This window comes from Paenibacillus sp. J22P165 (assembly GCF_059692015.1).
The window spans coordinates 230,021-287,691 of record NZ_JCAUAP010000011.1; the positions used below are offsets into that span (position 1 = coordinate 230,021).

Here is a 57,671-nt window from a genome sequence, read left to right on the forward strand (position 1 = left end):
GGCAGTGCTTGGCTGGTATCCTGGCTTACCACAATTTCAAAGTCAAAAAGCTCCTCATAACACAACTGCTGAATCGTCAAATATTGCCGCACATGAAGAAGTTCTTTCTCGACCGTCGTCCATTCTTCGCCATGATTAAGGCCTAATTGAAAGAGCTGTGATAAGGCGATAACCATCGACTTCGAGTTGTCTAATTCGCCGGTTTCCATTTTCCAGATAATCGTATTGAGCGTGTTATATAAAAAATGAGGTGAAATTTGCGCCTGCAACGCCTTGGCTTCGGACTTCCTCTTCTCTCGTTCAGCGTCCTTCACTTCGTCGATAAGTTCATTGATTTCCAGCAGCATGCTGTTGAATTTGTGCCCAACCTGGCTGACCTCATCTTGATAATGACTCTGGAACCGTACAGACAGATCATTGCGTCCCACCTTACTCATCAGCATTTGCAGATGATACAGAGGTTTGAGTAGAATGGCTGAAAGCACATTCGACACCAATACCGCCATAATGATGCAGACAAGCATAATGATGCCGGTCGCCCATTGAATCCAGCTCAAATCCTTGAGCAGATCTGCTCTCGATTGTACGCTAAGTAGCAACCAGTCCGGATTGAACTGTAGGGTTGCGTAGTTAATTAGGTTGTATTGCGCTGCCATGCCTACCTCGAAATGCCCCCTCGAGCTTGTCCCGATATGTTTCTCGAGAAAAGCTTTATCATAACTTTTGGGCAGATTCGGCTGATTCATGAGCACGCTTGCACCGTTTCGATTCACAAGAAATAAATTCTGATCTTCCTGCGCTGTGTGTCTATCGGACAACATGCCTTGAATCGCCTTCTCGTTCAAATTCACTACGAAATACATATTCGGACTCTCACTAATGGATTTCATAACCAGCGAAATAACGCGATCTTTCCCCTGAAAAAGCAGATCTTCATGCCCTTCTACCCAGAAGGGCTCTTTGGACAATTGCGCCTTCTCGTACATCGGGGAATCATAGAACGAGTACCCTTGATTCCGATAGTAACTGGCGGAATAGAACTCCCCAATTGGCGTCGCGATAAAAATCGACTCAATCGACGGCTCTGCCAGCTTCGCTTGCGTGAACGCCGAGTTCATCGCCGTCATGTGCCCGTAGTAGCCATCCTTCTTGCCAGTGGCGGAATCCTTCGACATTTGGACAAAGGGTTGGGAGATCATAATATTCAGCACGGAGACGAGAATTTGCTTGGCTTTCTCATCCAGTACACGAGCCGAAGTGTTCAGGTTATCCTGGCTGAGCTGAAACGTATTGCGCTCGATGACGCGCGCACTTATATAGTAAGACAGCCCTCCCGTCGCTGCGATCGAGAAGGCGATTAGCAGAACAAACGAAACCCACATGCGCTTCTTCAGCGTGAGTTTGTACAGCATAGTTTTCATGAGCGAGCACCTCCGTGCTCATATTGTATCGCAAACGCTTACATACAGGATACAGAATTTTCCTGTGGGGTGCTTCCTATCAGTAACCTCGGCTTATAAGTAAAATCCAAATAACGATAACCGTTCGCGAAGTCACGAACTTCCCACTCCGGATTTAGATCATTGAAGTTACCGACCTTCGGATACCAAATTGTACGAAGAAATTCCATCTCCGCGTGTCCTAAACCACGTTCTAATCGTTCTCGTCTAGGGTTTGTTCAAATTTCATAGCCCTCCTCTCCTCCTATGGACACAAAACAAAACGCCGCTCTCACCACAATCACTGAATGGACTAAATCCTCAGTAACCATGATAAAAACGGCGTGTGCTTCACAACCAATATCATATTATTTGTTTACTATTCTGCTTCCGTTCGAACTTGATAGTCCTCAAGGAAAACTGTTAGCTCATCCGTAACATGAACACCCTCCAACTCTAACAAAAACCTTTGCAACTGCGCACCTTCATCATCTTGAATGGCAATTTCACCACGAACATTAAGAACTCTATGCCAAGGGAGTCGGTGCTTCTTACTCATCGTATGCAAAATGCGCACAACTTGCCGTGCCGCTCTAGCACTCCCTGCTTGCCGCGCAACCTGACCATATGTCATTACTTTTCCTTCGGGTATGGATCCAATGACGAAGATTACCCGCTCTGTAAAAGGAGTCATTATACCTCGAGAAACTTAATGCATACTGGCTGTGACATCTCGAGAACACTCCCTGTCGGAACAAGCTTCCCGGTTACTTCATCACGTGAAAAACTTACGATATTGTCAGAGTCTTTATTCGCGACTAATACAAATTTACCATCTGGTGAAATCCCGAAGTTACGGGGATGCTTCCCTAGCGTAGGCGCATGTTCAACTAGCGAGAGGTGGCCTGTAAGTTCATCAATGGCATAGACAACAATGCTATCGTGTCCACGATTGGAACCATACAGAAAACGTCCGTCAGGTGAGATATGGATGTCTGCGCAAGCATTTTCACCATCGTAGGAGACTGGCAATGTCGTTATGTTTTGAAATTCAGAAAGTTGTCCTCGTTCTTCATCATAGCCAAACGCCGTCACTGTAGACCCAAGCTCATTAATGACATAACCAAACTCGAAGGATGGATGAAATACAAAATGTCGTGGTCCGGACCCTGGTTTAATCGAGACTTCATCATGTGGAATGAGACGCTTCGCTACGAGATCTAATTTATATAGAAAAATTTTATCAAGTCCTAAATCACAAGCACCGATAAATCGATTCGCACGATCTACGAAAACAGAATGCGCACGCGGGCGATCCTGTACCGGAAGTAAACTTGCACCCTCATGCTGCCGAATATCAGCAGGAATCCCAATTTGACCATCCTCTAGAATCGGCGATAGCCCCACCATACCACCATGATAACTAGTCACCATCACCACTTGGTTCGTGTTGTCTAACTGAATGTGACAAGTTGTAGCTGGCAAGGTATTTTCTTGATTGAGTAGGGATAATTCTCCTGTCTCGAGATTAATCGAGTAGGCACTAGCCGCTCCGCATTTTTGCCCCTCTGTACCGACACCTTCACCGAGTGCGTATAGTCTTGAATTGTCTGCGTCCACAGCAAGAAAAGTTGGGTTTTGTAACCCCGATACGTTGTGTGTTAATGTAAGACTCCCTGTTTCTGCATTAAATTGTGCCGTATATACCCCTGGATTCTTCGCATCGGCGTAAGAACCAATAAAAGCTAGAGTTTGTTGTGTCGGTTGCTGCTTGTCCACGGATGTCACTCCCATTCATCTATTTTTCACTACGAGCATTATCTCAAATCCGTACCGCGTGAGCAACTAGTTGATTAATGAGGGTTCGAGAAGTGAGTAATCCAAGTGATTTAGTTAGTAGTGGCAAAAATGAGCTAAAATAGCACATTGAGGTTTCATATTAAGATTGGCGGGAAGGTAATTGGAGGAGAGAACACTTACTGAGATTACCTAGTTAAAACGACTGATCCTAGAAATATGTAAACCAAAAGAATCACCATGGTCAACAACGCAAAGTTTTTAACCATAGGTATAAAACCAGAACTGGACCGCCTAAGACGGTCCTTCCCTTAGCTAAATAGCAGATGAAATATACACAGAATAAACGGCATTTTGTGTAACGTTCATATTTAGGAATACTGAAATTGCATCATTTCTTATGACAGGGTTACCAGCTATATTACTTGTCCATGTTACAGTGGCATTTGGTGTGACAGCATATGCAGCACCATTGGAAAGTCGCACGGGCTGCGATCCTACATCTGTAGGTCTAATTGAGAAAATTATGGTTCCGGTAAGGGTAACCGTGGTTGTAAGACTAATTGTAGATATGATGTTTGCTGCTAACGGTACTGCTGCAGTATTAATAACATCAAAACATACTTGGAAAAGATACGTTCCAGCAGGTAAGTTATTTACATCTATTGCTCCAGAAAAAGCAACTACACTTCCATTCGCTGCATCGACATAAGGTACCCTATTGGAAAGCGCTCCTGGTGACCCTGCTAAACGTTGGAATCCTGCGTTATTTCCACCAAAATTAAGAACCTTTGTAAAATTGACTGGTGTCGCTCCTGTTGCTCCAGTTGCTCCGGTTGCACCAGTTGCTCCGGTTGCACCAGTCGATCCAGTTGCTCCAGTTGCTCCAGTTGCTCCAGTTGCTCCAGTCGATCCAGTTGCTCCGGCTGCTCCCGTCGATCCAGTTGCTCCAGTTGCTCCGGTTGCACCAGTCGATCCAGTTGCTCCAGTTGCTCCAGTTGCTCCAGTTGCTCCAGTTGCTCCAGTCGATCCAGTTGCTCCGGCTGCTCCCGTCGATCCTGTTGCTCCGGCTGCTCCCGTCGATCCAGTTGCTCCGGCTGCTCCCGTCGATCCAGTTGCTCCGGCTGCACCAGTCGATCCAGTTGCTCCGGCTGCTCCCGTCGATCCTGTTGCTCCGTCTGCTCCCGTCGATCCTGTTGCTCCGGCTGCTCCCGTCGATCCAGTTGCTCCGGCTGCTCCCGTCGATCCAGTTGCTCCGGCTGCACCAGTCGCTCCAGTTGCTCCGGCTGCTCCCGTCGATCCTGTTGCTCCGGCTGCTCCCGTCGATCCAGTTGCTCCGGTTGCACCAGTCGATCCAGTTGCTCCGGCTGCTCCCGTCGATCCAGTTGCTCCGGCTGCACCAGTCGATCCAGTTGCTCCAGCTGCTCCCGTCGATCCAGTTGCTCCAGTATTTCCTTTCTTCCCTTTATGCCCTCTCTTCCCTCTAGGCCCTCTCTTACAACACTTTGATGATGAGGACGATGTCGTGGACGTTGTCGTGCAACAATCTGATTGCGATCTTTCCGGATTTTTACTCATATAAATTTGCAGTTCCGGCTCAATCGCATCCACGATACGTTTAAGTTCCTCTTTATTTAACCTCTCCAATTATCCCCCCCCTTTCCATTGTATTAATAGTTTATGAGCTAGAATATATATTGCGAGGGCTAGTAGAGAAAACAAACATTCCCCTAGTTGAGTGACATCTCACATGAAATCTTAATACTATAATTATATAAAAATACAACTTACAAGAGGTGGCAGAATGATCAATGATAATCTTTCTATCCCACATTTTCATATTACTGTAATTCCCGAGCAGCTTGAAAAATTAAACAAGAACATGAACTTAGAGCTTTGGATTCCAGCAGTTCTTCGCCTTGATCAAGATGAATATCAGATAAAGCTGGCATATCGGGGCTCACATACACGTAAATTCCCCAAAAGATCGTTTCAGGTCAAGTTCATTTCACCAATGGTTTACAAAGGAGAACGAGAATTTCATCTTAATGCTGAATACGCAGACCCCTCACTGATACGAAACAAGCTCTCCTTTGACTTTTTTACCCGCATCGGTACCCTATCACCACAAACCTACCATGTGCTACTGTATATCAATGAACAATTTACCGGTATATATTTGAAGCTTGAATCTGTAGATAGTCGTTTTTTACAAATAAGAAAATTGCCCGACGGGCCGATTTATTACGCTATAAATTCGAATGCCAATTTCTCACTTCTTAGTCCTAAAACCTCTGAAGTTAAGGATTCCCTTGAAGAAGGGTATATGAGAAAGTGCGGAACTGTTGCAGACGATGCCGCTTTGCGCACGTTTATTTATAAAATCAACACAACCCCAGTCGCTCAATTTGAAACTGAAATTGAAAAGCTGTTAGATATCGATAGTTACCTTCGGTGGTTAGCAGGAGCCGTATGTACTCAAAACTTCGACGGTTTTATTCACAATTACGCCTTATATCGAAATAGAGAAACAGAACGTTTTACTATTATTCCGTGGGATTATGATGCAACCTGGGGGAGAAATGTGAATGGACGCATACTGAAGCATACGTATCTTCCGATAGAGGGGTTTAATACACTCACTGCACGTATCTTGGATGTGCCCTCGTTTCGCTCATCCTATTGCAGTCTTTTGCATGTCATTTTTCGTGAGCATTTTACGGAAATGGCACTAGAACCAGAAATTATTTCACTGCAGCAATTGCTACATCCTTTTATCCATCTTGATCCAAATAAAAAAGACCACGAGGAAATATTTTTAGAAGAACGAGGATTCATTCTTTCTTTTATCGAAAAGCGGAGGACTTTTTTAATGGAGAGTATTGAGTCGTTTCAAACACAAAAAATAAGGTAAGTAAAACAGTAATTCGAGTTTACCGAATACAACTTTCAGTACGCGTCGAGCTAAAATATAAAACCCCACTTCATCGAAGTGGGGCCTTCTCTATCTATTGTCATCTGCTCTTCAGCCGACAATCATCTCTTACACCTTACGCGAAGTCAACTTCGCTTGCGTCAACAGCATCAAGTAGTCGTAGCCGCCAGCTTTGGAGTCCGTACCGGACATGTTGAATCCGCCGAATGGGTGCACGCCGACAAGTGCTCCCGTACATTTGCGGTTAATGTACAAGTTACCACAATGCACGGTTTCCAAAGCTTCTGCGATGCGATCTTCATCTGTAGAGAAGTACGAACCCGTCAATCCGAACTCCGTATCATTATACATCGCAATAGCTTCTTGCCAATTCGCTGCTTTTGCAATCGCGAGTACAGGTCCGAAAATCTCCTCCTGCATTAAACGGGCTTTGCCGCTAACATCACCGAACACGGTTGGCTGAATGTAATAGCCATTACCTTCCGCTTTGTCTCCGCCAACTAACAATGTGCCTTCGCTTTTACCTACTTCGATGTAGTCCAAAATCCGTTCATACGACGTTTTATCAATAACCGGACCTGCCGCGAAGTTCAATTCTGGCAGTCCGCTTTGTAGTCTGTTCGTGTAAGCGACTACCTTCTCAACCACTTCATCGTAGACAGATTCGACGATGATGGCGCGGGAACCCGCGGAACATTTTTGACCTTGGAAGCCAAAAGCCGAAGCTACAATTGCAGCCGCTGCTGCATCCAGATCTGCCGTTTCGTCAACGACGATACCGTCTTTACCACCCATTTCAGCGATCACACGTTTGATCCAAATTTGACCTGGAGCAACGTCTGCAGCAAGTCTGTTAATACGTAAGCCAATCTCTTTGGAACCTGTGAAGGAAATGAAACGTGTTTTCGGATGTGTTGTCAAATAGTCGCCAACTTCAGCACCACTACCCGGAATGAAGTTAATGACACCAGCTGGCAGACCCACTTCCTCCATCAAAGCTACAAATTTGTGCGCGATCACAGGCGTCGTAGACGCTGGCTTCAGTAACACCGTATTACCTGAAACAACAGCAGATACTGTCATCCCTACACAAATCGCCAACGGAAAATTCCATGGTGGAATCACAACACCAACACCTAGCGGGATATACGAAATCTGATTGTTCTCACCAGGAATTCGCACCAAGGGTTGAACTTCATTGATTTGGCTCAAACGAATCATCTCACGCGCATAAAACTCAATGAAATCAATCGCTTCCGCGGTATCCACATCAGCTTCTACGTAGTTTTTTCCGGATTCAAGAATCATTAGCGCCGAGAACTCATGCTTACGCTCACGCATAAGTGCAGCCGCTTTGAACAAATATTCCGCGCGTTCTCTAACGGGAACCTTTTTCCAGGATTCGAAAGTTTCGAGTGCGACGTTCATTGCTTTTTCAGCCAAAGCCTGGTCCGCCTTACTCACATAACCAATAACTTCATCCACATTCCCTGGGTTAATCGAAGTAATCTTCGCTTCAGTCATAACCTTCTCTGCACCAATGTATAGAGGGTACTCAAGTCCGAGTTCACCTTTCACCTTTGCAATCGCTGCTTGCATTGCCTTCACATTGTCCTCTAGTGCAAAATTCGTAAACGGTTCATTCGCGTATGGCGTTACCTTCGTTGTTAATGTAGTCATGTATAATGGCTCCTCTCCGAATAGAAAGCTTATTTATTTGAACATATTTTTAAGAACAAACCAGACATTAGCTGGACGTTCCGCTAACCTTCTCATGAAATAACCGAACCAATCCACACCATATGGCACATAAATGCGAACGCGGTAGCCCTCTTTCACTAGCTGCTTTTGCAAATCTTCACAGATACCATAAAGCATTTGGAACTCAAATTGGTCTTTTCCAATGTTATTCTCACGTACAAATTGTTTCGTAAAATGAATAATAGCCTCATCATGGCTGGCGACCGCTGTATAATGTCCATTCAACAGATGCTTCTGAATAATGACTTTGTAATTCTCATCGACAGCACTTTTCTCTGGAAAAGCAACCTCTGGAGACTCTTTGTAAGCGCCTTTAACCAAACGTAAATTAGCGCCTAGCTGATTCAGATCGTCCATATCCTGCAGGGTTCGGAACAGGTACGCTTGAATCACAATCCCAACATTGTCATATTCCTGGCGAAGCTCACGGTAAATATCAAGCGAAACTTGACAATGCGCGTAATCCTCCATATCAATACGGACAAAATTCCCATGGAGGCGAGCACGATCTAGAATACGTTTCATGCTGCTTACGCATAGTTCTCTGCTAATATCCAATCCTAAGGAAGTCATCTTCAACGATAAATTGGAGCGAACACCTGACTCAGCAATTGCATCCAACGTTTGGATACACATGGCAGCTGACTCTAATGCTTCTTCCACGCTAAAAACAAACTCACCCAAATGATCCAGTGTTGCTACGCGGCCATCTTGATTCAAGCCACGCACCGCGTTAATCGATTGTTGGATCGTTTCTCCAGCCACAAAACGAGCAGCGCCAAAACGGAGTCCATATTTCTTCGCTAAGCGATTGGCTGCGCGACTTTTACCTAGGGATTGAAACATATTACGCATCATGAGTTCCATCTGTGGTTGCCTCCAAGAAGAAATTGTACACTTATGTTTAATTTATAATTGGATTATACACTTTATTTTTGTTTTTGAACACTATTTGTACAAAATATTTTTAAATTTGTACAAAAACAATTAAAAACCTTTTCTTCTCTGTACAATATTCATACGAGGGCCAAGATGTGTTGAATCACCTACCTTTTCATGGTAAATTAATAGCAAATAAGGCGGATAAAAGAGGGTCAACATGTTCATTCCTGAACACTTTCCATTGAACACACAGTTTCAAACACTTCCTATTGAGACGAAGCTTTCGGAGGTTAGGGCTTTGCTTCTTAATGGCACGGCCGCACTTGTTCATTCCGATCAAACCGTGGCGTTATTCACTCCTGAGGATATGGCGCTTTTGCATGCTTTTTCGGCTGTGTATGTGGCTGATTTAGTGCAGATGACATCTTTTTTCACTACTCCGCTGTATGCTCTGGCGCATTTAACCACACAAGCAAATAAGCACGAACTTCAAAATCGAATGAAACGCAACATGCTATGCCTAGATGAAGAAGGTACGATTGTTGGTTATCTCACTTCAGTTGGGTATGCGGACTATGCGATGAAAGAAGCACAGAAGTGGTACGCCTACTTTGCTGCGCTAGCAGATACCGTGACCGATGCCGTAACCGTTGTTGATCGGGAAGGTGCCGTAATTTGCTGGAACCCTGTCGCAGAAGATCTTTACGGACTGCCGCGAGCAGATATTGTGGGCAAGCGGATTGGAGAGCATTTTGACATCGAGACTTTGATGGTTCTGAAAATGTTAGATGAAGGCCGGCTCATCCGCAATACGTATCACCGCCCACGACCTGAAACGCATGTCCTTATCAATGCCTCACCGATCAAAGATGCCGCGGGCACAATTATTGGTGGAATTGCAACCGAACAAGATATTACACAATTGGTGCGATTGAATGAACAATTAACAACCGTTGAGTCTGTCGGACTCCCTTTAGGAACTTCACATGATGACCCTTTTGCTCTAATTAAAGGAAAAGGGCCTGCCATCGGCAAGGTCATCCAATGGGCCAAAAAAGTCGCAGCCACCGTAACACCTGTCCTTCTTATAGGTGAATCCGGGGTAGGAAAAGAGCAATTGGCGCAGATCATTCACCAATCTAGTTCGCGCTCAGCGCAGCCTTTCTTGACCGTACATTGCGGTGTCGTACCAGCGGGGATATTGGAAACCGAACTTTTCGGTTATCAAGGCGGCGCCTTCAGTGGAAGCGAAAGTGGACAACCCGGTAAATTAGAACAAGCCAAAGAGGGTACACTATTTATTAACGATATTGAGAAAATGTCACTGGATCTCCAGGCCAAGCTATATCGCTATATCACACAGCAGACACTTGTCCGATCTGGTGGGAACCAACCGATCAATGTGAGGACACGCATTATTATCGCTACGACACAAGATCTCGCCAGCAAGCTTGCTGCGCATGAATTCCGGACAGATCTCTACTACGCACTGAATGTTGTGTCCATCCGGATTCCACCTCTACGTGAGCGTATCGAGGATATACCAGCGATGGTTCATATGTATCTCAAACAATTTTCGATGCACTATCAGAAACCTGCTCCCACCTTAGCACCAGAAGTCATTTTAGCATTGACGCAATACGAGTGGCCCGGCAATATACAGGAATTGAAAAATGTCATCGAGCGCAGCATTATTTTAAATGAAGATGAAATGTTGACCTTAGACCAACTACCTTCTGCTCTCCAAGAACAGCAGTCGCTTTTCGTTCAGGATGATGAGACAGTAACGATGATTTTAAAGGAAAAAGGTAGTATAAATGATGAAATCACATTAATCGAAGAGGCACTAGCAAAAACTGCAGGAAATAAGAGCGCAGCAGCTAAGCTCCTCGGTATTTCGCGTGGAACGCTTTATAACAAAATGAAAGAATTCGATATCGAGTAATGATTATTAAAAAAAAGAAAGAGCTAACCCGCATGGGCTAGCTCTTTCTGGCATTCAATTAAACGATTACAAGCCCCGCACTTGCATATCCTACGACTGTGTTTACCAAATTAAGACCAGTAGCCGAAGCCGAGAAAACTAACAGTAAACGTGTTTCTGGTACAACTGGAACGTTCATCGCTGCTATTGCGTTTGAAGTATCTCCAATTGCGATAACACCAGTTAAAGCAGGCAATGTAACTAATGCGCCCGGTATTGCTGTGAACATATTGTCAGGCGTTGTTGAGCTATACAGTTGTGCAGTAATTGTAACCGTTGTACCTAGAAGAGAAAGTGCTAGAACATTACTGAAATAAGCAGCGATTGAAGTGATTGTTCCTGCACGTGGAACTGAGAAAGCAAAGTTTAGCAAGCCTCCAACAGTACCTGTAAGATCAATCGTACCACCAACAATACTTACTCCTGGAGCACTACTACCAAAGCCTACAAGCGTCGATGTTCCAACTAGACCTCCAAGAATAGTAGTTAAAGTAGCTGGAAGCCCAGATGCGAAAGGAATAATCGCACCTGCACCATCTAAGCCCGTTGCGCCTGTAGCTCCCGTTGCTCCAGCTGTTCCTGCTGAACCTGTAGCTCCTGTTGCACCCGTCGAGCCTGTAGCTCCGGTCGCTCCTGTTGCTCCTGTTGTTCCGGTTGCTCCCGTTACACCTTCATCACCTGTTGCTCCGGTTGCTCCCGTTGTTCCTGTTGCACCGGTTGCTCCCGTTGAACCCGTTGCTCCGGTTGCTCCCGTTACACCTTCATCACCTGTTGCTCCGGTTGCTCCCGTTGTTCCTGTTGCTCCTGTATCACCCGTTGCACCCGTTGCTCCGGTTGCTCCTGTTTCACCAACGTCTCCTGTTGCTCCTGTCGCGCCAGTTGTACCTGTTGCTCCTGTATCTCCTGTTGTTCCCGTCGCACCTGTTGCTCCTGTTTCACCCACATCGCCCGTTGCTCCGGTTGCTCCTGTACTTCCTGTTGCTCCGGTTGATCCAGTTGATCCAGTTGAACCTGTTGCTCCCGTATCCCCAATATCCCCAGTTGCTCCTGTAGCGCCCGTTGATCCTGTTGCTCCTGTCGCTCCTGTTGCTCCCGTTGCACCGGTAGCTCCAGTATCACCTACTCCTGGTCCTGTTGGTCCCATTGGACCCATTGGACCCATCGGTCCCATTTCTCCTGCGCCTGTGGATCCTGTTGGTCCCATCGGACCCATTGGTCCCATCGGGCCCATTTCACCTGCACCGGTAGCTCCTGTGGATCCTGTTCCTCCGGTTGCTCCAGTTGCTCCCGCTAATCCCTGTATTCCTGTAGCTCCAGTTAGCCCTGTAGGACCCATTGGACCCATTGGACCCATTGGACCCATTGTACCTATCGGTCCCATCGGACCCATCGGACCTATCGGACCTACTGGACCTATTGGACCTATCGGACCTTCCCCATAGGGTCCTGTAGCACCAGTTGCACCAGTTGCACCAGTTGCACCAGTTTCACCTTTTGGCCCACGTTCTCCCTCTTTACCGTGTTTACCGTCTTTACCGTCTTTACCATCTTCCCCGTGCTTTCCTTTTGGTCCTGTTGGCCCTGTTGGCCCTGTTGCTCCGGTTGCTCCTGTCACACCAGTTGCTCCAGTTACTCCTGCTAATCCGTTTGCTCCAGTCGCACCCGTTGCTCCTGTTGCACCCATAGCACCACGAAACCCTCTGAACCCTCGTGGACCACGATCTCCTTTCGGACCTCTCTTACAACATCTGCGCCGCAGTTTTACTACAACAACTTTGTGACAACCTTTTTTTCCTGTTTTTCTTTTTTTGTGGCAACCGCAGCCGCTTACTTTGTGGAGCTTAGCTCCACTTTTTTTAATGGTTACACGCTTTTTCAGCGGCAGTAAACTTTTCTTTTTGCCAACTAAGAGACTCAATTACAACACCTCCTGTGATGATTCATCATACGAATTACACACAAGGTTTGTCTGTACTTTTTGGCAATAGATGGTTGTCCATCCCAAAATATGCATATGACTATATGTCCATATGACACGCAATAATATATGTATAGGATAAGAGCTGACCACGAGGTCAGCCCTTACTATCTTGCAGAACAACTCAAATTACTGCATATCGTTTATCCTTTTTTATAATATGCGGAACGCTGTCCAAACGATTCCAGCTGCGTTTCCTGCTCCTAGATCAAGGGAAATGCTTAATCCATCCGCTTCATAGAAGAGACCAACAACGTCACCTGCTGTCAATTCAACTGCACCTGACATTGTAACCGTCCCATCTCCCAAAATCGCTCTTAAAGTTAAAATTAAAGCGACGTTAACATTTAATATAGGGAACAATGCAGATAATAAATCTGTAGTCGTTGGTGATGTTCTGCGGATTACCAACGATGGGCTTACACCAGCACCAAGACTTACGGTTAATGCTGCCGTAGTGGTATAGTTAATTGTCGCTTCAAATTGATATCTACCTGTTGTTGGAACAGTAAAGTTCCCACCAGTAGGATCAAATGATGTTCCATTATAATAAGGGTTTGCAACGGACCAAGTAGTAAGTTGCGTAGAAGCAGCTGTAGTTAACGAAGTTTTAGAAGCTGAGAATGAATCTGCAAGTACATTCGGACCTGTAGCTCCAGTAGCACCTGTTGCTCCTGTTGCTCCGGTTGCGCCGGTTGCTCCTGTTGCTCCTGTTGCTCCTGTTGCTCCAGCCAATCCTGCGTCACCCGTTGCTCCAGTTGGACCTGTCGGACCTGTAGGACCTGTTGCTCCTGTAGCTCCTGTCGCTCCAGCCAAACCTTCGTCACCCGTTGCTCCAGTTGCACCTGTTGGGCCTGTCGTACCCGTAACCCCTGTAGCTCCTGTTGCACCGGCCAATCCTGCGTCACCCGTTGCTCCAGTTGCACCTGTTGGGCCTGTCGCACCCGTAACCCCTGTTGTTCCTGTTGCTCCGGCCAATCCTGCGTCACCCGTTGCTCCAGTTGCTCCAGTTGCACCTGTTGGGCCTGTCGCACCCGTAACCCCTGTTGCTCCTGTCGCTCCAGCCAATCCTGCGTCACCCGTTGCTCCGGTTGGACCTGTCGGACCTGTTGCTCCTGTAGCTCCTGTCGCTCCGGCCAATCCTGCGTCACCCGTTGCTCCAGTTGGACCTGTCGGACCTGTTGCTCCTGTTGCTCCTGTCGGACCTGTTGGGCCTGTCGCGCCCGTAACCCCTGTTGCTCCTGTTGCTCCAGCCAATCCTGCGTCACCCGTTGCTCCAGTAGCACCCGTTGGGCCTGTCGCACCCGTAACCCCTGTTGCTCCGGCCAATCCTGCGTCACCCGTTGCTCCAGTAGCACCTGTTGGGCCTGTCGCACCCGTAACCCCTGTTGCTCCAGCCAATCCTGCGTCACCCGTTGCTCCAGTTGCACCTGTTGGGCCTGTCGCACCCGTAACCCCTGTTGCTCCTGTTACTCCGGCCAATCCTGCGTCACCCGTTGCTCCAGTTGCTCCAGTTGCACCTGTTGGGCCTGTCGCACCCGTAACCCCTGTAGCTCCTGTCGCTCCAGCCAAACCTGCGTCACCCGTTGCTCCAGTTGCACCTGTTGGGCCTGTCGCACCCGTAACTCCTGTTGCTCCTGTTGGGCCTGTCGCACCAGTAACTCCTGTTGCTCCTGTTACTCCGGCCAATCCTGCGTCACCCGTTGCTCCAGTTGCACCTGTTGGGCCTGTCGCACCCGTAACTCCTGTAGCTCCTGTTGCACCGGCCAATCCTGCGTCACCCGTTGCTCCAGTTGCACCTGTCGGACCTGTTGCTCCTGTTAGTCCTGTCGAGCCTGTTGCTCCTGGAAGGCCAGTTACTCCTGGCAATCCTGCTGTTCCTGTAGATCCGGTTGGACCTGTCGGACCTGTTACACCTGTAGCTCCTGTTGCTCCTGTTGCTCCTGTCGAGCCTGTTGCTCCTGAAAGGCCAGTTACTCCTGGCAATCCTGCTGTTCCTGTAGCTCCTGTTGCTCCTGTCGAACCTGTTGCACCGGTTGCTCCAGCTTCACCTGGTAATCCCATTTCACCTGTTGGTCCTGTTGGCCCTGTTTCGCCTGTCGAACCTGTCGCTCCAGTTGCACCAGTCGCTCCAGTTGCACCAGTCGCTCCAGTTTCCCCAACGCCAGGACCAGTAGCTCCGGTAGGTCCGGTTGCTCCTGTAGCCCCCGTTGTTCCTGTTGCACCAATTCCTGTAGATCCAGTCGCTCCGGTTGGTCCAGTTGCACCAGTTCCTCCTGTTGCACCAGTTGGCCCTGTTGCTCCAGTTGCTCCGGTATCTCCCTCAACGCCTGCTGCCCCTGCTGCTCCAGTTGCACCCGTAATACCATGTGCACCTGTTGGTCCTGTTGCACCTGTTGCTCCAGTATCGCCTTCGTCTCCTGTTGCTCCTGCTGCCCCTGTCGCTCCTGTTGCACCATGTGCTCCAGTTGGTCCTGTTGCTCCAATGGCTCCTGTTGAGCCTTTTGCTCCTGTTGTCCCCGTTGCTCCTGTTGCTCCTGTGGCACCCTGTGCCCCAGTTGGACCCGTTGCTCCAATGGCACCCGTTGAGCCTTTTGCTCCTGTTGTCCCAGTAGTACCCGTTGGACCCGTTGCTCCCTGTGCTCCTGTCGGCCCTGTTGCTCCCGGTATTCCTGTCGAACCTCTTGGACCCGTCGAGCCCGTAGGCCCAATAGGACCCGTTGGGCCTGTTACTCCATCACTCATAAGTTACACCTCCTAATTAATAATGCATCTTATGAACAATTTACTATTATCGCTTGTACAATACGGCAATAGACTTTAAGATTGGTAAAATATGCCTTTGACTACTAGAAAACTTACTAGACATTAAACTATTTAAAAAGTCTATCTTTTTTTAGACCAGATGACATCATTCATCTCCTTCAAAACCGCGTATACATAACAAATAATCCTCCTGCCCAAACTCTCGGAAGGAGGATTATCTATTAAAATCAATGATCAAATTAACATTCTGCACCGCTCATCTCATTCGTGAAAAACCGTTTATACTCTTTCGGCGTAAGTTTCGTGGCTGATTCTCCTACATAATGAAATTGCAAGGCACGACGCTTCTTAATCGATAGATTATAGGGTGTTCCGTGCTTGAGTAATCCGTGGAACAAAAGAATGCCGCCAGGCAATAAAGGCACCGCCACATCCCTCTCCACTTGCACATGAGCATCGCAAAGCTGCCAGTCTCGAATGGCGTAATGAGGAGTTGCCCCATCGGCATGTGAGCCAGGGATGACATGCATACAACCATTGTCTAATGCCGCTTCATCAAGTGCGATCCACACACCTACCACAGGTTTCTCATAGGCCAAATTCCCATAAGCCATATCTTGATGCCATGGCTTCTCCCCTCCACCATGCGGAGGTTTGAGTAGAGCCATGTTCTGAACGAGCCGCGGTGTCTCCCCCAAAATATCTTGAACCATGGCTAAAATCGCTGGATGCTCCGCAATCCTCTGTAAGCGCTCTTCTACTTGAACAAAATCATTCACTTTCCGTATTGCCAGTTCCTTCTCTTCATCCGTTTTCAACTCACTCTTCGGTTTCGTGAATTGAATTTGAGCGCCTTTATCATCTTTAAAAATAAGATCATGCAAAGCTTCTTTCGATATCTGAATCTCTTCTTCATTTAATATGTGTTCAACAGCGGCATAGCCCTCACGCCAGTAATTGACAAGATGAGACTCGTTCCAATCCGTAAACCCATTAATTTTCTCTGCAATACGATCATAGCGATACAATTGTGCCGAAATTTCTTCAGGTGTTGGATTGCTTTGTTCTAATTTAGCCATAGCGATAACCCTCCATTTAAATAATTCGACTATTAATAGCTTTATTATAGAAGCGAAAGGTAGTAAAATAAATGCATTCTTACACATAACTATTTGCACTATTCTACATAGAGAGGCAGTGACGTTTCATGTCTATTTTCACATCGCATACCCTAGAACTCACGACTTACTATGGAAAAGTACATTGTGAAGTCAATTGGAAATGGAGTCGCGAGAATGACCCCTTCACCGACTATGATTTCTGGTATGTATGGGATGGCGAAGGTGAGGTCACCTTAAATAGTAAGGTTTACCCTGTACGATCCGGGGATTGCTTCCTCTTCAGGCCAGGTGACCTTTCTCGAGCCAAACATAATCCAGAACGCCCGCTGACCGTGACTTACATCCATTTCTCTGCCACTGGGGATTCCTCTCTACTTGCGTCTTTGCCGTCTTTTGTGCACTTCGATCCCGCAGAATTCCATGAAACCTATTTAGATCGATTCGTTCATGTCTGTCTGACCCAAGCATTTGGTCATGAGGAAGAAGCGAAGGGGTTGCTACGGCTGATTCTCTTGCTGTTTGAACGTCAAGCACCCGCTCATCAAACTTTAGGTGACCCAGCCAAACGATCACTGAACAAGGTAATTATGGATATCGCGGCTCACATTCGGCAGGATCCCGGGCGACAACATCGCATTCAAGATTTAGCCAAGGAAGCCCACCTCTCCCCGCGCTACTTCTCTCTTAAGTTTAAAGAAATTATGGGGCAAACCATTGAATCGTATCTCATTCACAAAAGAATTGAGCGTGCAACTTATCTGCTAAAGCTTGGCATGAATGTAAGCGAAGTCGCAGAAGCGCTTGGCTATCGCAGTATTTATTTCTTTAGCCGTCAATTTAAACAAGTAACCGGTATCCCGCCTTCTGGGCTACGATCTTGATAAATTATTTTTGCATCTTTTACACAACATGATAGAATGTACCTTTACGACAGCATGCCGCTAGTTCATCAAGGAAGGTTAGGTTATCATGCATTCATCCAATTTATTACGATCATTTAACTTTATGTACTTTGCTTTACTTGCATTATTCGTTTCATTTTTGCCTGTTTACTTAGACGCACAAGGACTTTCAACCTCTCGAATTGGGCTCATCATCGGAACAGGTGGCTTCATCGCGATCTTTTCCCAGCCGTTATGGGGTATGATTAGCGATCGTACGAAAACCATTAAGAAAATTATGTTACTTCTTCTTTTCTGTTCAACGATCATCGGCTACTTGCTGTATGACTCCAAGAGCTTTATTATTCTGCTATTATTTACGATGCTTCTCTACTTTTTCTTAATGCCCTTAGATCCATTAACGGAAAGTCTTAATTTCCAGACAGCCGAACGCCTTGGAACAAGCTATGGCTCCATCCGTACATTCGGTGCAGTCGGCTATGCCGTCATGTCTCTAATCGTCGGTTATGCCGCACAGTACTTCGGAATTCATAGCTTAGCTTACCTCTTTGGCGGCATTGGTATTATCAGCCTGATCATTTGCTTGGCTTTACCGGATGCACCTGTAACTGGAAAACCGATTTCGCTTCGTAGTCTGCGCAATTTCCTTGGAAATAAAGAAACGATATGGTTCATGGTCCTCATCTTCATATGTGCCGTTCCACAACGGATTAACGATACATTTCTGGGGGTTTATATTCGAGAATTAGGCGGCAGCAATCACCTGGTCGGTATTGCTTTCTTCCTAGCAGCTGGGAGTGAAATTCTAGTATTTGCATTAAGCTTCTGGTGGCTTCGTAAAGGCAAAGAATTAGCTCTGATCTCATTCGCCGCTTTCTTCTATTTCTTGCGTTTCCTCGTCAGCGCTTATGTAACCGATCCTCATGTGCTCGTTGCGATCCAGCTTCTCCAAACGTTCACATTCCCAATTTTCTATTCGGCTGCGATTCAGTATTTATATCAGATTGTCCCTGAAGAGTGGCGTGCTACGGGACAAACCGTGCTTGCTATTATCTTCTTCGGTATCTCAGGTATTGTCGCTTCTTACTTAGGCGGATGGTTCTATCAACAGTTCGGAGGACACACGTTATTTATCTGGGTATCGGTAATGTCACTCTCCGGTTTCTTGTTCAGCCTAGCATTACGTGCCGTGTATCGGAAACAGAAGCTGGCAACCTAAGCATTTTCTGCTAAAATGATAGGATAGAGATGAAACGGGGGCCCACAGCATGGATTACATTATATTAGATATCGAATTTAACGGCCGCAAGTTTGCCAGTGATTTACCGATGGAGGTTATCGAGATAGGCGCTGTTCGCCTAGATGCTTCTCTTCAACAAGTCGATGAATTCTCAGCTTTGATAAAACCGGTCTATTTTTCCAAATTAAATGCTTTTATTAAAAAGAAAACGGGCATTCCCCAAGAAGATATTGATGAAGCTGCTGGTTTTCGCAAAGTCATTACTGATTTCTTGGAGTGGCTAAATCGGAGCGAGGAACTGTTGCTGGTTACGTGGGGCGGCGAAGATGTCAAACGAATCGTCTTTGATACGCGCATGCACAAGCTGGACGATGCCTATTGGATGGCTGTAGGCTATTTTGATTTACTCAAAGGCTTCACTCGTTTCAAAAAAGTAACCAATGACGTCAGCGTAGAAGCCGCACTTCTTGATCTTAACATCGAAGCGGAAGGATCTGCGCATCGCGCTTTGGATGATGCCCGCATGACAGCGGAAGTGTTCCGCGCGATCTTCACGGATCTCGACTTCGATCGTAAGCAACAGTACGTCGATATGTTCACGAATGCGAAAGAACGGCGACTGATTAAAACAGCTGTAAAGACTATTACAACACAGAAAGTCGTTCCTACTTGGGAGCTATTTGTTGAAAAGTATTTCGCGGATAAAATCGAGGCGGCTGATATCAAGAAAATCACCGAAATGCAGACGCTGTTCGCAGCGGAAGTCGCAAAAGGAGTGCCTGCTGCCAAGCCCGCAGGGAAGCCTGCAACATCGAATTAATCAATAGAGGGATCGTCGTTCCGACATTAGGAAGCAATTGTTTCATTATTGCTCATCCGCGGATCGAAGATCCCTTTTTACATGCAGAAATCTCCAAAAACAAAAAACCAATCTACCGAATAAGCTTGCTGCGCAAGTTATCGTGTAAATTGGCGGTCGCACATCTATGAGTTCTATCGTTATACATTTACGCATAGCACGTTTACAGCTGATCCACACCTAATCGGTTCGAATAGGATCCATGAATCACTTTGTCTGTCGTAGTCTTGGATTCATTGGATTGTAGAGAAAGCAAGCTATCAGTTAACTCCATAAACCATTGCTCATCCTTGATTTCAAGCGCGATATCGATCATACTGCGAACACTAGCTTCTGTATCCAAACCACTTGTTGGCAATGCCTTCACACTAGAAAGCTTCACTTCAATGAGATGGCCAATGATTTCGTCTTGATCAGACGCGATGACATGTACGAACGCGATTCCATGCTGCCAAGCAATCGCTTCTACATACCCATGAACCATTTCATCTTCACTTGTTGTTGCGACAACCCAATCACTAATTGCTACGTTCAACATACGCCTCGCCACCTTCACTAGAAATGTTACTGCATACTGTAATTATAATTATTACAGTATATAAAGTCAAGTGATCGTTACACACGGATGAATCACTCCTCTCATTTAGAGGAAAAGGACTGATCTATGTAGTTGGCCAATTATAAATTGCCTTTGTAAAATTTACAAGTTGATCTCGACATTTTATAATAGAGACATGTGTTCCTATTGTAAGTATCCGAAGGAGTTTACTCATGTCTTCTACCCCCGTTTTGAATGATGAACAATGGTCGAAATTACTCGAATATGTGGCTGAAACGTATAATGAAGTTACGCTAAGTCGAGGCTTTCATTTTTATAAACAGCAGATGGTCACATCGCTACTTATTTCAACTGAGAACAAGAAGGTTAATGCTGTCGTGGAAGAGTTTGGCGAAAAGTGTATGGTCGGAATTGACCTCAACCAATTGAAATCCAGTTCCTGCACCTGCCCTGTTAAGACAGCCTGTAAACATGTTGCGGCAGCCTTAATGGAGCTGGCAGATCGCCAAGGTTACCCTGCTTCTCAAATAATGAATGCCAAGATGGCTTTGAAACGGGTGGCCGCTCAATCCTCTTCGGTATCCTCTTTAGAACAATTACCAAGGATGACCGTCGATGGCTGGCACAAATTCATGGAGCATTACACCTATCATCTCAAGCCCTCTTACGATCAATGGAACTATGTTGAATTACTGCGAGGGCAATTCGCCAATCTTAAGCGAACAGTCATTCCATTCTCCGAGACGGATTTGTTTTATTTCGATTTGCATCAAAGGCTATTTATCTTACGTAAAATTGTAGAACAGAACGCACAAGCTGGTGTCACGTTCTACACAGCCGCTACCATTTATCACTTAAGTGATGAACTTGATGATTGGTTGAAAGAACCTGTCAGCGATACGTTGGACGCTGGTCAACACACGCAAAGATTAACGCAGACCTTCACCTATCTCCGAGCACAAATGGCCATTGAATCGCCGAAAAAACTACATCACTTTCGGGTGTTTTCGACGTTTTGGGCTTTTAAAGCGCCAGAGAATGAAAGCTTACTAACCGCGGAAATGGCTGCTTTCGAAGCGATGGAAGCTGCTGAGCTCTCTCTCTCCTTGATTGCAGGACGAGCTTTCCTGTATCTCCGCCAATCGAAGTCTGATGAAGCTTGGAGCACCATTACATCCCATGCTTCTTTCAAAGATGCGCCATCGCTTCTTTTCACACCATTTCTTGCGTACTTGGAATATGTTCAAAAGTGGCAAGAAATTGTACATTGGCTGCGCAGATTAAGTTCGTTCTATAGTGGCAAAAGACACCATGACATCGAATCCTACGCCGCCTATTGGAAAGTCGCGATAGCTCACGTTCCCGATGCAGATGACTTGATGTGGGAGTCGTTAGTGGAACTACTGCCTGCCTCCTATCGCATCATCGAAGCGTTCTATTATGAACAGCGCAAATGGAAATCATGGATCGAAATGCAAATCGCGCAAGGATACGACCCGTTCACACATCGAGTGAATGTTCTGCAGCCTATTGAGAAGGAGTCACCTGAGCTACTCCTCCCTTATTATCACCAAGCGATAGAACACTATATTCGACTGAAAAACCGACATGATTACAAATCAGCCGTAAGGCTTTTAAAGCGATTAGAGAAAGTGTACAAAAAATTAAAGCAACCCGAACGTTGGGAAGCATTCTTCACCCAATTCGTCAGTCGGTTTAGCAGGCTGCGCGCCTTGCAGGAAGAATTGAAGAAAGGGAAGCTGCTAGAATGAGCACCAAATTGCATGAAATGTCATTATGTATGTCCCTAACGGATGGCGGTGATGCCTTGCTATGGGGCTTCAAGGATGGAAGAGACGTCTCCGGCGATCACTTCCGGAAGTTGCTGTTTACCTGGCACGAACCTTCCCTCTATGGCACCCTGCTTGAGACGCAGCAAGCTGGTGAGCTAGCCGTAACAATTCTCCCTGTGGAGCATGTGCTCCCTTTCTTTGCAGCTCCGAACTTCATCGACATTGTGAGCTGGGAAATGGGGACCGATTCCGCACAACTTATGCTGCAAGTAGCTCCCCTTCTCTATGAAGCTGCTCAAAAAGGCCAGTATATTCCGAGCTACGAGGACTTCCGCAATGGTCAGTTAATTTGGACGTGGGATCGCAGTGCAGAAGAACTCGCTGCTATAGATTGGGCTATGTTAGATAGCATGGATGACCTTGGCGAGGGTTTAAAAGGATTACGCGCGGCATTCTCAGTGGCGGTCTTTGAATCGCATTATGCTGATGACGCCGCTATGGCGGATTTACGCCGTGACTATCCAGCATTATTCTCGGCTAATCGCAAGTCGAACTTAGCTGACGATTCTCCTGCAGCTTTTACAGAAAATGAATGGCTCTCCGCCATGGGATGGCGTCCGGACCTAGCACCGTTCCGCCCAGCGCTGCAATTGCTTGAGCCGGATGAACTGGAAGACGAGTGGCGGCTACGACTCGTTCTCCAGGACAAACAAGACAGCACACTGCTCACACCGATTCGTTTGCATGTGGATGGAACAGCTTCAGGCGCATGGGCATCCGAATGGAGCCCGTTCGTAATGGAGCGTGCCCCTGGTTGGGTTACGCGTTTGCTAGAAGCGTTGCCTCGCATGGCCGACGACGGCGAACTGCTCGCTCATCCGATGAGCGATGACTCAGCTTGGACGTTCCTGACCAAGGACAGTCGCATCTTGCTAGAGGATGGCTGGAACGTTATGCTTCCTGCTTGGTGGGAAGCTGCTGCCAAAAGAAAGCCTAGACTAAGCGCTAAGGTCGCTGCTGAAGCAGGCGGAGGAGCTGGTGGCGGTGGCGGTAAAACCGAGTCCTTGTTCGGAATGAACTCACTCGTCAACTTTGATTGGCGTATTGCGATCGGAGATTCCGAATTAAGCGAAGCAGAATTCAATAATCTGCTCAGCCGTAACGAACGGCTTATTCGTTTCCGCGGACAGTGGATCTACTTAGATCCTGCCTTCCTAGATCAGATTCGTAGACTGATGGATAGCATTGATCCAGCTGAGGGCTTGTCCCTGCAAGATATTTTCCAGCTGCATTTATTAAGTGAGCTAGAACGAGATAAGACCAAATCCTCATGGGATGGCGATGGCATACCTCCCGACGATATCGATCCGGAAGAAGAAGCGCGGCTGCAGTTAGAGGTTGAACTGAATGAACATCTCTTAGCAATGTTAAGACAGCTAGCACAACCTTCCGATCTTGAGTTGCTCCCTGTGCCGCAAGGTCTGCGTGCCGAACTCCGAAACTATCAACACCAAGGGTTCACATGGTTGAGTTATCTGCGTAAGTTCGGGCTTGGTGCTTGCTTAGCTGATGATATGGGACTTGGTAAAACTGTCCAGTTCATCACCTATTTATTGCAGCATAAACCGGTTTCTGAGCAGCCTGCTCTTCTCATTTGCCCAACTTCGGTGCTTGGTAACTGGCAGAAGGAGCTGGCACGCTTCGCTCCAGAACTTAACGTTATGCTGCACTATGGAAAAGGTCGATTGAGTGGCGGCGCTTTGGATGATGCTTTGCAAGGCATGGACATCGTCCTCACTTCGTATACGACAGCCCTTATGGATCAAGAGACGCTTCAGCCCTACACATGGAGCTCCCTCTGTTTGGACGAGGCACAGAATATTAAAAACGCGCAAAATAAACAATCCGCCGCCATTCGTTCGTTGAACGCTGTTCATCGCATAGCCCTCACGGGCACGCCTATTGAGAATCGATTATCAGAGCTTTGGTCGATTTACGATTTCCTGAATCCGGGCTACCTTGGCAATCAGCGCGGCTTTCAAGTTCGCTTCGCGAACCCCATCGAGAAGCATCAGGATGCGGAACGGACCGCGCAGCTTCAGCAGTTGGTTAAACCTTTTATGCTGCGCCGCAAAAAGAAAGATCCTGCTATCCAACTCGACTTGCCGGATAAGCTGGAAATGAAGGTCTACATCAACTTAACCGCCGAACAAGGCGCGATGTACGAACAGACCGTTAAGGACCTGATGGAGCGCATGAAGAAGCTCGAAGGCATGGAGCGCAAAGGCGCGATCCTCGGCGCTTTGACACAGCTGAAACAGCTGTGTGATCATCCGATGCTGCTCACGAAGGAAGCGGAGCTGGCTGAGGAGATGCTGCAAAGCGAGGATGGGCGCGAAGCGCTCGTGCAGCGCTCGGCGAAGCTGGAGCGGCTTGTTGCGATGGTCGATGAGCTCCGGGACGAGGGCGATTCGTGCTTGATTTTCACGCAGTATGTGGGCATGGGCCGCATGCTGGCGGATGTGCTCTCCAAGCAGCGCGGAGAGCCCGTGTTCTACCTCAACGGGAGCACGCCGAAGCAGGAGCGAGACCGCATGATTGAACGGTTCCAAGCCGCCGAAAGCGATGGACCGAATATTTTCGTGCTGTCGCTGAAAGCCGGCGGCGTTGGGTTGAACTTGACCGCGGCGAACCACGTGTTCCACTTCGACCGCTGGTGGAATCCCGCGGTCGAGAATCAAGCGACCGATCGCGCTTATCGGATGGGCCAAACACGCAACGTGCAGGTCCACAAGTTCATTTCACTCGGCACACTCGAGGAACGGATTGACGAGATGCTCGAAAGCAAGATGAGCCTAAGCGACAACGTCATCTCCTCTTCTGAAGGCTGGATTACCGAGCTTTCGAATGATGAACTGCAGGATTTATTCACCCTTCGGAAGACTTGGTAGTGTAAGAAGGGCATTCTCTGCGTGGATTTATCTGCGTGGGGATTGCTTTTTTTTGTGCTTTGGGGGGCGGGCCTAATCTTCTCGCAGTCGGTTCTCCACTCCTACCCTCCCCCCTTACTTGCGTCATAAACACCACATCTCATTCGAATGGTATGTTAGGCTGACTATTTTTCAGCACGTTTCGACATGCCATTCAATTGACTAAAGGAGAACCCATTTATGTTTTATAGGAAATTAATCATTCCAGCTACTTCCCTACTATTAACTGCAGCCCTTGTTGCCGGTGGTGCACCCGCATCCGCCGCCTATTCCCCATCTGTGAATGCAGTTACGAAATTAGTGTATGCCGCTGGCAAAAACTTCAATGTGCCAGTCGTTACGGTTGATCTCACAGATCCCACTTTGGAGCTCGTTCCTGCACTTGCGGATGGCGGGATCGGTCATGATGAAGCCATGCAAGCCATCGTAGAGCGAGAGAACAGTGTCGCCGCGATTAATGGTACTTTTTTCAACGCCTATGAGTTCAATCCTTATATCCGTTACCCGAACGGGACGTTGCTAAAGTCAGGGGAACCCATGCATTCTGGGGAAAATCAGACGCTGTTTCTGAACAAAGATAAGGTGCCCGACATTCAGTTCGTCAATCTCGACATTGCGATTCGCACAAGCGAAGGCGGCGGCACTTACACAATTAATCCTTGGGGAATAAACAAATATTACGGAGACACGAGCACCGACCAGATTGTCTGGTATACGCCAGATTTTGGTCGCTGGATTGGCTTTCCCAATGGGACTAAAGTCGTGATCAGCGATGGACTTGTGACTAAAATTACACAAGATTCCGTATCCGTGCCGCAAGGCGGATATGTCCTATTTGTCGGTAACAGCGCCAACAATAAGCAAAATGTCCTGACCAAATTAGATGTCGGTGACAGAATCACGAAGGACATTATCGCGAAGGGTGAAGGCGGAAGCAATCTCGATGCCAAAACATGGCTGTCCGCAATTGGCGTTGGGCCTAAGCTCGTTACGAACGGCACATCTGATATTAATGTGAAACGGGATGGGTTCACGGACCCTAAGGTTACGCAATCTTCCGCTGCCAGAAGCTTTGTTGGCATCGACAGCTCGAATCGTCTCGTGATGGGGACCGTTCCGAGTGCAACCTTGTCAGAGCTTGCCGCAATTGCGATCGCACTAGGGTTGAAAGAAGCCATGAATATGGATGGCGGCTCCAGCTCAGGTCTTTATGCGAATGGCACGATGATGTCTTATCCGGGTCGTAAGCTCAGCAACGTACTCGTTGTTCGCAAGCTAGATAAGCCTAAAGTTCAAATTGATATTAACGGTCAATACATTTCGGATTTTACGGGTTTCATCGATAAAGAAACTACGGTTGTGCCGATTCGCCCTTTTATAACGGCGATGAATGCTAATTTTGCCTGGGATACCGCAACTCGAACGGCCACCATTACCAATGCTGGTGTCACTTTGAAGCTGAAAGATGGAAGCTCCGTCGCTACGGTAAATGGAAAATCCGTCTCGGTCCCTGTCCCTTTGCAGATAATGAGTGACAGCCGGATGTATGTCCCGCTTCGCTTAGTTGCCGAATCGCTCAAAAGCACGGTCGAATGGAATAGCAAGCTGTACCGTGCCTCGGTTCGCTTACCTTAATACAAAAAGACAGCTCGTAAGTAGCGGAATCCACTACTTACGAGCTGTCTTTTCTTTAGGAACCTTAGTGCAGTCCCTCTAACGCTACATCTGTACGCGTTTCTTGATGTGCTTCTGTTTTGCCTCGACGTAAGAAGAAACCAAGGACAACACCACACAGTGCGATAACCATCATACATTTGAAGGTATATCCGAAGGCATCCGGTGCTACAGTTAGCATCGCCTTTTGCATGTCTGCTGGAGATCCAACAGGCAGCTTTTGCTCCGTAATCAACGTCGTTACACGTGAAGTCAGGATCGTCACCACAATCGCAACACCGAACGAGCTAATTACTTGCTGCATCGCACTTGTCAACGAAGTAACCCGGCTGACAAGGTCTTGCGGTGCTTTTTTGATCAAATGAGAGTTAATTGGCATCATCATGAGTCCCATTCCCGCACCTGCCATAGCTAGTGGTAAAATGAGATCCGTTCTTTGGACGCTCAAATCCATAAGTGAATATTGGAAAATCGCACCTGAAACCAAGGTAAGACCGATGACGACTAACCAACGGACGCCGATTTTATCAAATAAATAACCACCAATTGGCATCATAAGCCCAGATGCGATGGCTTGTGGGAACAGCGTCAAGCCTGTATCAAACGCACCGTAACCACGTGCTTGCTGTAGGAATTGCGGGAGAAGGAAAATCGCCCCGAACATACAGAATTGGATCACCCATTGAATGAATATACTAAATGAAAAATCAAATGATTTGAACACGCGAAGCTCAAGCAATGGAATTTTCGTTTTGAGCTCAACGATGACGAATGCAATCAGGGCAACTGCCCCAACGATGATACCGCCAAGCGCTTTATCGGACGTCCAACCTGAAGCGCCTTGAGAGATGCCATAGGATAGAGATGCGAATGCAATTGGACCCAAGATCATCCCTGGCAGATCGAAGCCAGCTACCTTTTTACGAGCAACGACAGGCAATTTCCAAAAACCGAATATCAAACTAAAAATACCAACTGGTAAGTTAATAAGGAAAATCCAATGCCAGGAGTGGTATTCAACTAACCAACCTGCCAAGATCGGCCCTACTGCAGGAGCTAATAAAATAGGTACGCCTAGCATACCCATGACTTGCCCGATTTTGCTAGGAGGACTAAGTCTGTATACATAAGCCATCGCGACAGGCATTACAAAGCCTCCGCCTAAACCTTGCAAGATCCGGAAAAAGATTAACATTTCAGCTGTGTTTGGCGTCGCACATAATAGAGAAGCTATCGTAAACAATAGCACGGATGTCAAAAAGACATTCTTAGCTCCAAACCTGTCAGATAACCAACCTGCCAAAGGAATGACGGCAGCGGATGCCAGCATATAGCCTGTAACCGCCCATTGAATCGTAGGTAGATCTGTTTTAAAGTCAACGACCAACTTCGACAAAGCAACGTTCATTGCTGTCGTGTCGAGGATAACCATGAATATGCCTGAAATAATTGCGATTAGTGGCACGAGAATGCTCGTAATCTTAAACTCCGGCTCTGTTCCACCGGATACAGCGGTTTGACTCATTCCTAACTCCTCCTTAGACAATCTCTCTCTTCACGTGTTACAATATATACGGGACAATTGTCCGCTATCTCATATTACGGACAATTGTCCGCAAAGTCAAATGATTTTTTCATGGACGATCTCTCGACCAGGAGGAACGAAACAATGAAACATCCAGATGATTATCATACCGAAATTTGTGAACCCGATAATGAAGTTAACCCACCTATCACCCGACGTGGAGAACGAGATACGGAATATCGTCGCCGCATCCTTTCTGCTGCTCGTTCACTTCTGGAAACGAATGATATAGATAATGTAACGATGCATCAAATTGCGAAGGAATCCGGCGTAGGCCAAGGCACCTTGTACCGTCGCTATACGCATATTGGTGATGTATGCAGTGACTTGATTAAGTCCACAACCACACGATTTATCGACTCGCTTGAGGCGAAGTATACACTGACAGAATCCACCGAATCAGGCATGGCTCAAGTGTCCGCCTGTATTCATGACGTCATCGATTTCGTCGACGAGAACGTCACGCTTCTCTCCGTCATTTCGTCCATGCATGCGGACAAACGAAGCGTCAGCATTCACAAAAAGCCATTTTTCATCAGACTCAACAATATCTTGGCTCCACTCCTTCACCATGCGGTTCAGCAGGGTGAAATTGACGAAATTGATGTCACTTTAACTGTCAATACGATGCTCATTTCACTTTTCCCAGAACAATATTTGTACCATAAAGACGTACTTGGCTATACGAAAGCGGAATTTACTGATGGCATATGTCGACTCTTTGTAAAGGGAATATAAATTTATGAAATCAGATATGAATGCTAGCCAGCGCACCTTTTGGAACAAATATATTGCAAAAGCTAGAATCGATGTCGATTACCCTTCCTACACGAAAGTATCGAGAAGTTGGAATGATGAGATCCCAGCATGTCCGGTAAATCGGCTATATTTTATTATGGAAGGTGAAGGTTTTCTTAAAATAGGTGATCAAACCTACTACCCGCGGCCCGGAGAGCTATACCTCCTTCCTGCTGGCAGCGACCAAGCCTATGGGACGATTAGTGATAATACGTTCGGCAAGTATTGGTTCCATTTCACTGCGAAAATTGGGGATTTGGATCTTTTTCAGATCGTGCAAACGAACCCCTTCATTGTCGTCAAGGATCCAGCAGCGCTCCAACAAACGTTCGAGAAGCTGATCGCATATCGGCGAAGTGATGCTTTATCAGCCGAATTCCGAGTCACCGGCATCATCCATGAGCTTATCGCTGAATTTATCGAGAGTAATACTTCCGTAAAATTGAATCTAGCAACGACACCTACGCATGAGAAAATGAATGGCGTTCTGCGTTACATGGAGCAGCATATGGCAGATCAGGTTTCAATCGAAACGTTGGCCCAACTTGCTCACTATCATCCGAATTATTTTATCAACGCGTTCAAACAATTTACAGGGTACTCTCCGATTCAATATATGAACCACCTGCGTTCGGAAAAAGCAAAAGATCTGCTCCTCACAACGGAGCTGAATGTCTCCCAAATTGCCGATTCATTCGGCATGGAATTATCTTATTTCTCCCGTATGTTTAAGGAACAAACTGGGTTTAAGCCAACGGCGTTCCGCGATTTGCGGCCGCGATGATGTTCGGGTTCGTTTGCACGGCCCCGTAATAGCACAAAGAGACCCACGCGCAGCGATCGGCGAATGGGTCTCTTTTTATTGGAAGGAGGCTACTCTGTTGTTATCTCAACCGTCTTGTTTCCATCATTCCACCTTACTTTAGCGCCGAGGCTCTCAGAAACAAACCTTACGGGAACGAACGTCCTTCCATTCATAATGGTTGGTGGAACTTCAAGAAGTTTATGTATTCCTTTTACCAAAGCTTCATTGTAGTCTATTTGTAGCGTAATTACAGTTTCCCCTTTTGTAACCGTTACAGTTTGGGTTTTCTCATTCCAAGTGACTTCCGCACCTAGCGTTTCAAATACGGCCCTTAAAGGAACTAATGTTGTATCTTGTAGGATGGCGGGTCCCACATCAAAGAGGATTGGTTTCTCATTTACTTTTACTTTAATAATATCGAAGGGTACAGCAGTCATTCCTACTTCTGAACTTGCACTACCAACGTATTTATATCCGTTCCAATGTAGATCGTAGATATGTTGCTTCAACGTTGGTTCAACTTCGTTCCAACTCATTCCGTTCTCTGAGAATAACATCAGCTCTGAGCCAAGTGCTACAAATCTTTTACCATCCCATACGATTGATTCAATGAACTTATTCGTATGTGAGTCTCTTTGTGTCCATAAATGACCATCTTCAGAGGTTAAAATCAATCCGTTATTCCCCACTGCCACATACCTTTCACCATTCCAGGAAACTCGATTCAACCTATGATCTGGATGGATATTTTGTTTGGTCCAGTGCTTCCCGTCTTGTGATGTAATGATTTCTGATCCGATGGCTACAAACTGTTTTCCGTCCCACAATATATCTGTTAGCCCGCCCTCCGCCTTGTAGTTCTCATCCTCCCATTTTGTCCCATCCAGAGAAGTAACTATAGTGCCATCATAGCCAACTGCAACGGATCTGCTCCCATTGTTTTCAACAGCGTACAACCAACCCTTGTGTCCGGTTAAAACTTCTGTCCATGTCACCCCATCCCTCGAGATCAGGATACTCTTTGCACCAACAACTATAAATTGTTTTCCATCCCAGGCTGCCCCATGAAGTTGATTAGAATAACTACACACCATTTCCCATGATTCCCCGTTGGTTGACGTCCAGATCGACCCTTTATTCCCCTCGCCTCTCGCAACAATATATCGACTACCATTCCATGCAATCGTTCCAGAAAGAGCTGTCTCTACACGATTCAATGGACTAGAATTACTAGACTTCCATACCAGATCTCTTCCTTCAAAAGCATATCCATGCACGACCATTACGGTAAAAAAGCAGGTTATAGCTAAACCTAGTGCCAAATAATACTTTTTCATTATTGCCTCCTTGACTAAAAGGTGATGTCTTCCCATACATATAATTCGTATTTAACTGACAGTTTGGGACGAGATGTAAAAACTACATAAAAAAAAGGATCTATCCCCTGTTATCCATGGGAATAGATCGCTTCTATTAAACCTTAGCCGCTTGCACTTACGGATAAAAGGCATTCTTCGCTGTCGTTGTCGGGCACCAGCGCGCGCCTAGCAAGAACTTAATGAGTGTATCCTTCGCACGCTCCGTTCCAACATAGCGCAAGGATTCCGCAGCATGTGCACGAACATAGCGGTTTTCGTCATCCAGCGCGACTGCCAACTGAGGAATGGCTGCCTCTGCATGAGCTCCTAAGCGGGACAAGGCTAAGCTGGACATAAATCGTACCTGTGCGCTTTCATCTTGCAGCGCATTAGCCAAACAGTCCACGACTTGAGCGTGTCCTTCTTCCATTAGTCCAAGAGCATCCACAACTGCGCAGCGAATCGTCTCTGATGGGTGCTGCATCAAGTTAACAAGTGCAGATACAGCCTCGCTTGCAAATCCTCTAAGTTCACCGAGTGCGAACACGGCGTGCGCGATGATCTCTTCGGAATTCTCTTCCTTTAAGGCTGCAACCAAGCCGCTAACAACTTCACTTCCCGCCACGGATAAACCATATGCAGCAATTCGCGATACATTTTTATCATCGCTACGAAGTGCTTGAAGCAATACGTCTACACCTGGCTGACCACTTGCCGCAAGCTCATAGGCTGCATTAATTGCATCTGGCTCAAAGTTACGTAACGCTGCTGCCAATTCCTTGATCCGATCTGGATCAGAATCAATTGTATTGGCGATACTTCCGACTTGTCCAGACAACCAATTCCACGTCTCTTCCCACATCAGATCATGCTCTGCAATCGGCAGTTGCAAGCCTTCCGGTTTGCGCCATCCACGCTCTTGATTGTTCCAGCTAGGTGAAAGTGGCAGCTCCGTGCGCATGAATTCGAACTTCAGCATATAGCGAGGTTGACCTAGCACGTTTGGCGTGGAACGGTGCCATATATCATAATGAATCAACGCGAAAGTCCCCGCTTCCCCATTAGCCAACACCTCAGCCTCTTGTTCATTGCCTTCAAAAGTACGAGATTCATAGTTTTGTGTACCTGGCAGGATGCCAGTCGGTCCTAATTCCACCGGTGTATCCTGTGGGAAATACATAATCATCGCCCATTGCGGGTGATGGTTGCGCATTCTTTTGTAACCCCAATAACTATCTTTATGCCAACCACCAGCTACGCTAGATGCATTGAAATGTCCATGGCGATGTGCATGCATCATATAGTTAGGTCCAAGTACACTAGTTAACGCACCTGTTACAACGGGATGATCAAATACCTTACCCAATTCACGTATACGTGGCAAAAGATTGTTGCCAGGATTGCCTTCTTCGGTATATACCGTGTTCAATTGCTCCACTAGACTTTCATGGAATTCACGAGGGAAATCTGTTTTGAGAATCAGGCAGCCGTTCGTAATAAATGTTCTCATTTGCTCATCAGTTAATAATAATGGTGTGTTGCTTTGCATGGTCTCTGCCTCCTTGGCATGTAAGGAATGAGTGGATCATGCTTTTATTATATGAATGTTAATGCGGACATTAAATAAACAATCTTAATCCGTGCTAGCACAAAATTAAGGTGTTATAATCCTTTAGTTCCTTTAAGGTCAGTTGATGAAGACTGACCAGCTAAGCCATCAGGAATTCAGAATTAAGCGAATCTGGCGTATCTTATAGAAGTGCGGGCATAACGTAGCTATACACAGCTATAAAGTGGAAAGCACTTCCAGCTAGCACAAAGAGATGCCAAATCGTATGGTGATAGCGTAATTTGTGCCAGAGGAAAAAAGGTACTCCTGCTATATAGCTCACCAATCCGAGTGCAAGCCAAATGAAGGCTATATGTGGCAGTCGTACATACAAAGGTATGATGCACAGCATCATGAACGCGGCCATGCCCATATAGACCAGTAGTCCCCATGGCATAAATCTTTGAATGATGACATGCACATATCGCACACCGCCAAAGGCTAGCGCCCAAATGACGATGAGTAGCTCCGTAGCAAGTCGGCTTTGGATAGTGATCAGCAGAAATGGCGTGTAAGAGCCTGCCATGGCAATGAAAATCGCGGCATGATCCAGCTTTTCGAAGCGTCTAGCCCACTTTGGGGAGCGAACACCATGCAGCAGTGTCGAGGCGACATAGAGTAGACAAAAGGAGGCACCGAAAACCACGTTGCTTGCTGTGTACAACCAATTCTCAAAAAGCGCAGACCGCTGCAGCAACAGTATCAGCCCATAGACGCTCAAACACACGCCAATCCCATGGCTGACCGTGTTTAAGCGTTCTTCTCTGCGTACAACTTGATCCTCCATGAGCCAAGACACCCCTTTCACATGTATGTCCTAGTTTTTCCCAAGGTGGGGGGCGCGTATGTATGTTTGTTTCATTTCCTGCGGGTGCTTCGCTGGCGCGGAGGAGAGAGATACTCGAATTTTTCGTGTATCTCCCCCGTTTTTCGCTCCGGCTACCGAGTTACTCGAATTTTTCGTGTATCTCCCCGTTTTTCGCTCCGGCGTAGCCGAGTTACTCGAAGTTTTCGTGTATCTCCACGCGTTTCTCTCCGGCGCGGCCGAGTTACTCGATTTTTCCGTGTATCTCCTCACTTTTCGCTCTCGCGCGGCCGAGTTACTCGAATTTTTCCGTGTATCTCCACGCTTTTCGCTCCGGCGCAGCCGAGTTACTCGAATTTTTCGAGTATCTCCATGCTTTTCGCTCTCGCGCGGCCGAGTTACTCGAATTTCCCGTGTATCAACGCCACCGCCTTTTCCGTCATCATAAATTTATGGCATCTACTCGCACTACCGCCAACTGCGTAAATGAATTGTTTCGATTCCAAATCACGTAATACTCTCCTGCACGTTTCTTTGGTTAACTGGAGCCAGCCACATACTTCTGCCAATCCAAAAGGCTTATTGGTAAGCAAAGAATACCTCAACACTTCCCTTTCATACACCGGCAGCTGGTGCAACCCCGCACCCTCCATAGTTCCGAATCGGCCCATCCATTCGTACAAATTCCGATGGCAGAATTCAGGTTTTTTCTCTAACTCATCTCGACTGTATGGGAAGTACGTGTACCCCAGCATTGCAACGGAACGTGCCCGCTCTCTTTCGAATGAGAACCGCTCTCTCGTGATTTTCTCGGCGTGGGTAATGAAACTGTCCTCCTCGAACACGATTCGCAGCTTGGGATGACACACATCCCCATATATCTTCACGCCTGACAAACTTAACATCTCAAATTCAAGTTCCAAACCTTCGAATGTCTTGAGAACAGGTAGCAGCACCGCCTCCAACAGCTTTTTCGTTCCCGTTAAATCTCATCGCAGCATCTCCAGTCTTTGACCTTCTGCATGCCGAATTTGCTCCAACCAAAAGTCTTCATACATCTTCTCAAACATACCGACCACCTCCTCCGAAAATAAAAACGCCGCCAGCTCCTACAAAGGGAGCTAACGGCGTGTGCTTCACGCTTTACACGATTGATATCTTCAACATATCAAATTCCTCGATAATTAGCAAAGCAATCCTATCAAAAGGTTGATATTCTGTGAAACGTCAATCTCCAGTCCCTTCTCCTCGCTTACTCTTTTTATGAAGCAAAGCAACCAACTCCTTATGATGCTTCAACATAATCAGCAGCGTATTTCCGCCCCAGACCCATAACAGCACTGCCGCCGCATCCCTCACATAGAGATACACGCCTAAGAGCAGCATCCCGATCACGACCTGCTGACCATCAGCTTCTGAGGAAATGGGCTTCCATTTGTTGATGACCTTCATTCCACCTAGCATGACTGCCAAAATAATAGCTAATGCAAGTGACACCTCAAACTGTGTCAACCCGCTCCAGACGCCGAAGGTGACAGCAATGGCTTTGCCCCCTTTTCCACGTAAGAATGGTGAAAACGCATGCCCAAAAATCGGTGCAAGCGCGATGGGAATCAATCCATACCCGGACATCCCGCCAACCTCAACGGCCAATAAAATGACTACATATCCTTTAGCAAAATCGAGTAGAATCCCGACAATCCCCAGCCGATACCCCGCTGCTTTCCACAAATTAAGCGCACCGGGGTTGCCGTCTCCAACGGTTTGAAGATTTTTCCGAGCCAAGCGACCCAGCCAATAGCTAAACATCAGCGCACCTGATACAAAAGCACAAAGCGTCCACAAGATGATCATTGCTCTCGCCTGCTTCCTACTTTAACTTGCCGCCCTTTCCAGGCTACATGCCCGAGAAACACGACCTGATACATCGAGTACAGCATGACCACAATGAAAAACAACGTCGATACAACGTGCAAAACAGGTGTGACAATGCCAAAAACACCAACGTATTTTACAAAATAAAAGAGCTGTGCCATGTACATGAGGTAGCCGATCAATAGCGGAATGCCCCATGAAGTTGTTAGGAAAAAGGGAAATGCTGAAGAAACAATTAGCCCGACTGCCCAAATGGCAGTTAGTGTAAGTGTACCTGCTTTGAGCTTAGACGTTCCTAAAACGGCGCCCTTGCCGAAGCCTTGGATCTGACTTTTCATCCCTTGAGGGTACATTCGAAATGAAACCAGTCCATAACCAATAAAATTATTGACCGGAATGCCTGCACGTGCATAAGAAGCGCCGAGATTCAGATCATCCAGCATTTCCGCCTTAATGCCTTCATGGCCTTTGATCGATTCATAATCTTCCCTAGTCGTCAAAATACAGGACCCATAGAGGCCCTTCTGTGTATTCTTTTTCTCAAAAGGTGAAGTAAATGCGAATACGCCGAGCACATTGAAAATGAGCGCCAGTCGCTCTCTGATATTCTCCGTATAATGGTAGGGTACAACGGACAGCACGCCGCCTAATTTATTTCGCGCATGTACCAAACATTCTAATGCTCGCGGAGCAAATCGGATATCTGCATCTAAAAAAGCAATGAGATCACCTGTCGCGTGAGAATAACCATTCCAGACTGCCCAGTTTTTGCCCGTCCACCCGTCTGGCAGCTTCGGATTCGAGATTACGGTAACACCGTATTGTTCGGCAATTTCCTTCGTATGATCATCCGAAAAATCGTCTACAACAATAATTTCATAAGGCACTAAGGTTTGAATCTTCAAGGCGTGAAGAAGGTGGGGTAGATTGTCCGCTTCATTCCTAGCTGGAATAATAATAGACAGCTTAACCTCACTGAGAGCTTGATCAGTACTGCGAGGTATCACATGTCTTCTGAAAATCAAGAAACCAGACAGACATCCTATGACACATAAGATTAGCAATGCCATCCTTCGAACTCCTCCTTCACATCCCAGTGTCGACGAATCCCGAACGATCCCTGTGATCGATCAGGACATACAGGCTATATAGATGTATATGAAAGATCAATCGCTCTTCATGCGAACAATTCACTCGGTATGTTATAATAATGCTTATCACCTTATTGGAGGCATCCTTATTATGAAAATTTATGTCATCCTCTCTTTTGATGGGGAAACACTTGAGAATGTTTATGTCGGTCCTGATGAGGAAAAAGCGCTTGCGTTCAAGCCTGCCGATTTTGAAAATTGCGATGCACTATTCGTGGAGATCTGGGAAGATGGGGAAAAAACCGATGATTTTCGCTTAGAGGAAGACGAGGACGAAGAATCGGAAGATGAAGATGAGAATGAGAATACAGAGGAAGAAGTGAAGTAGACCTTCCCTCTAGCTGATATAGAAAGGTTGATTACATATGGATTATGCGTTCGCGATTCAACCAGCTGCGTTTACTCGTTTTGACGAAGAGTCCGAGCTGATTGAACAATGCAAAGAATGGGGGTTAGTCTCCGAAAAAGCAACAAAAGCGAAAGCCTTCTTTTATAAAGGGAATAGTCTTAATGTGGCATGCCATATTGTGGGTCTCGTAGATCCCATGACGGCCGTCATTGAATTGGATACGAAGCAGCTGCATTGTATTCATCCCTCCTATTTGAAGGAAATGCAAGCTGCGAATTACAGCCAGCGTGGAGCAGCATTAGTAGATGACGCTTCTGCAGTGGACGAGCTTGAAACTGCTGAACCGGAAGAAAAACCGGCTAAAGCAACAAAAGCTGCTAAAGCAGAAGTAAGCGCGGCAGATGGACAAGCAGCTCCTGTTGAGAAAGCACCCGCTAAGGAAAAAACAAAAAAAGAGAAAGCGCCTAAACTGGAGCTTCCTGAAGAGAAAGTGAAAATGAAAGCAACGGTTACGGAGTTTACGACCGTACCGAACAATTTTTCGGATACCGATGATGAAGTGATTATCTATGAGGCCGTGTCCATCCTAGATCCAGCTTTGGAGATCGGCACAGCTTGGTCAAGTCACAGTGCAACACTGAAGAAGCTCGAACTTGCGATCGGCGACACGGTCACGTTCGAGTGCAAAATCGTTGCTAAGAAACTGAGCAAGCATCCTGTGCCTTACAAGATTAACAACCCCGGCAAGATGCAGAAGGTTACAGAGTAGGATTGATTTTGTAGCGCTTCACGCGCGCATCGGACGACTGACTCACAATAGCGCCCTAAATGGGCGCTTTTTTTTCGCCGTGATCGCTTTTCTAGCGATCTCCTGTTGCCAAAGGCACTCCGCAAACGCAACCTCACATGCTATAATAAGCATTGAGAAAGGTGCTGATCACATGGCTCCCAACCTGACAACCATGCAGCCGGCAGAAACGATCGGCATGCTTGCGGATTATCATTTCCCACCCTACATAACGTTAGCGCATATGTTCCATGCCCCACAGGGATGGGCGATACGTAATCGAGAGATGACGCAGTTCATTCTCCAATATGTCGTCGATGGTTTTGCTCACTATCCAGTTAACGACATTCCCTATGAGACGCGCCGCGGCGATCTTTTATTTCATCGTCCGAATGAACGCCATTCGATTATAAAAGAGGACCATAGTCCTTATGTGTGTATTTCTCTCGTGTTTCATTTTGGTACGTCGTCTTTCCCCTACGAGGAATTATTCAAACATAAGCATCTGCTCGGCAATTTCGCGGACCATCCAGTAGAAACGATGTTATCTCAGCTTGTTTCGCATTATCGCCAGCCAGGACTTGTGCATCAGATGCATTGCCAAAGCTTACTCATGCGCATTCTAGCCGAAGCCGCTCAAGCCATCGAGTCCGACACGACTCGCACCAAGACCGACTCCCTCACCATGCCCAAACTCGTCTTAATCAAAAACTATCTCACAGAGCACTACAGCCGAGAAATCCAAATTAAAGAATTGGAAGACGTATCTGGACTGAGCAAGAACTACATTTTGACCTTATTCCGGCAACATGTCGGCATGTCCCCTATGCAGTATTTGACTTGGATTCGCATCAACAAGGCGAAGGAGTTGGCTATACACAGCAGCTTATCCTTCAGTGAAATCGCTGATCGTGTCGGCTATTCGGATGTCCACACATTTGGCCGCATGTTCAAGAAAAAAACAGGGCAAAGTTTAACCCAGTTCTGTTCGAATTTGATTTATTCTTAGATCTTCAGCCGGGCCTGGCATTGAACACAACAAAAAGCTGTCCCCCCTAGATCTATCTACTTGGAGGAACAGCTTCATCTTTACTTAAGCACGCCAATAATCAGAATGCGCATATCGGTACGTCTTCGGCGCTTGCTTCTTCCCTATCGCGAATGCGCCTGTTGGCTGATAGTCATATGGTGTTTCTCCCGACGTATAGGGCGCTGCTTTGCGCTTTTCGATACACTCGACGAGCAAATGCTGCTTCAGCGATAGATACTCAAGTGTATGCGGCCCAAATTCCGCTTCAATCTCACCTGGACGGAACTCGTAATAGACCGTTCGGCGAAGTGCATTGCCGTCTCCCTCAGGTGAACCGTGGAGCAATTGAATATTGTGGAAAATGACATCTCCAGGATTCATGGGTACGGGTACCGCATCGCTGACATCGAAGCCTGGACGCCCGATACGTTCCTCTGCAACCTCAGCTGTCCAATGGTTCGAACCAGGAATAACCCACAAGCAGGACTTCATATCGGCTTCATCCATATAAAAATCAACATTGAAAATCGGTCGTGGATCTGAACAGCCCACAGGTACTGAAGCATCGCGATGCCAAGGCACGCTGGCCGCCTGATTCGGGATTTTGACAACTAAAGAATCCCAAGTAGGAATGAAGTTAATCCCTTGAATTTTCGCAACAGAACGTAAGATGAACGGATGAGCAAGCAACACCTTATTCGCCTCTTGCTTGTCGATAATATACTCTGTCCGCCAATATTTGCGTTCACCATTTTTCCTCACACGGTACATATAATCCTCATCACCGCTTCCAGCCATCCCAATCTCTACGGCCTTCATCGTTTGTTCCTGTAAGAGTCGAAGCTCTTCTCCGACCACTACATTACGAATGACAAGAAAACCATTATCCAGGAAAAATTGGGCTTGTTCACTCGTGATCTCCTCTTGCAATAAAGCATCAGCTTCAGGTATTTTAATCTCTTGTTGGCTCATACGTACAACCTCCTCAGAAATCTTTCATACCTTTACTTTACTGCAAGAAACATAGAAAATCTTTAGTCTAAACAGGCATTTTGGTTGCCAAAAGCACACTGTCCACTTTGATATTCCTTTGGTGTCATGCCGACTGACTTTTTAAACAACTTCGTAAAATAAACCGGATCCGAATAGCCCACAAGTGAGCCGACTTCATACATTTTCACATCCGGGTGATCCTCTAAAATATGCTTCGCTTTCACCATTCGCAAATCCGTGACGTAGTCCGTGATCGTCTTTTTCGTTTCTCTTTTAAACAATTTACACAAATAACTAGGATTCAGCCCTACTTTCGCAGAAAGCTCATTCAACTCAAAAGCTTGATTGAGATCCGACTCCAGCATGCGGATGACATCCGCAATAATTTGCTTCTTATGCACCTTAGGTTCAGCAGGCATGTGATCAGCGACTTCCTTTTCAGCTGTAACAGGCGCAACTAGGTGCTCTCCAACCCTTTTCAACACTTGAAATAGATCCTTTTTGTTCACTGGCTTCGACAAATATTCTTCCACTCCGAACCTAATCGCTTGACGGGCATACTCAAACTCATTAAAACCACTTAATAGAATAATGTGCGCATCCGGATATTCCGCTCTCGTTTTCTCAATCAGCTTCATTCCATCCATCATGGGCATTTTGATATCGGTGAGGAGTACCTTGCAATCCGCCTCTTCCCAGGCACTCATTTTATCTAAGGCTTGAATGCCATGTGCACATAATCCAATAATTTCAATAGGTAAATCCATCGCTTCAACCATCGCCTGCAGACCAAGTCGAATCCGCTGTTCGTCATCAACTATCAACATTTTCATCGTCATCTCATGCACTCTCCTTCCATGCCGCTAGAACGGGCAAGACAATAGTCACAGTTGTGCCAACCTCGATTTCACTGTCCACTCGCAAACCGAAAGGAGCACCATATTGCAAAATAATACGCTCATTCACGTTGGCAATCCCGATGTTAGAACGATTTTCTTGCTGCAAACCTAGCATTGCGTTTCGGATAATTCTCAGTTGCGCCTCTTCCATTCCGCACCCATTATCACTAACCGTGAAATAGATAGCCTGTTTATCCTCGTAGGAACTAATCGTGATGAGGCAATCCTCTTCTTTCATTTCAAAACCATGTAAAATCGCATTCTCCACAATCGGCTGAAATAAGAGCTTAATAACGGGGTAGTTAAGATGTGCCTGGCTAATGTTCATAGCAAGCTGTATGTCCTTTGAAAATCGAAAGTTTTGGAGCGCCAAATATTTCTCTAAATGATCTAACTCCTTATTTATCGTCACCTGATCCGTTCCTCGCAATATGCCATACCGCAGCAGTTCACCCAAATTGTAGGTCATTTCCGAAATCTCATAATCTCGCTTTACTTCAGCCGTCATGCGTATGACTTCCAACGTATTATAGATGAAATGAGGATTAATTTGATGCTGCAGCGACCTCAGTTCTGCCTCTCTTTTACGATTCTGCGTCTGATAGACTTCTTCCACCAACTCATTAATTCTTCTAATCATATTATTAAAATGCTTCGCTAGTATGCCAAATTCGTCAGAGTACTTGACGGGGATTTGCACATCCAAATTCTCCTTATTCACCTGCTTCATCGTCCGCATCAGCGTCCTCAGCGGCCGCGTCAACGCAATTGCAATAATGGCGGAAGTCACTAGGGCGACGGTGATCGATAGTAAAACGAGAATCATCGTGAAATCCCGTGTCACCCTCGTTTCCTCTGTTAAATGATCCACTGGAATGAGAACGATTTGCTTCCAGCCCGTTACTTCAGAGGTCGTATAGGAGGTCAAATATGTCTTCCCTTCGATCGTCACCTTAAAGCTTCCTTGAGCTCCGACTGCTTTCTGCACCACTTCATTGCTAGCTACGTTCGTTGAAATCCATTTCTGTTCACTGTCGTAGATGACTGTATTCTGATCATCGAGAACCATCGTCCTGCCTGTCGTTACCGCATCCAACTCACGTACGGCATCCGCAATAACTTGAATTCTGGAATCAAAGATGATCATCCCAATTCCTTCCAGGGAATTCGTATTCTTCAATTCTCGCGCGATCGAAAAGTAATATTTGTCGGTATGACCCACGGTTATTTTCTGAGTTGAGATCACGATAGAGGAGCCCTGTGCATTACGCACCTGTTGTCGTAAATCTACGGCCTGCTGCCGAATATCGGCCCGAATCGTATCATTTTTGGTACTGTCGTACATGTTGCCATAATTATCAAAGATGTACACAGACTCCGTATCATTCTTCAAGCTATTCAAACCTTTGACGAAGTTCTGGAGGCGGTTATTCTCTTCGACCGTTTTATTGGGATTGGCAAGCGACTCCTGAATATCCTGCATATAAATTTGACTACCCGTCACACGCTTAATATCAGATACGTACTGGTCAACCCGCTCCAAAATTTTTTGCGAAATTTGGTTCACGTAGAGGGCCGTGTTCGTCTCAATAGACTTAGAATAACTAGAATAGGAGATCATCGAGATCGCAACAATCGGCACCGTGATCAAAATAACAAAAACCGTAATCAGCTTTTGAGTAAGTGATAGTCTTATAATCCAATGCCATATATCGCTTAACACAACAGGTTCCCCCCAGCTATCCAACAGAAATGCAAGCCCTTTCTTTTATAAAGCCAAGAAAACCCATGGCTCCTTAGCAAGGGCCTTGGGTTACTATTTCGACTTACGCATTGCCGTGTCCTGCAAACTTATTATTTCACAGAACCGTTCGTAATCCCCGAGAAGATGTACCGTTGTAAAAATAAATACAGAACGACGGTTGGGAGTAATATGATCAAAATTGCCGCACATATTAATTGCCACTCGGCGCTATTCGTTCCTGTGAATTTCATCAAAGTCGTAGAAACAACGCCTAATTTTTGCGAAGGCATATACAAATATGGCGTATACATATCGTTATAAATAGAGATCGTTTTCAAAATAATGACCGTTGAAATGGCAGGTGTTAAAAGCGGGATGATGATACGATAGAAGATACCGTACAAGGATAATCCTTCAATCATGGCATTCTCATCAAGTTCATACGGGATATTCCGAATAAACTGAAGAAGAATATAAATTTGAACGACGTCCGCACCGATGTACAAGAGCACTGGGGCGAAATGTGTATTGAATAAACCCAACCATTTGATAATGGAGAAAATCGCTACCTGTGTCGTGATAACTGGAATAATCGCTGCTCCGGTATAAAGTCCCAGAATAAGAAATCGGCCTGGAAATTTAAATCGCCCAAGCACGTAAGCAACCATCGTCCCCATGACGATATTCCCGATCAGGGATAAGCTAATCACAATGCTCGTATTCAAAAATGCTTGCCCTAGATTCCCTCGCTCAAATACGATGCGGAAATTCTCGAAATAAAGAAAGGAGTTCGGCAGTGAAAACGCGCTGGACAAGCCGTATTCCTTACTTCCCTTAAACGCATTGACACACAAAATATACAACGGGAAAAAGATAATTAAACTTGCGAAGGACAAAAGCGTATATTTCAATGTCGTTGTCATCGGTCTGGCTTTCATGCTGTCACTCCTCCTTTCCTCCAACAATTCTCCGTTGTGCAGATACTACGACGATGACAACGATCATCAATAGAACACTCATCGCTGAAGCGAGTCCAAAGTTGTTATATTGGAACGCGGTCTCCACTGTTTGCTGAACATACGTTTTGCTTGCGGCCAAGGGGCCACCTTTGGTTAGGACGAAAGGAAGGTCAAATACCTCCAAAGCCCCAATCACAGTCAGAAACAGATTAAGCTCGATAATTTTCCTCATACCAGGTAATGTAATGTAGCGAAGTACTTGCCATCTTCGTGCACCGTCTATTTTAGCTGCTTCATAGAGATCTTCAGGCAATGACTGCAGAGCCCCTAAGTAGACCACCATATTAAATCCCATAAATTTCCACGCGCTGATCGAAGCCAGAGAAATATTGACAAGACCAGGCTTACCTAACCAAGAAATAGGTTCCATACCAAACAAACTTAAGAAATAATTTAAGGAACCCGTATTGGTATCAAAAACATAGCCAAACATAAACGCTACAGCGACCCCATTCATAATGTAGGGAAGAAATAATACCGTACGAAATACGTTTCGCCCCTTTAACTTACTGTTCAACAGGACAGCGAAGAAAAAGGCAACTACATTCTGCAGAATGCCGCCAACGAAGTAAGCAACATTATGGAGGAAAATATAGAAAACCTCCGTATTCCCCATGATTTCTTGATAATTACGGAATCCAACCCAAGTTTTGACCGGAGTTAAACCATCCCATGACGTAAAGCTTAAATAAATGAGCCTCAAGGCCGGATAGTAAGTAAATGTCAGCAACAGCACAAGTGGCACGATTAGGAAGGATACGATCAATGTGATTTTTTGTTGTTGGTAGCTCATCTCCATACCTCATTGCTTGTTAATTTGAAAAGAAAGGCCGAATGCTTCCCAAGTCCCATTCAGCCCTCCTATGTCTTCTCCTATTTGCCTAGCGCTTTCTTCGCTTCTACCCATTTTTTATTGTATTTATCAAATACTTTGGCCACATCCGTTACAGCAACCTCTTGTGCAATATCATTTAGATCGATTTGGGCTTTGTTTTGGATCGCCATTGCGTCACTATTATCGGCTGCGATTTCAACGAAATTCAAATCTTTTGTTGCTAGGAAGTCTGACAATTGCGTCACAGAGGACTTCTTATCTTTTAAGGACGGAATGAAGCCAGCGAAATCATCGTAACCAGATTCCTCAATGAGCCATTTTACGAAGGCTTTTGCCGTTTTCAGATTTTTGCTATTTTTACTAACCGCATAGAAATAGTCTGGTGTCATTAACGTTGTCAGTTTACCTGAGTTATCGAATGGCATTGGGAAGAATCCTACGTTCGCGCTTTCAGTCCCATTTTCAATCACTTGCGGGATAACCCAGTTAGGCAGCAGGTACATCGCCATTTTACCGGAGGCTACATCTTTCTTGGACTGCTCCCAGTTGGATGAGTTGATGTCTTTCTCTGCGTAACCCTTGCTGATCATCGTTTTGAGGATGCCTAAGGACTTGGCGAAAGCACCATTCGGGTCAAAAGCGTTCTCTTGCTTGATGCGATCATTCCAGAAGTTCGGATTACCCGACATAGCTACTGCTACGTGCTGCCATGTGTAGAGTGGCCATTTGTCTTTGTAGTTAGTTGCAAGAGGAACAATTCCCTTCGCTTTCAGCTTCTCAGATGCCGCATAGAATTCATCTAATGTCTTCGGAAGCGCTGTGATCCCAGCGTCAGCGAATGCTTTTTTGTTGTAAACGATTCCTGTCGTGGAACCGCCAGTTACGAGACCATAAGTGCCGCCATTTGCTGTCTTGTAGTCTTTAAAACGAATTTTATCATTCAGGCCAAGATCGTCCAGCGGGGCAAAATAATCAGGGAGCTGTGTATTCGGAATGTTCGGAATCAAAACAACATCGGGCACTTCCGCTGTAGCCAAGCGTAATTTGATAGCGGCTTCATAATCCTTCAGCGCTTCAAATTCCACGTCGGCATTCGGGTATTTCTTCTTGAACGCTGCTTTGTATTCTTTCAGCTTCGTATCAATTAAGTCTGTACGGTTCGTTGCGAACACGATCTTACCTTTAATATCATCATTCGGATTCGCTGCTTTGGGAGCTTCTGTCGCTGCAGCTGGAGTAGCCGCTGCCGTCGTAGCTTTAGCTTCAGGTGATGGGCTAGCTGTTGTCGTTGTTGATTCCGATCCACATGCTGCGAGTAAAGTGGCAAGTAAACAAATTGATGTTGTGGCTACTAATGTCTTCTTCATCTTATTTCCCCCAATGAACTAGTTTGTGTAGCGCTTACATTTAAATTATAAAACGTCCTTGTCTGGAGTAAAATGGCACGCATTTGTTTTTCCTTGTACTGTATTTCCACTTTTCAGCGGAAAAGAGGTAAAATATGGGGGCCGTAGCCCCCATTACACTCATTTTACAATATCGAGCTTATGCAGCAAGTTATAGAAGACAATGGCAGCTTCCGCACGCGTTGCAACAGCTTGAGGTCGGTAGGTTCCGTCCGGATTACCGCTTAACAAGCCTGCAGCTGTCGCTAGACGAATGGCTTCCTCTGCCCAAGAGGATATCGTTGCAGCATCTGTGAATGAAAGTGTTTCAGAGGGTTTCACAGTTTGAGACAGCTTCGTTAAGGCCAGCGCTCGGCTGAGCATGACAGCCATCTGCTCTCTTGTGATGGTCGCATTCGGCTGGAAACTATGGTCTTCGAAGCCGTCTACCAAACCTAACTCACTTGCAGCATGGATCACGGAGGCGTACCAGTCTTGTGGAGCTACGTCACTGAATTTAGCTTGTGCGGCTTTTGACGGTACGATGCCCAAGGCTTTTACTAGCATCGTGGTAAACTCTGCGCGTGTCACTGCACGATCTGGTGTGAACGTGGTTTCCGTCACGCCGGTCAACAGCAGCTTGGAAGCTAAGGTTTCAATCACAGACTGAGCCCAATGTGTAAGCGGAACATCTGTGAAATGAGCCTGATGAGAGACAATTGCATACACGCTATTGCCGTTTCGACGGATCTTTGCCTCTTGAACACCATCCTGTGTTTGGAAAGACGCTGGAACGAACATCAGCGAGCCTGTTCTTTCGTCGTACACCACAACTGTAGCTGTACGCTGATCGACGGTGGCATCCGTAATCATGCTTCGATTGACGAACAGAGAGCCAAAATTATCAATCTCGGTTTGTTTGCCTCCACTGGACACCTGAAGGCGGAAAGAAACTGGCGTACCGATCAGTGTTACTCCCTGCTTCTCAGCATCTTTGCGAACTTGCTCAGTTTGCTCTGGTGAGACAGGTGTGACGGCAATGTGCAAAGCAGAATCCTCAGTATCTGTACCCAACGCTTTACGTACTGCGGGATTCAAAAGGATGTGTAAAGGAATCTCATACGAACCTACATTACTCTTAAGTAGGATTACCGTATTAGCAAGCTCCTCTGGATTCGCTGTGAGTGCTTTCGACAAGAGCGCGCTCGGTATTACGACTTCATCAATGTCCGAAGCGCTGTAGGTTAACACAAGTGGTGTCCCTTGCTCTTTCTTCAATAGAAGCTCCAATGCTTTCTTCATATCCTCTTCTTGGATGATGGCTTGACGAACGTCTTTTCCTTTGTTATCAGTGACCGTCTGGCGTTTGAATGCCTCGTTCGTGAATTCCACTTGATTTTCCTTTTCAACTACACTTGGTGCAGGCATGGAACCACCGGATGATGGTTGATCTACTGTGTCAACTGGATCTACAGGATTTGGTTCCTCCCCTGCCTTATAAACCTTAATGGAATCGAAGTACAGTGTTCCTTGAGTAGGAGTGCCTTTTGTTTCTTGATTCACATAAATCGAAAATTCTTTTACCGCGTCAAGATCAATAACATCATCACCACTACTCCAAGATGCTTTCGTAAACAGATTAAATGGCAACTTCCATACACCTGAATTGTCATTATCTAACATAATATTGGATTCCCATCCAGTACCATCTGACTCTAAGAATTGAATAACCAATCGATTATTGGAGGCATCCTTTTTCAACCATACATAGATGCCATCATACTCGCGCCAATCCAAACTACCTAGTTGTTTGTTTACGCCGGCAAAGTTAGACGATTTGAAGTCATAGACATACTTACCTCCAGCTGGACCTGCTTCCTTGTAATCACTAACTGGTGTCAACTTGACGTCTCCCCCCCAAGGGTTCGTCGTGTAAGTACCGCCTGACACAAGTTCACCGCCGCCATAATAATCAAAATCATCAATCGTTGGGACTTGATCAACTGCAATTGAATCGATGTAAATGATATTCGACCCTGCTTGCCCTGACCCTTTGTTAACAAAAATGGCATAGGATTCAATTGCTGCACGATTGAGCTTGCCATCACCTTTTGACCATTGTTTATTTCGAGCAAACCCACCAAAAGGAATTTTGACAACACTTCCATTCGTAGAAGACATCGTCGTTTGTGCTTCCCAAATGTCGCCATCATTTTCGGTCAGTTGGAACGTCAGACCGTGTCCTGCTTGACTTGATTGCAACCAAAAGGAAAGAGCATTACCACCGCTGGATATGTTGAGATCACCGAGTGTGCGCTTGACTCCCGCATAGCCCTTCTCATCTGTCAACGTGTAGTTAAGTTTAAGCGCATGTTTCCCCGCTTGCTTCGTTCCATTCTCAAGTGAGGCTGTAATATCGTCTCCCCACGGATCTTTCACATAGTCTTTCAACACCTGTGCATCACTTGAATAGAAGTCAAAGTTATCAATTTCACGAAGTGAAACAGCTTGAATATCATCTACATACAGCGTACCAGCCCCATTGCCAATGGAACCTTTGTCTACATAAATGGAGAACTCCTTAATGGATGCGAGTTCAAGTATGCCATTCGTGGGCACATTCTGATAACCTGCCAAATGAAAAGCGCTTAAAGGAATCTGAATAACGGTTGATTCCGTATTTTCTAAAAACAATTTGGCTTCCCAATACTCGCCACTGGCATCCTTTAATTGAATCGTAACACCGCGTCCAGCTTCCCCTGCCTTCAGCCATAGCTGGATACCGTTGTTGGCCGACCAATCTGCTCCTCCGATGGATTTGGTTACACCCGCGTATCCTTTCGCAGCAGTCAGATCAAAGGCAAGCTTGAGGCCATATGCCCCCGATTGCTTTGTCTCACCATCGAGAGTTGCCGTTATGGCATCCCCACTCGTATTGCGATTATATTGAGCTTGCAGTTTCGTATTATCTGAACCATAGTCCTCGTAATTGTCTACAACAGGTGATTTATACAATTGGAAATCATCCAAGTAGATTGAGCGTGGAACGTTGGCTGCTCCATCGATGTTGATACTAAATGTCGTAATAGACGAAAGATCTACGACGTTGTTCCCTATACCTTGATGGGAGTTTTTCCACCAGTCAGGGACATAAAATTGGCTGAAAGGTAACTTAATTAACTGCGGTTCACTGCCAGATACCCCAATATCTTTTTTCCAAACCTCACCTTTCGTATCGCTTCCTTCATTGAACTGAATAGATATTCCTGTGTAAGCATCGGCAGGCTGTACCCAGAAAGAGATACCGCTGCTGCCCAACCAATTCGTATTTGTAATCTGCTTCTCCATGCCTCCCCAGCCTTTACTCAGCGATGAGGTCAATTTCAAGCTGTAATTTCCTTCGGATTTATGATCGTTGTCCAAACTTAATTGGAGTGGTGAACCGGATGTATTCACGGAATAAGCACTTTTGAGCATGTTATCAGAACCTGTATAACTCTCAAAGTTCTCAATGATATCACTTTTTACATTAGAAGGTGGCTCTAACTTTTCTGAACCTACACCAATTTGGATGCGGCCTACTTGTGGACTCCAATATTCGGAAGCGAAGTTCGCTGGAATAACGGGGAACACAACCTTCAAATATTTCGTTCCAACTGGCAAAGTGTAGGCAGTGTAGACCATTCGGCTCCACCAACCCTCGCCTGGCACCTCATCTACTTGAACTTGGTTAACATTCGTGTAATGCTCGCCATCTGGCGATGTTAAAATGGTGAAATTGGGAAGTCGGTACTTACTTGGTTCTTGTCGAGCAAAGCTCGTCATGACGAAATAATTCATATCCCCTGCCGTTTTGTACACGAAAGATTCTGCTGTATTAGCTGTTCGTACGAGTCGTTTCAAATCGTTGCCAAAATACGCGCCACCCGACTCGAAGCCTAAATTAGGCGAGTGATCTGCCATTTTCAGCATATTATTCATTTCGTCTGTCAGTACACCATTTGTAATCGCTACGCTAGAAATCGCATCTTTATAGATGAGTTCTTCGCCACTGGTATGGTTGTATACGATCTCAATATCGCCTAACTGAGAATCTCCATCCCCACCTGGGAAGGTAACTTTAAAGTACTTCGCAGACACTGGCAGCGTATTCGTGCTATACACAATTCGACGCCACTCACCACCGCCAACTTCGGATTTGTCTACCTGAAGTTCTGTGTAGTTGGTTCCATCTGCAGAAATCCAGAACTTGAATTCATTATTTGGATGATTCGAATTCCGGTATACAGTCGTCTTTAATGACAAAGCTCGCAACGCACTCGAATTCGTTGGTGTCGAAGGAAGCGCGTACGCAACGAATTGATCAACCGCATTCGGCTGCAATTTAAGTCGGTAATGATCTCCTCCGAATAAAGCTGGATCCAGATCATCTGTAGTGAATTTCAAATCAGTTGAGAATTGATACATTTTGCTATAATCGATGAGTTCATCCTGAATGGCATGCTTGGCGATGACTGGACCTACGACCGGTGAATACGTGGATTCACCCACGGTATTTCGAGCTTTCGTTCGATAGAAGTAAGTAGCTCCTGTCACTGAGGTCATATCGTCAAATAAATCAGTTTTGTAATTGTCGTAAACCTGAGCGCCGACAATATCCCAAGGTCCATTCTCGTACACTGAACGCTGAACCGTATAAGATGTTGCACCTGTTGAGCCTTTCCAACCAATTCGAGAAACGGTGTCTATCGGCAGCATCACAGGTGCCTTTGGAACAGGTAGAGTTGGCTTCGTGGCTATTCCGCGAATTTCATACGCTTTATCACGAAGGATATTTAGCACTGACATCTCTTCAAAGCCTTGCTCTCCTGCCGGAAATCCTGGCCACTTGTATGCCTCATAAAATGTACCGCCATAAGTCCCTTCTGTATGACGGAAGAAGCCCCCATCCTCACTGTGATACCGCAGGCTCCAGATTAAAGCACCACTGGTACCGTTTTCAACAACATTTTCTAAAAATGGCTCTAACTCCGTCTTAGGAATAAAGCCGAACTCGCCCACATAAAAAGGCTTTTTGCCTCTCGCCGTACCAATATCCAGATTAACTTGAGAAGCAAAACTTGCGTAATGGTTTGGATAATAGTGATTGCTTACGATATCAATCGGGGAACTTTCCTCTAACGAGGCAGAATCAATCCCATATTTGCCGTCAATGAGGAGGTGATTCGTATCAATCCCCTTAATGTGATTCCCCATTTCCATCGTCCATGTCGAGCTAGAAGGTGTCAATTCATTTCCCGTTTCCCACGCAAGGATGGCAGGATCATTCTTGTACAGTACGTTTGTTATCGTATTTCTACGATTCAATACATACGAGATCGTGTCTTTAAAATCTTGTTTAATCGTCGGATCTGTCCAGAACGCTTCCTTGTTCTTATCGTAGAACCCCGCGTATTCGCCAATTCCGCCCCACCACTCATATTGATCAACAAATGGGATGATAAGACGTATCCCATACTCGTTGGCAAGGGCAAGTGCACGGTCTAACGCAACAAATGCTTCCTCATTGAATAGTCTTGGTCCCATCACATGGCGTATCATGCCTAGATAATCGGTTTTCTTTTTAACAGAAAGGACATACGTTCTTGTTGCTGTCGCTCCCATTTGCTTCAAAGCTTCAAAAGCATCTCGCTGCTCCCATTCTGTGGGTACTTGCCAATAGCCATCTTCAACCATCGTCAATGTTGGTACATTCGCCCCAATAAAGCGAAATTCATTGGTGCCATCCATCAATTTATCACCAGATCGGGTAATAAAGTGGTTCAGCACGGTGTTTGTTTCCGCTTTCATTTCTGGAATGCCTACAAACCCGCTCATGAGTATAGACACCACCAGCATCGCAACTACAAGCTTCGCACACATGCTTTTCAACTGCATAACGTTATCCCCCTCGCATCCAACATTTTGTATCATTTTAATTATAGGAGGGATATGTGGCAGTTGAAATGTACTGGCTTGGCATTTTATTGGACTCTATTGTCCTCCCATCCATTTCCGTTAATTGGGTAATTGTATGATTTGTGTTTGTTCCCTGTACATGCGAGGCGTGGTGCCTACGACCTTTTTGAAAAGACGATTGAAATAAGCAGCATCGGGATAGCCAACGGCTTGCCCAACTTCATACGTTTTCATTTCCAACTGGTTAAGGAGCAGCTCCTTGGCTTTCGTAACTCGAAGATCGATCATGTATTCGGTGATCGTCATTCCGGTTTCTTTGCGAAAGAGAAAACTAACATAGTTAGCTGTTAAATACACTTGACTCGCCAATTCAGACAATTCAATCTCACGATTGTAGGTTTGTTCGATGATCTTTTTTACTGTGCTCACCACTTTACGTTCATAGGCGCTGGGCTCCAGTTCCATATCCCCTAACATCCGATCCATTCTGTCAAAAATATCATGAAAGACATCCTGCAAAACCGCATGCTCGCATAGCTGAAGTTCAAGCTCGTTCGCGTCAGGTTGAGGATGAAGCAACCGATTGGTCGCATCCGAAATACGCATTCGCAGCTGATACAATAAGTAGCCGAGTACACGGCACAAATCAGACCAATGAATCTGAATGCGACTTGCTCTTAGATAAAGTTGATCTTTTAATTTATTCAGTTCCTGACGGTCCATCCACTTCGAAGAATTCTGCAACATAGAATCGATCAGAGATACCATCATTGTAATTTCAGAGCGATGGTAATTAGCTTCTAAATAAGGAATGATATGATCTTTACCTCCGTTATGCCACTGCAAACAATAGGCAGAAATCGCTTCCAAGTATCCTCTTGGCCAGTCTTCGAAGCGCGAAATGACGGACGATATGCCTCGGATATCAGTCTCATCTTCCCCTATATTTTGTGCTAACGCTTCGATATCTCCTACGCCAAATACGATGTACAGATGCAGATTAGGTGTTAGTGTGCAAGCAATCATTTCAGGCAGGGATGTGCCCATAAGTGACCTCTGTGAAATGGTTGAGGTTATGGTGTGTTTAGCTTTGCCCACGACAAATACACAAGGTATGGCACATCCGCTAAAGGTCGAAAACGATTCCCAGAGCACCTCTAGTTGATCGATCTTCATCTCGCCTGCTAAATAGCTTTTTAACAACAAATCTGTTGTGTGCCCCTTGCGTATTCGCTCTTGCATTCTTTGATTTATTAGCTTCTGAAGTACTTGGTGAAGCTCCTTCTTATTCACGGGTTTGACTAAATAATCACTGACTCCTGACCGCAGCGCATGACGCACATAATCAAATTGATTGTAACCACTCAAGATAATGATGCTGGTTTCTGGATACGTGAGTCGGACATACTCTGCAAGCTCGAACCCGTCCATCCTTGGCATTGAGATATCTGTAATGATGACATCTACGGCTTGTTTGCTTAGAAACTGAACCGCCTCCAAGCCATTTGCGAACGAACCCATCACACTGACATGAAGTTCCATTTGCTCTATCATGCTTACGATGCCCAATCGAATTGCCTTCTCATCTTCAACAACCATGATGCGGATCATGTTCATCCCACCCTTGAGGGCATTCCAGCATACAACTCTGGTCCCCTTCATTCTATCATATAGGCAAAAGCCATCATACGGATTTTCCGTATGACGGCTTCAGTTGTGATCACGAACACTCCTGCTTAATAAGCTTGAATATCATCCACATAAATCGTACTGCTGCCTGTTCCGCCTGAGCCTTGATTCACATATAAGTTAAATTCAGAAATGGAACCCAAATCTTTCGTCCCATTGCCTCCCGAGTACCAAGGTGGATGTTGGAACGCTGTGAACGGAAATTGAATCGTTCCGCTTGTAGTACTAGATAGCGTATACGTGGTTTCCCACGGCTCGCCGTTCGGTTCTTTGAACTGAATGGTTAAGGTACGGTTCGACCCATCTGGCTTCAGCCACAATTGGATACCCGTTTTACCTGACCAGTTCTGACTAATACTATGCACAACGCCTGCAAAATTAGGTGTCCCCATGGTGTACGCTAGCTTTAACCCATAGGAACCCTGCGATTTATTCGTCCCGTCCAAAGTTGGTGTAATCGCGTTTCCATCCGTGTTACGCACATATGCTGCAAGCACGCTCGGATTGGAGCCACCGTAACCTTCATAGTTATCGATGATAACTGTCGTTGGCGGTGGAGGTGTTGTGCCATTGCCTAGGCTAATGGAATCTACATAAATGGTGCCGCTGCCATCTGCACCTGAACCTTTATTGATATAGAGATTGCTTTCTGCGATGGAGCCCAAATCAATGACACCATTTCCTCCACTATACCAACCTGGGTGCTGGAAGCTCGTGAAAGGAATGGACAACGTCGTTGCAGTCGTACCGGAAAGGGTATAATACGTTTCCCATAATTCACCATTGGTTTCCTTAAATTGAATCGTTAACGTACGATTCGATCCATCAGGTTTCACCCACAGATTGAAGCTTGTGTTCCCCGTCCAATTGGCATTGCCGAGTGTGTGTACAGCACCTGCATAACTGGTCGTTGCGTTGACGGTGTAGACGATTTTGGCACCATACGCGCCTGCATCCTTCGTTGTTGCTTCACGGGTCATCGTAAAGGTGTTGCCACTTGCGTTTTTCACATAGGCGGCCTGCAATGCAGCATCGGAGGCATAGCCATCGAAATTATCAACCGTCGATGTTGGTGCTGGAAGTGCCACCGTCGTGAACGCGATTCCCGAATTGGAAGCATTCGTTGAGCCGGTACTATTCACAGCGGTTACCTTCCAATAGTACGTTTTGTTGTTCGTTAGCACATTCGAAGGTGAGTAGCTTGTGCTCGTAAGTCCGCTCACATTGATAACTGGATTCGAATACGACGTATTATCAGCGACAACAAGTGTATAGGTAGCAGCATTAGTGGCGGTGCCCCATGTAAACGATGGTGTCACATTCACACTTGTTGCTCCGCTGGCTGGAGCAGATTGCGTAAAGCTTCCAGGTGCTTGGAGCTGTGTACCAGATATGGCATACACCGTTGAATAAGCGCCAGCTGTGCCAGATAAGTTGTGTCCTTTGACCCTGTACCAAGTTGCCGCACCTGCTGTGGAACCCGTATCGGTCCAAGGTGTTTGATTATCGGTGACGCATTGATTACATGCGACAGTCCAAGGTCCACTGCTGCCTGCTGTAGAGCGTTCGACCGTATAGGTATCAGATGGTACAGAACCGCGCCAACTCAGTACATATTTACCACCGGAGGTTGTGGAACCGGTAATGGTAGGTGCACCAGGAATGCCATGTGCAGGCGGCGTTGTGATGCCTCTCATTTTGTAAGCATGATTCCTCATTTGCTGTGCTTGTGTGCGCATGAAGGTGGTATCACCTGGATAGTGGACCGTATAACCATCCGGATGTTGGACATAGCCATAATTATCGTTATGGCCGAATAACGCCCAGTACATGTCGCCTGCGATTACACTGTCATTCTCAATAGCCGTATGAAAGGCAGCCAAGGTACCGAACTGCTCGCTTTTCCAATCATACTCGCCGACGAACATGACTTTCCCAGCATTTCTTACTTTATTCGCTTGTGTCTGGAGAACAGGGACGGATAATCCTTTATTGCCCCATGTATAGAAATGATCTGAATACATATCAATACTCGATATCGTCAAATGAGCATCGGCAATACCGTAATTCCCATCGGCTACTAAGTGATTAGCATCTTGCTGTTTCAAGTAATCTGCAATTTGCTGCGTCCAATTTTTCAATTGCGTCGGATTGTCGTACCACCCTAGCTCGTTTCCTGTCTCCCATGCCAGAATCGTCGGGTCATTCTTGTAGGCAACTCCCGTATATGTGTTCACCCGATTTAACATGACACTTAAATGTTGTTTGAATGCTGTAATAATATTCGCATCACTAAAAAATTCGTACCCTGTATAAATGACACCATCATCTGGATACCCGTACCATTTGGTCCACGTTTTCTTACCGCCATGATAGTAATTGTACATATCAATGACCGGTAGAATGAGTCGAATGCCTTGATCTCCGGCGGCTTTAATGGCATAATCCACCTTCTGCCATGCTGCTTCGTTGTAATTGCCGAGTGTGGGCATAATACATTTCGCACAACCAAAGGAGTTTACCAAGTGTGAGCGTACAACGGTTGCTCCCATTTCTTTGGCCGTCGCAAGTGCGTCATCAACTCGGAAGTTCGTTGGAAAATCAATCGTACCATTTGTCGGTACATTCTCATCCAAGCCTAGCCAATAAATATTGGCTGAGCTGAACCGAAACGGCTGTCCATCCAACTGCAGCTGATTGCCTGATCGCGTGACATAGCCCGTCACGGCCGCTTCAGCCGCTGGCGGCGTATACACAATTCCCCACAGCAGCAAGAGCGGTAAAATCCACGCTATGATTTTCAATCTGCTCCTGAAGCTTCTTAAACCTGTGTCCATCACTATCACCCCAGTCATCATATTTTGAAGACACTGTAAGCGCCTACAAAACAAGTATACGCTGTTCATTCTGAGATTGAATTGGACTCAGCATCAAAAACTTGACCTTAAACTGGAATTTACATCCACACTACCCCACTCTACTCTCAAACCCCCAACAAGCTAATTTTTACCCGTCGATCCCCCCACGCAATACTACGAGGCACTCTAAGCAAATTAACTGGAAAACCTACAGCTAAACTAGCGCAATTAGTAGAAAAATTTGATTTAGATGGAAAATATGTTGTTAATTCTACTTGAATTGATCAATTCGGCAGTAAAGACTACATTTAACTGCATAAAATCCATCTAATGTCCCATTAGACTGAATTTCACTAAAATTAACTGGAGGAAATCCATTTATTCGCGGCCGCTCCCCTAACCGCCACAACAAAAAAACACCAGACCACGTCAGGTGTCTTACACTGGGTAGCCCCAGCCTCTTCTATGCCATTCTACTATCTTCTAGTGCTTCAATTTTCTTCTCGCCTCGAGCTCCTGCTTCAACGCCTGTTCCACCATCTCGGCCATCAAATCGAATTTCTCAGCAACCGTGTAGGATAGCATAGCTCCGCAGTGTGTACAACGCTGCATCTGGAGCTCTGTTGGTTTGGCACACGATTTGCAAGTAATCATGAGAAGTTGTCCCCTTTATGTAAATAAGATACCTCTATTATACACATTTGGAGAACCGCACACACCTTAATGCGAACGGAAGGTTCGTGGTGAACTGCCATATTTCTGCTTAAATGCTCGTTCAAAATGCGTTAATGTATTGAATCCTGATGCGAAACAAATTTCCGTAATCGGTATATCAGAGGCTTGCAGCAGTGACTTGGCAAATTGCAACCGTAAACCTTGCAAGTAGATTTGGAACGAAATGCCTGTCATTTTATGAAATACGAGACTGAAATAATTCGGCGCCAATCCCGCTTGCTTAGCAGCATCCTCCAAACGCAGAGGTTCCCGAAAATGATGATGCATGTATACAAGCGCTCGTTGAAGCGTTGAGGACGGAGATGGCGTGATTGGCAACTCTAGCTGTTCTTTCTGATCATGGTAATTTCGAAATAAATACAAAAGGATTCGCTCAAAAGCTCCTTTGATCAAAATAGCATGTCCTGGCTTCTTCATTTGAACCTCATCACGAATCAGTTGAAACTCAGACTCTATAATCTCATGATGTGTTGCGTTCAGATCTACCATATATTCCGCCACTTGCCCAAACATGAACTCTCGCAGTTCTTGATCCAGCAAATCCTCATCGAACACTAGATTATACAGCTCCATGGGCTCATTCGGATACGAATAGATTTCGTGGAAATCAGCAGGAGTTAACAGAAACAAGCTGCCATTTCGCAGCTCACGTTCTGTTCCATTCACTATATTCATACCTCTGCCTCGAACTACGAAGCAAAGCTCATAGAATTCATGCCAATGA

Annotated in this window: 41 protein-coding genes and 1 pseudogene (2 of these 42 running past the window's edge); 13 read left to right on the plus strand and 29 right to left on the minus strand. The window is 46.0% G+C overall.

The annotated features are described in order from the left end of the window. From AC58QM_RS27165 to AC58QM_RS27185, 5 genes and pseudogenes are all read right to left on the minus strand, one after another. Window positions 1-1,421 carry the 5' portion of a sensor histidine kinase gene (locus AC58QM_RS27165; protein ID WP_497287914.1) on the minus strand. It extends 331 nt beyond the left edge of the window, so only the first 1,421 of its 1,752 coding nucleotides appear in the window; the start codon lies at window positions 1,419-1,421; the stop codon falls past the left edge of the window. A gap of 89 nt (window positions 1,422-1,510) precedes the next feature. After that, window positions 1,511-1,675, minus strand: a pseudogene (locus AC58QM_RS27170) (transcriptional regulator); the annotation flags it as partial. A gap of 143 nt (window positions 1,676-1,818) precedes the next feature. Continuing rightward, window positions 1,819-2,133 carry an MGMT family protein gene (locus AC58QM_RS27175; protein ID WP_497287915.1) on the minus strand — a complete coding sequence of 105 codons (315 nt, stop codon included), beginning with the start codon at window positions 2,131-2,133 and terminating at the stop codon, window positions 1,819-1,821. Then, complete coding sequence (locus AC58QM_RS27180; protein ID WP_497287916.1) at window positions 2,133-3,218, minus strand: lactonase family protein; 1,086 nt, start codon at window positions 3,216-3,218, stop codon at window positions 2,133-2,135. The genes AC58QM_RS27175 and AC58QM_RS27180 overlap by 1 nt, the downstream gene beginning before the upstream one ends. Before the next feature lie 333 nt (window positions 3,219-3,551). Then, the gene (locus AC58QM_RS27185; protein ID WP_497287917.1) at window positions 3,552-4,883 is read right to left on the minus strand and encodes a collagen-like protein; all 1,332 of its coding nucleotides are present in this window, start codon (window positions 4,881-4,883) and stop codon (window positions 3,552-3,554) included. A 157-nt stretch (window positions 4,884-5,040) separates the two neighbouring features. Between AC58QM_RS27185 and AC58QM_RS27190 the strand changes: the two genes are divergently transcribed. Continuing rightward, entirely contained in the window at window positions 5,041-6,150 is a 1,110-nt protein-coding gene (locus AC58QM_RS27190) for a CotH kinase family protein (protein ID WP_497287918.1), read from the plus strand. 129 nt (window positions 6,151-6,279) lie between these two features. Here the strand turns inward: AC58QM_RS27190 and pruA are convergent, their stop codons facing one another. Beyond that, a complete protein-coding gene (gene pruA, locus AC58QM_RS27195) occupies window positions 6,280-7,851 on the minus strand; it encodes an L-glutamate gamma-semialdehyde dehydrogenase (RefSeq protein ID WP_497287919.1) in 1,572 nt (523 codons plus the stop codon). A 33-nt stretch (window positions 7,852-7,884) separates the two neighbouring features. Further along, the gene (locus AC58QM_RS27200; RefSeq protein ID WP_497287920.1) at window positions 7,885-8,799 is read right to left on the minus strand and encodes a proline dehydrogenase family protein; all 915 of its coding nucleotides are present in this window, start codon (window positions 8,797-8,799) and stop codon (window positions 7,885-7,887) included. A gap of 232 nt (window positions 8,800-9,031) precedes the next feature. On the opposite strand from AC58QM_RS27200, the gene AC58QM_RS27205 reads away from it, so the two are divergent. Further along, a complete protein-coding gene (locus AC58QM_RS27205; protein WP_497287921.1) occupies window positions 9,032-10,759 on the plus strand; it encodes a sigma-54 interaction domain-containing protein in 1,728 nt (575 codons plus the stop codon). Window positions 10,760-10,817: 58 nt separating this feature from the next. Here the strand turns inward: AC58QM_RS27205 and AC58QM_RS27210 are convergent, their stop codons facing one another. From AC58QM_RS27210 to AC58QM_RS27220, 3 genes are all read right to left on the minus strand, one after another. Further along, window positions 10,818-12,716: an exosporium glycoprotein BclB-related protein gene (locus AC58QM_RS27210; RefSeq protein ID WP_497287922.1), complete on the minus strand. Its 1,899-nt coding sequence runs from the start codon at window positions 12,714-12,716 to the stop codon at window positions 10,818-10,820. Between the two features lie 213 nt (window positions 12,717-12,929). Continuing rightward, window positions 12,930-15,488 (minus strand): collagen-like protein, encoded by a 2,559-nt coding sequence (locus tag AC58QM_RS27215; protein ID WP_497287972.1) that lies wholly within the window; start codon window positions 15,486-15,488, stop codon window positions 12,930-12,932. Window positions 15,489-15,781: 293 nt separating this feature from the next. Beyond that, window positions 15,782-16,621: a phytanoyl-CoA dioxygenase family protein gene (locus tag AC58QM_RS27220; RefSeq protein WP_497287923.1), complete on the minus strand. Its 840-nt coding sequence runs from the start codon at window positions 16,619-16,621 to the stop codon at window positions 15,782-15,784. Window positions 16,622-16,749: 128 nt separating this feature from the next. Between AC58QM_RS27220 and AC58QM_RS27225 the strand changes: the two genes are divergently transcribed. The 3 genes from AC58QM_RS27225 to AC58QM_RS27235 all read left to right on the plus strand — a co-directional run bounded on the left by AC58QM_RS27225 (window position 16,750) and on the right by AC58QM_RS27235 (window position 19,625). Next, window positions 16,750-17,544: an AraC family transcriptional regulator gene (locus AC58QM_RS27225; RefSeq protein ID WP_497287924.1), complete on the plus strand. Its 795-nt coding sequence runs from the start codon at window positions 16,750-16,752 to the stop codon at window positions 17,542-17,544. Between the two features lie 88 nt (window positions 17,545-17,632). Then, entirely contained in the window at window positions 17,633-18,784 is a 1,152-nt protein-coding gene (locus tag AC58QM_RS27230; protein ID WP_497287925.1) for an MFS transporter, read from the plus strand. Between the two features lie 49 nt (window positions 18,785-18,833). Further along, complete coding sequence (locus tag AC58QM_RS27235; protein ID WP_497287926.1) at window positions 18,834-19,625, plus strand: 3'-5' exonuclease; 792 nt, start codon at window positions 18,834-18,836, stop codon at window positions 19,623-19,625. Window positions 19,626-19,827: 202 nt separating this feature from the next. Here AC58QM_RS27235 and AC58QM_RS27240 read toward each other — a convergent pair whose 3' ends face one another. Then, the gene (locus tag AC58QM_RS27240) at window positions 19,828-20,202 is read right to left on the minus strand and encodes a hypothetical protein (RefSeq protein WP_497287927.1); all 375 of its coding nucleotides are present in this window, start codon (window positions 20,200-20,202) and stop codon (window positions 19,828-19,830) included. Between the two features lie 233 nt (window positions 20,203-20,435). Between AC58QM_RS27240 and AC58QM_RS27245 the strand changes: the two genes are divergently transcribed. The 3 genes from AC58QM_RS27245 to AC58QM_RS27255 all read left to right on the plus strand — a co-directional run bounded on the left by AC58QM_RS27245 (window position 20,436) and on the right by AC58QM_RS27255 (window position 26,641). Next, entirely contained in the window at window positions 20,436-21,995 is a 1,560-nt protein-coding gene (locus AC58QM_RS27245; protein ID WP_497287928.1) for an SWIM zinc finger family protein, read from the plus strand. Further along, the gene (locus tag AC58QM_RS27250; protein ID WP_497287929.1) at window positions 21,992-24,967 is read left to right on the plus strand and encodes a DEAD/DEAH box helicase; all 2,976 of its coding nucleotides are present in this window, start codon (window positions 21,992-21,994) and stop codon (window positions 24,965-24,967) included. The genes AC58QM_RS27245 and AC58QM_RS27250 overlap by 4 nt, the downstream gene beginning before the upstream one ends. A gap of 219 nt (window positions 24,968-25,186) precedes the next feature. Continuing rightward, window positions 25,187-26,641 (plus strand): stalk domain-containing protein, encoded by a 1,455-nt coding sequence (locus AC58QM_RS27255; protein ID WP_497287930.1) that lies wholly within the window; start codon window positions 25,187-25,189, stop codon window positions 26,639-26,641. A gap of 64 nt (window positions 26,642-26,705) precedes the next feature. Here the strand turns inward: AC58QM_RS27255 and AC58QM_RS27260 are convergent, their stop codons facing one another. Next, window positions 26,706-28,205 (minus strand): DHA2 family efflux MFS transporter permease subunit, encoded by a 1,500-nt coding sequence (locus AC58QM_RS27260; RefSeq protein ID WP_497287931.1) that lies wholly within the window; start codon window positions 28,203-28,205, stop codon window positions 26,706-26,708. A gap of 144 nt (window positions 28,206-28,349) precedes the next feature. Between AC58QM_RS27260 and AC58QM_RS27265 the strand changes: the two genes are divergently transcribed. Continuing rightward, on the plus strand, window positions 28,350-29,003 hold the full coding sequence (locus AC58QM_RS27265; protein WP_497287932.1) for a TetR/AcrR family transcriptional regulator: 654 nt from the start codon (window positions 28,350-28,352) through the stop codon (window positions 29,001-29,003). Between the two features lie 4 nt (window positions 29,004-29,007). Then, window positions 29,008-29,847 carry an AraC family transcriptional regulator gene (locus AC58QM_RS27270; protein ID WP_497287933.1) on the plus strand — a complete coding sequence of 280 codons (840 nt, stop codon included), beginning with the start codon at window positions 29,008-29,010 and terminating at the stop codon, window positions 29,845-29,847. 89 nt (window positions 29,848-29,936) lie between these two features. Here the strand turns inward: AC58QM_RS27270 and AC58QM_RS27275 are convergent, their stop codons facing one another. The 6 genes from AC58QM_RS27275 to AC58QM_RS27300 form a co-directional block, all read right to left on the minus strand. After that, the gene (locus AC58QM_RS27275; RefSeq protein ID WP_497287934.1) at window positions 29,937-31,205 is read right to left on the minus strand and encodes a stalk domain-containing protein; all 1,269 of its coding nucleotides are present in this window, start codon (window positions 31,203-31,205) and stop codon (window positions 29,937-29,939) included. Window positions 31,206-31,362: 157 nt separating this feature from the next. Next, window positions 31,363-32,775, minus strand: a complete 1,413-nt coding sequence (locus AC58QM_RS27280; RefSeq protein ID WP_497287935.1) for a HEAT repeat domain-containing protein — start codon at window positions 32,773-32,775, stop codon at window positions 31,363-31,365. Window positions 32,776-32,977: 202 nt separating this feature from the next. Next, window positions 32,978-33,622 carry a PAQR family membrane homeostasis protein TrhA gene (gene trhA, locus AC58QM_RS27285; protein ID WP_497287936.1) on the minus strand — a complete coding sequence of 215 codons (645 nt, stop codon included), beginning with the start codon at window positions 33,620-33,622 and terminating at the stop codon, window positions 32,978-32,980. Between the two features lie 416 nt (window positions 33,623-34,038). Continuing rightward, on the minus strand, window positions 34,039-34,596 hold the full coding sequence (locus tag AC58QM_RS27290; RefSeq protein ID WP_497287937.1) for a hypothetical protein: 558 nt from the start codon (window positions 34,594-34,596) through the stop codon (window positions 34,039-34,041). A gap of 271 nt (window positions 34,597-34,867) precedes the next feature. Beyond that, window positions 34,868-35,494 (minus strand): glycerol-3-phosphate acyltransferase, encoded by a 627-nt coding sequence (locus tag AC58QM_RS27295; protein ID WP_497287938.1) that lies wholly within the window; start codon window positions 35,492-35,494, stop codon window positions 34,868-34,870. Further along, a complete protein-coding gene (locus tag AC58QM_RS27300; protein WP_497287939.1) occupies window positions 35,491-36,585 on the minus strand; it encodes a glycosyltransferase in 1,095 nt (364 codons plus the stop codon). The genes AC58QM_RS27295 and AC58QM_RS27300 overlap by 4 nt, the downstream gene beginning before the upstream one ends. Before the next feature lie 172 nt (window positions 36,586-36,757). Between AC58QM_RS27300 and AC58QM_RS27305 the strand changes: the two genes are divergently transcribed. The 3 genes from AC58QM_RS27305 (at window position 36,758) to AC58QM_RS27315 (ending at window position 38,811) form a co-directional block, all read left to right on the plus strand. Further along, the gene (locus AC58QM_RS27305) at window positions 36,758-36,994 is read left to right on the plus strand and encodes a hypothetical protein (RefSeq protein WP_497287940.1); all 237 of its coding nucleotides are present in this window, start codon (window positions 36,758-36,760) and stop codon (window positions 36,992-36,994) included. 37 nt (window positions 36,995-37,031) lie between these two features. Further along, window positions 37,032-37,784, plus strand: a complete 753-nt coding sequence (locus AC58QM_RS27310; protein ID WP_497287941.1) for a hypothetical protein — start codon at window positions 37,032-37,034, stop codon at window positions 37,782-37,784. 172 nt (window positions 37,785-37,956) lie between these two features. Further along, window positions 37,957-38,811: a helix-turn-helix transcriptional regulator gene (locus AC58QM_RS27315; protein ID WP_497287942.1), complete on the plus strand. Its 855-nt coding sequence runs from the start codon at window positions 37,957-37,959 to the stop codon at window positions 38,809-38,811. 84 nt (window positions 38,812-38,895) lie between these two features. On the opposite strand, the gene AC58QM_RS27320 is transcribed toward AC58QM_RS27315, so the two are convergent. The 11 genes from AC58QM_RS27320 to AC58QM_RS27370 form a co-directional block, all read right to left on the minus strand. Beyond that, window positions 38,896-39,804 (minus strand): phytanoyl-CoA dioxygenase family protein, encoded by a 909-nt coding sequence (locus AC58QM_RS27320; RefSeq protein ID WP_497287943.1) that lies wholly within the window; start codon window positions 39,802-39,804, stop codon window positions 38,896-38,898. 62 nt (window positions 39,805-39,866) lie between these two features. Continuing rightward, on the minus strand, window positions 39,867-40,664 hold the full coding sequence (locus AC58QM_RS27325; protein ID WP_497287944.1) for a response regulator transcription factor: 798 nt from the start codon (window positions 40,662-40,664) through the stop codon (window positions 39,867-39,869). A 1-nt stretch (window position 40,665) separates the two neighbouring features. After that, on the minus strand, window positions 40,666-42,447 hold the full coding sequence (locus AC58QM_RS27330) for a sensor histidine kinase (RefSeq protein WP_497287945.1): 1,782 nt from the start codon (window positions 42,445-42,447) through the stop codon (window positions 40,666-40,668). A 131-nt stretch (window positions 42,448-42,578) separates the two neighbouring features. Continuing rightward, a complete protein-coding gene (locus AC58QM_RS27335) occupies window positions 42,579-43,406 on the minus strand; it encodes a carbohydrate ABC transporter permease (protein WP_497287946.1) in 828 nt (275 codons plus the stop codon). Window positions 43,407-43,410: 4 nt separating this feature from the next. Then, complete coding sequence (locus AC58QM_RS27340; protein ID WP_497287947.1) at window positions 43,411-44,280, minus strand: carbohydrate ABC transporter permease; 870 nt, start codon at window positions 44,278-44,280, stop codon at window positions 43,411-43,413. A gap of 80 nt (window positions 44,281-44,360) precedes the next feature. After that, window positions 44,361-45,689 carry an ABC transporter substrate-binding protein gene (locus AC58QM_RS27345; RefSeq protein WP_497287948.1) on the minus strand — a complete coding sequence of 443 codons (1,329 nt, stop codon included), beginning with the start codon at window positions 45,687-45,689 and terminating at the stop codon, window positions 44,361-44,363. A 159-nt stretch (window positions 45,690-45,848) separates the two neighbouring features. Further along, window positions 45,849-51,644 (minus strand): S-layer homology domain-containing protein, encoded by a 5,796-nt coding sequence (locus tag AC58QM_RS27350; RefSeq protein ID WP_497287949.1) that lies wholly within the window; start codon window positions 51,642-51,644, stop codon window positions 45,849-45,851. A gap of 120 nt (window positions 51,645-51,764) precedes the next feature. Then, the gene (locus AC58QM_RS27355; RefSeq protein WP_497287950.1) at window positions 51,765-53,276 is read right to left on the minus strand and encodes a response regulator transcription factor; all 1,512 of its coding nucleotides are present in this window, start codon (window positions 53,274-53,276) and stop codon (window positions 51,765-51,767) included. A 125-nt stretch (window positions 53,277-53,401) separates the two neighbouring features. Then, on the minus strand, window positions 53,402-56,191 hold the full coding sequence (locus AC58QM_RS27360) for a carbohydrate binding domain-containing protein (RefSeq protein WP_497287951.1): 2,790 nt from the start codon (window positions 56,189-56,191) through the stop codon (window positions 53,402-53,404). Between the two features lie 504 nt (window positions 56,192-56,695). After that, entirely contained in the window at window positions 56,696-56,866 is a 171-nt protein-coding gene (locus AC58QM_RS27365; RefSeq protein ID WP_497287952.1) for a hypothetical protein, read from the minus strand. A 66-nt stretch (window positions 56,867-56,932) separates the two neighbouring features. Then, window positions 56,933-57,671, minus strand: partial view of a helix-turn-helix domain-containing protein gene (locus AC58QM_RS27370; RefSeq protein ID WP_497287953.1) — the 3' portion only. The gene runs 98 nt beyond the window's last position; 739 of the gene's 837 nt are visible here — the last part of the coding sequence; the start codon falls outside the window, past its right edge — the gene reads right to left on this strand; its stop codon occupies window positions 56,933-56,935.

Coding starts and splice junctions, on each gene's coding strand:
- AC58QM_RS27275 (WP_497287934.1), bottom strand. CDS start 31,205: ATGAAAAAGTATTATTTGGCACTAGGTTTAGCTATAACCTGCTTTTTT.
- AC58QM_RS27320 (WP_497287943.1), bottom strand. CDS start 39,804: ATGAGCCAACAAGAGATTAAAATACCTGAAGCTGATGCTTTATTGCAA.
- AC58QM_RS27190 (WP_497287918.1), top strand. CDS start 5,041: ATGATCAATGATAATCTTTCTATCCCACATTTTCATATTACTGTAATT.
- AC58QM_RS27335 (WP_497287946.1), bottom strand. CDS start 43,406: ATGAAAGCCAGACCGATGACAACGACATTGAAATATACGCTTTTGTCC.
- AC58QM_RS27235 (WP_497287926.1), top strand. CDS start 18,834: ATGGATTACATTATATTAGATATCGAATTTAACGGCCGCAAGTTTGCC.
- AC58QM_RS27240 (WP_497287927.1), bottom strand. CDS start 20,202: ATGTTGAACGTAGCAATTAGTGATTGGGTTGTCGCAACAACAAGTGAA.
- AC58QM_RS27260 (WP_497287931.1), bottom strand. CDS start 28,205: ATGAGTCAAACCGCTGTATCCGGTGGAACAGAGCCGGAGTTTAAGATT.
- AC58QM_RS27325 (WP_497287944.1), bottom strand. CDS start 40,664: ATGACGATGAAAATGTTGATAGTTGATGACGAACAGCGGATTCGACTT.
- AC58QM_RS27365 (WP_497287952.1), bottom strand. CDS start 56,866: ATGATTACTTGCAAATCGTGTGCCAAACCAACAGAGCTCCAGATGCAG.
- AC58QM_RS27265 (WP_497287932.1), top strand. CDS start 28,350: ATGAAACATCCAGATGATTATCATACCGAAATTTGTGAACCCGATAAT.
- AC58QM_RS27280 (WP_497287935.1), bottom strand. CDS start 32,775: ATGCAAAGCAACACACCATTATTATTAACTGATGAGCAAATGAGAACA.
- AC58QM_RS27295 (WP_497287938.1), bottom strand. CDS start 35,494: ATGATCATCTTGTGGACGCTTTGTGCTTTTGTATCAGGTGCGCTGATG.
- AC58QM_RS27200 (WP_497287920.1), bottom strand. CDS start 8,799: ATGGAACTCATGATGCGTAATATGTTTCAATCCCTAGGTAAAAGTCGC.
- AC58QM_RS27245 (WP_497287928.1), top strand. CDS start 20,436: ATGTCTTCTACCCCCGTTTTGAATGATGAACAATGGTCGAAATTACTC.
- AC58QM_RS27345 (WP_497287948.1), bottom strand. CDS start 45,689: ATGAAGAAGACATTAGTAGCCACAACATCAATTTGTTTACTTGCCACT.
- pruA (WP_497287919.1), bottom strand. CDS start 7,851: ATGACTACATTAACAACGAAGGTAACGCCATACGCGAATGAACCGTTT.
- AC58QM_RS27250 (WP_497287929.1), top strand. CDS start 21,992: ATGAGCACCAAATTGCATGAAATGTCATTATGTATGTCCCTAACGGAT.
- AC58QM_RS27305 (WP_497287940.1), top strand. CDS start 36,758: ATGAAAATTTATGTCATCCTCTCTTTTGATGGGGAAACACTTGAGAAT.
- AC58QM_RS27350 (WP_497287949.1), bottom strand. CDS start 51,644: ATGCAGTTGAAAAGCATGTGTGCGAAGCTTGTAGTTGCGATGCTGGTG.
- trhA (WP_497287936.1), bottom strand. CDS start 33,622: ATGGAGGATCAAGTTGTACGCAGAGAAGAACGCTTAAACACGGTCAGC.
- AC58QM_RS27255 (WP_497287930.1), top strand. CDS start 25,187: ATGTTTTATAGGAAATTAATCATTCCAGCTACTTCCCTACTATTAACT.
- AC58QM_RS27225 (WP_497287924.1), top strand. CDS start 16,750: ATGTCTATTTTCACATCGCATACCCTAGAACTCACGACTTACTATGGA.
- AC58QM_RS27205 (WP_497287921.1), top strand. CDS start 9,032: ATGTTCATTCCTGAACACTTTCCATTGAACACACAGTTTCAAACACTT.
- AC58QM_RS27230 (WP_497287925.1), top strand. CDS start 17,633: ATGCATTCATCCAATTTATTACGATCATTTAACTTTATGTACTTTGCT.
- AC58QM_RS27175 (WP_497287915.1), bottom strand. CDS start 2,133: ATGACTCCTTTTACAGAGCGGGTAATCTTCGTCATTGGATCCATACCC.
- AC58QM_RS27340 (WP_497287947.1), bottom strand. CDS start 44,280: ATGAGCTACCAACAACAAAAAATCACATTGATCGTATCCTTCCTAATC.
- AC58QM_RS27300 (WP_497287939.1), bottom strand. CDS start 36,585: ATGGCATTGCTAATCTTATGTGTCATAGGATGTCTGTCTGGTTTCTTG.
- AC58QM_RS27315 (WP_497287942.1), top strand. CDS start 37,957: ATGGCTCCCAACCTGACAACCATGCAGCCGGCAGAAACGATCGGCATG.
- AC58QM_RS27355 (WP_497287950.1), bottom strand. CDS start 53,276: ATGATCCGCATCATGGTTGTTGAAGATGAGAAGGCAATTCGATTGGGC.
- AC58QM_RS27360 (WP_497287951.1), bottom strand. CDS start 56,191: ATGGACACAGGTTTAAGAAGCTTCAGGAGCAGATTGAAAATCATAGCG.
- AC58QM_RS27310 (WP_497287941.1), top strand. CDS start 37,032: ATGGATTATGCGTTCGCGATTCAACCAGCTGCGTTTACTCGTTTTGAC.
- AC58QM_RS27220 (WP_497287923.1), bottom strand. CDS start 16,621: ATGGCTAAATTAGAACAAAGCAATCCAACACCTGAAGAAATTTCGGCA.
- AC58QM_RS27270 (WP_497287933.1), top strand. CDS start 29,008: ATGAAATCAGATATGAATGCTAGCCAGCGCACCTTTTGGAACAAATAT.